This window comes from Limnobaculum eriocheiris (assembly GCF_021010575.1).
Lineage (GTDB): Bacteria > Pseudomonadota > Gammaproteobacteria > Enterobacterales > Enterobacteriaceae > Limnobaculum > Limnobaculum eriocheiris.
Genome location: NZ_JAJNAG010000005.1, coordinates 1 through 57,671, shown reverse-complemented (window position 1 = coordinate 57,671; position 57,671 = coordinate 1). Strand labels below are relative to the sequence as shown.

General features: G+C 44.9%; 53 protein-coding genes, 1 tRNA gene and 1 pseudogene (1 of these 55 running past the window's edge). 37 read left to right on the top strand and 18 right to left on the bottom strand.

The features are described 5' to 3' along the window. Positions 1-727: the 3' portion of a translesion error-prone DNA polymerase V subunit UmuC gene (umuC, locus tag LPW36_RS04250; RefSeq protein WP_230608227.1), read on the top strand. The gene continues 542 nt to the left of window position 1, outside the view; the window shows 727 of its 1,269 coding nt (coding positions 543-1,269); its start codon lies off the left edge, out of view; it ends in the stop codon at positions 725-727. Positions 728-737: 10 nt separating this feature from the next. Here umuC and mobI read toward each other — a convergent pair whose 3' ends face one another. After that, on the bottom strand, positions 738-1,163 hold the full coding sequence (gene mobI / locus LPW36_RS04245; protein ID WP_201284758.1) for a conjugative transfer protein MobI(A/C): 426 nt from the start codon (positions 1,161-1,163) through the stop codon (positions 738-740). A gap of 482 nt (positions 1,164-1,645) precedes the next feature. Between mobI and LPW36_RS04240 the strand changes: the two genes are divergently transcribed. From LPW36_RS04240 to LPW36_RS04220, 5 genes are all read left to right on the top strand, one after another. Beyond that, on the top strand, positions 1,646-2,620 hold the full coding sequence (locus LPW36_RS04240; protein WP_001963822.1) for a ParM/StbA family protein: 975 nt from the start codon (positions 1,646-1,648) through the stop codon (positions 2,618-2,620). Positions 2,621-2,622: 2 nt separating this feature from the next. Continuing rightward, positions 2,623-2,892 (top strand): hypothetical protein, encoded by a 270-nt coding sequence (locus LPW36_RS04235; RefSeq protein ID WP_230608226.1) that lies wholly within the window; start codon positions 2,623-2,625, stop codon positions 2,890-2,892. A gap of 1 nt (position 2,893) precedes the next feature. Beyond that, positions 2,894-4,135: a tyrosine-type recombinase/integrase gene (locus LPW36_RS04230; protein WP_230608225.1), complete on the top strand. Its 1,242-nt coding sequence runs from the start codon at positions 2,894-2,896 to the stop codon at positions 4,133-4,135. A 216-nt stretch (positions 4,136-4,351) separates the two neighbouring features. Beyond that, positions 4,352-4,564, top strand: coding sequence for a hypothetical protein (locus tag LPW36_RS04225; RefSeq protein WP_040132767.1), 213 nt, complete (start codon positions 4,352-4,354; stop codon positions 4,562-4,564). A 1,166-nt stretch (positions 4,565-5,730) separates the two neighbouring features. Beyond that, a complete protein-coding gene (locus tag LPW36_RS04220) occupies positions 5,731-6,045 on the top strand; it encodes a BON domain-containing protein (protein ID WP_230608224.1) in 315 nt (104 codons plus the stop codon). 74 nt (positions 6,046-6,119) lie between these two features. On the opposite strand, the gene rimI is transcribed toward LPW36_RS04220, so the two are convergent. Next, on the bottom strand, positions 6,120-6,560 hold the full coding sequence (gene rimI, locus LPW36_RS04215) for a ribosomal protein S18-alanine N-acetyltransferase (RefSeq protein WP_230608223.1): 441 nt from the start codon (positions 6,558-6,560) through the stop codon (positions 6,120-6,122). Further along, a complete protein-coding gene (locus LPW36_RS04210; protein WP_230608222.1) occupies positions 6,529-6,960 on the bottom strand; it encodes a DNA polymerase III subunit psi in 432 nt (143 codons plus the stop codon). Before LPW36_RS04210 ends, rimI begins: the two co-directional genes overlap by 32 nt. A 149-nt stretch (positions 6,961-7,109) precedes the next feature. On the opposite strand from LPW36_RS04210, the gene rsmC reads away from it, so the two are divergent. Beyond that, complete coding sequence (rsmC, locus tag LPW36_RS04205; RefSeq protein WP_230608221.1) at positions 7,110-8,165, top strand: 16S rRNA (guanine(1207)-N(2))-methyltransferase RsmC; 1,056 nt, start codon at positions 7,110-7,112, stop codon at positions 8,163-8,165. 152 nt (positions 8,166-8,317) lie between these two features. Continuing rightward, on the top strand, positions 8,318-9,313 hold the full coding sequence (locus LPW36_RS04200; RefSeq protein ID WP_230608220.1) for a Gfo/Idh/MocA family protein: 996 nt from the start codon (positions 8,318-8,320) through the stop codon (positions 9,311-9,313). Between the two features lie 82 nt (positions 9,314-9,395). Here the strand turns inward: LPW36_RS04200 and ridA are convergent, their stop codons facing one another. Beyond that, positions 9,396-9,785 (bottom strand): 2-iminobutanoate/2-iminopropanoate deaminase, encoded by a 390-nt coding sequence (ridA, locus tag LPW36_RS04195; protein ID WP_230608219.1) that lies wholly within the window; start codon positions 9,783-9,785, stop codon positions 9,396-9,398. A 246-nt stretch (positions 9,786-10,031) separates the two neighbouring features. Between ridA and LPW36_RS04190 the strand changes: the two genes are divergently transcribed. Further along, the gene (locus tag LPW36_RS04190; RefSeq protein ID WP_230608218.1) at positions 10,032-10,496 is read left to right on the top strand and encodes a NanQ anomerase/TabA/YiaL family protein; all 465 of its coding nucleotides are present in this window, start codon (positions 10,032-10,034) and stop codon (positions 10,494-10,496) included. A 480-nt stretch (positions 10,497-10,976) separates the two neighbouring features. Here the strand turns inward: LPW36_RS04190 and argF are convergent, their stop codons facing one another. Further along, positions 10,977-11,987 carry an ornithine carbamoyltransferase gene (gene argF / locus LPW36_RS04185; protein WP_230608217.1) on the bottom strand — a complete coding sequence of 337 codons (1,011 nt, stop codon included), beginning with the start codon at positions 11,985-11,987 and terminating at the stop codon, positions 10,977-10,979. Positions 11,988-12,166: 179 nt separating this feature from the next. Here argF and rraB point away from each other — a divergent pair, with 179 nt between their 5' ends. Further along, positions 12,167-12,601 carry a ribonuclease E inhibitor RraB gene (gene rraB / locus LPW36_RS04180; protein ID WP_230608216.1) on the top strand — a complete coding sequence of 145 codons (435 nt, stop codon included), beginning with the start codon at positions 12,167-12,169 and terminating at the stop codon, positions 12,599-12,601. 25 nt (positions 12,602-12,626) lie between these two features. After that, the gene (locus LPW36_RS04175; RefSeq protein WP_230608215.1) at positions 12,627-13,475 is read left to right on the top strand and encodes an aldo/keto reductase; all 849 of its coding nucleotides are present in this window, start codon (positions 12,627-12,629) and stop codon (positions 13,473-13,475) included. Positions 13,476-13,544: 69 nt separating this feature from the next. Here LPW36_RS04175 and LPW36_RS04170 read toward each other — a convergent pair whose 3' ends face one another. Then, positions 13,545-14,585, bottom strand: a complete 1,041-nt coding sequence (locus LPW36_RS04170; protein ID WP_230608214.1) for a TerC/Alx family metal homeostasis membrane protein — start codon at positions 14,583-14,585, stop codon at positions 13,545-13,547. 417 nt (positions 14,586-15,002) lie between these two features. Between LPW36_RS04170 and LPW36_RS04165 the strand changes: the two genes are divergently transcribed. Next, complete coding sequence (locus LPW36_RS04165; protein WP_268991501.1) at positions 15,003-15,491, top strand: phosphatidylglycerophosphatase A family protein; 489 nt, start codon at positions 15,003-15,005, stop codon at positions 15,489-15,491. Positions 15,492-15,498: 7 nt separating this feature from the next. On the opposite strand, the pseudogene pdxR reads toward LPW36_RS04165, so the two are convergent. Next, a pseudogene (pdxR, locus tag LPW36_RS04160) lies at positions 15,499-16,974 on the bottom strand (MocR-like pyridoxine biosynthesis transcription factor PdxR). Positions 16,975-17,161: 187 nt separating this feature from the next. Here pdxR and LPW36_RS04155 point away from each other — a divergent pair. The 3 genes from LPW36_RS04155 to LPW36_RS04145 are packed head-to-tail and all read left to right on the top strand — an operon-like array spanning position 17,162 to position 21,385. After that, positions 17,162-18,283, top strand: coding sequence for a NapC/NirT family cytochrome c (locus LPW36_RS04155; RefSeq protein ID WP_230608213.1), 1,122 nt, complete (start codon positions 17,162-17,164; stop codon positions 18,281-18,283). Between the two features lie 22 nt (positions 18,284-18,305). After that, positions 18,306-20,798: a trimethylamine-N-oxide reductase TorA gene (gene torA, locus LPW36_RS04150; protein ID WP_230608212.1), complete on the top strand. Its 2,493-nt coding sequence runs from the start codon at positions 18,306-18,308 to the stop codon at positions 20,796-20,798. Continuing rightward, the gene (locus LPW36_RS04145) at positions 20,795-21,385 is read left to right on the top strand and encodes a molecular chaperone TorD family protein (RefSeq protein ID WP_230608211.1); all 591 of its coding nucleotides are present in this window, start codon (positions 20,795-20,797) and stop codon (positions 21,383-21,385) included. Before torA ends, LPW36_RS04145 begins: the two co-directional genes overlap by 4 nt. Positions 21,386-21,422: 37 nt before the next feature. Here the strand turns inward: LPW36_RS04145 and LPW36_RS04140 are convergent, their stop codons facing one another. The 3 genes from LPW36_RS04140 to pepA form a co-directional block, all read right to left on the bottom strand. Further along, positions 21,423-24,278 (bottom strand): valine--tRNA ligase, encoded by a 2,856-nt coding sequence (locus LPW36_RS04140; RefSeq protein WP_230608210.1) that lies wholly within the window; start codon positions 24,276-24,278, stop codon positions 21,423-21,425. A 16-nt stretch (positions 24,279-24,294) separates the two neighbouring features. Further along, entirely contained in the window at positions 24,295-24,744 is a 450-nt protein-coding gene (locus LPW36_RS04135; RefSeq protein ID WP_230608209.1) for a DNA polymerase III subunit chi, read from the bottom strand. A 352-nt stretch (positions 24,745-25,096) separates the two neighbouring features. Beyond that, positions 25,097-26,608, bottom strand: a complete 1,512-nt coding sequence (gene pepA / locus LPW36_RS04130) for a leucyl aminopeptidase (RefSeq protein ID WP_230608208.1) — start codon at positions 26,606-26,608, stop codon at positions 25,097-25,099. Between the two features lie 237 nt (positions 26,609-26,845). Between pepA and lptF the strand changes: the two genes are divergently transcribed. The 4 genes from lptF to LPW36_RS04110 all read left to right on the top strand — a co-directional run bounded on the left by lptF (position 26,846) and on the right by LPW36_RS04110 (position 31,162). Then, entirely contained in the window at positions 26,846-27,937 is a 1,092-nt protein-coding gene (lptF, locus tag LPW36_RS04125) for an LPS export ABC transporter permease LptF (RefSeq protein ID WP_230608207.1), read from the top strand. A 3-nt stretch (positions 27,938-27,940) separates the two neighbouring features. Next, positions 27,941-29,017, top strand: coding sequence for an LPS export ABC transporter permease LptG (lptG, locus tag LPW36_RS04120; protein ID WP_230608206.1), 1,077 nt, complete (start codon positions 27,941-27,943; stop codon positions 29,015-29,017). 155 nt (positions 29,018-29,172) lie between these two features. Continuing rightward, a complete protein-coding gene (locus tag LPW36_RS04115; protein WP_230608205.1) occupies positions 29,173-29,496 on the top strand; it encodes a hypothetical protein in 324 nt (107 codons plus the stop codon). Between the two features lie 145 nt (positions 29,497-29,641). After that, positions 29,642-31,162, top strand: a complete 1,521-nt coding sequence (locus LPW36_RS04110; RefSeq protein ID WP_230608204.1) for a multicopper oxidase family protein — start codon at positions 29,642-29,644, stop codon at positions 31,160-31,162. 79 nt (positions 31,163-31,241) lie between these two features. Here LPW36_RS04110 and LPW36_RS04105 read toward each other — a convergent pair whose 3' ends face one another. Next, on the bottom strand, positions 31,242-31,427 hold the full coding sequence (locus LPW36_RS04105) for a hypothetical protein (protein WP_230608279.1): 186 nt from the start codon (positions 31,425-31,427) through the stop codon (positions 31,242-31,244). Positions 31,428-31,600: 173 nt separating this feature from the next. Here LPW36_RS04105 and LPW36_RS04100 point away from each other — a divergent pair. The 8 genes from LPW36_RS04100 to LPW36_RS04065 all read left to right on the top strand — a co-directional run bounded on the left by LPW36_RS04100 (position 31,601) and on the right by LPW36_RS04065 (position 43,111). Further along, a tRNA-Leu gene (locus LPW36_RS04100) sits at positions 31,601-31,685 on the top strand. A gap of 197 nt (positions 31,686-31,882) precedes the next feature. After that, positions 31,883-33,133: a tyrosine-type recombinase/integrase gene (locus LPW36_RS04095; RefSeq protein ID WP_230608203.1), complete on the top strand. Its 1,251-nt coding sequence runs from the start codon at positions 31,883-31,885 to the stop codon at positions 33,131-33,133. A 91-nt stretch (positions 33,134-33,224) separates the two neighbouring features. Beyond that, positions 33,225-33,674, top strand: coding sequence for a DUF2787 family protein (locus LPW36_RS04090; RefSeq protein WP_230608202.1), 450 nt, complete (start codon positions 33,225-33,227; stop codon positions 33,672-33,674). 732 nt (positions 33,675-34,406) lie between these two features. After that, on the top strand, positions 34,407-36,113 hold the full coding sequence (locus tag LPW36_RS04085; RefSeq protein ID WP_230608201.1) for a class I SAM-dependent DNA methyltransferase: 1,707 nt from the start codon (positions 34,407-34,409) through the stop codon (positions 36,111-36,113). Then, positions 36,103-37,479 (top strand): restriction endonuclease subunit S, encoded by a 1,377-nt coding sequence (locus LPW36_RS04080; RefSeq protein ID WP_230608200.1) that lies wholly within the window; start codon positions 36,103-36,105, stop codon positions 37,477-37,479. The genes LPW36_RS04085 and LPW36_RS04080 overlap by 11 nt, the downstream gene beginning before the upstream one ends. Next, positions 37,472-38,653 (top strand): DUF4268 domain-containing protein, encoded by a 1,182-nt coding sequence (locus LPW36_RS04075; RefSeq protein WP_230608199.1) that lies wholly within the window; start codon positions 37,472-37,474, stop codon positions 38,651-38,653. The genes LPW36_RS04080 and LPW36_RS04075 overlap by 8 nt, the downstream gene beginning before the upstream one ends. Continuing rightward, positions 38,653-41,787 (top strand): type I restriction endonuclease subunit R, encoded by a 3,135-nt coding sequence (locus LPW36_RS04070; protein WP_230608198.1) that lies wholly within the window; start codon positions 38,653-38,655, stop codon positions 41,785-41,787. Before LPW36_RS04075 ends, LPW36_RS04070 begins: the two co-directional genes overlap by 1 nt. Positions 41,788-42,235: 448 nt before the next feature. After that, positions 42,236-43,111 (top strand): restriction endonuclease, encoded by an 876-nt coding sequence (locus LPW36_RS04065; RefSeq protein WP_230608197.1) that lies wholly within the window; start codon positions 42,236-42,238, stop codon positions 43,109-43,111. Here the strand turns inward: LPW36_RS04065 and LPW36_RS04060 are convergent. Further along, positions 43,050-43,370, bottom strand: a complete 321-nt coding sequence (locus LPW36_RS04060) for a hypothetical protein (RefSeq protein WP_230608196.1) — start codon at positions 43,368-43,370, stop codon at positions 43,050-43,052. The genes LPW36_RS04065 and LPW36_RS04060 overlap by 62 nt on opposite strands. A 496-nt stretch (positions 43,371-43,866) precedes the next feature. On the opposite strand from LPW36_RS04060, the gene LPW36_RS04055 reads away from it, so the two are divergent. Both LPW36_RS04055 and LPW36_RS04050 read left to right on the top strand, forming a co-directional pair. Beyond that, positions 43,867-44,142, top strand: coding sequence for a hypothetical protein (locus tag LPW36_RS04055; protein ID WP_230608195.1), 276 nt, complete (start codon positions 43,867-43,869; stop codon positions 44,140-44,142). A gap of 66 nt (positions 44,143-44,208) precedes the next feature. Continuing rightward, positions 44,209-44,535, top strand: coding sequence for a hypothetical protein (locus LPW36_RS04050; protein WP_230608194.1), 327 nt, complete (start codon positions 44,209-44,211; stop codon positions 44,533-44,535). Positions 44,536-44,916: 381 nt separating this feature from the next. On the opposite strand, the gene LPW36_RS04045 is transcribed toward LPW36_RS04050, so the two are convergent. From LPW36_RS04045 to LPW36_RS04020, 6 genes are all read right to left on the bottom strand, one after another. Next, positions 44,917-46,437 carry a hypothetical protein gene (locus LPW36_RS04045; protein ID WP_230608193.1) on the bottom strand — a complete coding sequence of 507 codons (1,521 nt, stop codon included), beginning with the start codon at positions 46,435-46,437 and terminating at the stop codon, positions 44,917-44,919. Between the two features lie 204 nt (positions 46,438-46,641). Beyond that, positions 46,642-47,805: a dsDNA nuclease domain-containing protein gene (locus LPW36_RS04040; protein WP_230608192.1), complete on the bottom strand. Its 1,164-nt coding sequence runs from the start codon at positions 47,803-47,805 to the stop codon at positions 46,642-46,644. A 251-nt stretch (positions 47,806-48,056) separates the two neighbouring features. Next, positions 48,057-48,950 (bottom strand): hypothetical protein, encoded by an 894-nt coding sequence (locus LPW36_RS04035; protein WP_230608191.1) that lies wholly within the window; start codon positions 48,948-48,950, stop codon positions 48,057-48,059. Positions 48,951-49,092: 142 nt separating this feature from the next. Beyond that, positions 49,093-50,061, bottom strand: coding sequence for a toll/interleukin-1 receptor domain-containing protein (locus tag LPW36_RS04030; RefSeq protein ID WP_230608190.1), 969 nt, complete (start codon positions 50,059-50,061; stop codon positions 49,093-49,095). 156 nt (positions 50,062-50,217) lie between these two features. Further along, positions 50,218-50,826, bottom strand: coding sequence for an inovirus Gp2 family protein (locus tag LPW36_RS04025; protein ID WP_230608189.1), 609 nt, complete (start codon positions 50,824-50,826; stop codon positions 50,218-50,220). A 677-nt stretch (positions 50,827-51,503) separates the two neighbouring features. Beyond that, positions 51,504-51,749: a helix-turn-helix transcriptional regulator gene (locus tag LPW36_RS04020; protein WP_230608188.1), complete on the bottom strand. Its 246-nt coding sequence runs from the start codon at positions 51,747-51,749 to the stop codon at positions 51,504-51,506. Positions 51,750-52,208: 459 nt separating this feature from the next. Between LPW36_RS04020 and LPW36_RS04015 the strand changes: the two genes are divergently transcribed. From LPW36_RS04015 to LPW36_RS03980, 8 genes are all read left to right on the top strand, one after another. Continuing rightward, positions 52,209-53,084 (top strand): hypothetical protein, encoded by an 876-nt coding sequence (locus tag LPW36_RS04015; RefSeq protein ID WP_230608187.1) that lies wholly within the window; start codon positions 52,209-52,211, stop codon positions 53,082-53,084. Between the two features lie 59 nt (positions 53,085-53,143). After that, the gene (locus tag LPW36_RS04010) at positions 53,144-53,965 is read left to right on the top strand and encodes a DUF932 domain-containing protein (RefSeq protein ID WP_230608186.1); all 822 of its coding nucleotides are present in this window, start codon (positions 53,144-53,146) and stop codon (positions 53,963-53,965) included. A 46-nt stretch (positions 53,966-54,011) separates the two neighbouring features. Continuing rightward, positions 54,012-54,686 (top strand): EcsC family protein, encoded by a 675-nt coding sequence (locus tag LPW36_RS04005; protein WP_230608185.1) that lies wholly within the window; start codon positions 54,012-54,014, stop codon positions 54,684-54,686. A gap of 107 nt (positions 54,687-54,793) precedes the next feature. After that, complete coding sequence (locus LPW36_RS04000) at positions 54,794-55,354, top strand: DUF4339 domain-containing protein (RefSeq protein WP_230608184.1); 561 nt, start codon at positions 54,794-54,796, stop codon at positions 55,352-55,354. 84 nt (positions 55,355-55,438) lie between these two features. Continuing rightward, complete coding sequence (gene radC / locus LPW36_RS03995; protein WP_230608183.1) at positions 55,439-55,894, top strand: RadC family protein; 456 nt, start codon at positions 55,439-55,441, stop codon at positions 55,892-55,894. A 113-nt stretch (positions 55,895-56,007) separates the two neighbouring features. Beyond that, positions 56,008-56,514, top strand: a complete 507-nt coding sequence (locus LPW36_RS03990; RefSeq protein ID WP_230608182.1) for a hypothetical protein — start codon at positions 56,008-56,010, stop codon at positions 56,512-56,514. Further along, positions 56,511-56,819, top strand: coding sequence for a hypothetical protein (locus LPW36_RS03985; protein ID WP_230608181.1), 309 nt, complete (start codon positions 56,511-56,513; stop codon positions 56,817-56,819). Before LPW36_RS03990 ends, LPW36_RS03985 begins: the two co-directional genes overlap by 4 nt. Positions 56,820-57,205: 386 nt before the next feature. Continuing rightward, on the top strand, positions 57,206-57,592 hold the full coding sequence (locus LPW36_RS03980; RefSeq protein ID WP_230608180.1) for an Arm DNA-binding domain-containing protein: 387 nt from the start codon (positions 57,206-57,208) through the stop codon (positions 57,590-57,592). Positions 57,593-57,671 lie beyond the last annotated feature (79 nt).

Below are 57,671 nucleotides of genomic sequence, written 5' to 3'. Positions count from 1 at the left end.
GGTTGATGATGTTTGGGGCGTTGGTAGACGGCTTTCTAAGCGTTTAAATGCGTTGGGTATCACCACAGCCTTAGACCTAGCCAATGCCTCCCCTAGAGCCATCAGAGACCAGTTTTCAGTGGTTTTAGAGAGAACCGTCAGAGAGCTCAATGGTGAGTCGTGCATTGAACTTGAAGAGATCCCGCCAACTAAGAAACAAATCGTCTGTAGCCGTTCATTTGGCGTAAAAGTAACGCAATTTGAATTGTTACGTGAAGCTATATGCGAATACGCAACCCGCGCCACTGAGAAGCTTCGCAAAGAACAGCAGCAAGCCAAAGTGCTGACCGTGTTCATACGTACCAGCCCCTTTAAGGACAACGAGCCGCAATACAGCAACTCCGCATCGGGCGAGTTGTTGATACCCAGTTGTGATACGAGGGATTTTATCGAGCTGGCCAGTCACTTACTCAAGCGGATATGGAAGGATGGTTTTCGTTATGCCAAAGCGGGCGTCATGCTGTCTGACTTTTACGATCCTGGCATGTTTCAACCAGGACTATTCGATGACGTATCGACCCGCTCTAATAGCCAACAGTTAATGTCTGTATTGGACACCATTAACCAAAGCGGTGCAGGAAAGGTTTTCTTTGCTGGACAAGGACTCAAGAAAGATTGGTCGATGAAGCGAGAGCATTTGTCTCCCGCCTACACAACACGCTGGGACCAGTTGCCGCGAGTGAAGTAGCGCAGTTAACTCAATAGGCATTCACTCTGCGACGCAGCATGTTGAGCTTATCAACTTGGCGTCGAATATCACTGAAAAATTCCTCTTTCTCCATGGCCAGAGCTAACTCCCATTCTTTGGCTAGACCTTGGCAGTCCAAAAATGAGTATCTCAGTTTCGTCTTTGAGATACGCAGTCCCTTACTAAAGACCACGCGCTTGCCACGTTGACCGTGAAAACTGTTGATGTACCACTCTATGCCAAAGCCATACTTAAAGTCTCTGATACGGACACCAAGCAGCCCCCAGTCTTTAAAGGGCGCATTCTCGCGAACCTTGTAATGGGTAACCCAAAAGTCATCAACTTCAGCTCGTGCCAGTGCTTTTAGCCTGTCCGTTTCTTGCTGAAGTAAATCTGATACCTCTGCTTTCCATTGTTCATTGACGATTTCTACCAAACCAATTTCCCCACCCAATTAACCCCAAAAGCCAAAACCACTATCCGTTTGGCTTTTGGATCGAAACGCCAAACGTAAAACTGCCGTCACAATCACTGTTTGGCGTCTCGATATAAATCAACTCGCGCAATCCCATACCTGACAAGGGATACAGCCCGATTTCACTTAAAAACGCCTTAAAAGACGTATCGTCATGAAGATACAAACCGTTTGGCGAGTTCAGGCCAGAATGCAAACGACGTTTGGCGTCTCGATTTTTTTGGCTCAGTCATCCGCCGCCAAACAGAGCTTATTCTCATACTTTTGCGAAAATGCAATAGGCAGATAGATGAAAGGATCTGTCACCTTTCTGCCCACCGCCAGTGCACCGAATCCTGATAATGACATTTGAGTAAACCGCCAGAGCACTTGGAAAAGCCCAAGCGTAAAAAGCGCGGTTGATTGAAAACCGTTAGAGCACTTTGAGTGCACAGGAGATAAGTATGTTTGTACTAGGCGTAGATATCGGTTACTCAAACCTGAAGCTGGCAATTGGCCAATCAGGAAGTGAACCGAAAACCATTATTCTGCCTGCGGGTGCCGGTCCTGCGGATCGTATGCCGGAGCGTATCGGTGGAGGCGATGATGAAACCTGTTTGTATGTGTCTGTCGATAATGAGCGTTGGGCCGCTGGTGTGCCTGCAGGACGCCTTCAAGGCTGGGAACGAGAGCTTCACCCGGAATATCCCACCACAAAAACCTATAAAGCGCTTTTTCATGCCGCCTTGTTAATGGCTGAAACTGAGTCCATCGATTTGGTTGTCACTGGATTACCGGTTTCCCAATTTCATGAACCACAACGTAAGTCTGACCTTGTGCAGCGTTTAAAAGGTGTCCATCAAGTGACGCCTAAGCGCAGCATCACAGTTCATGACGTCAAAGTGCTGCCGCAGCCTGCCGGTGCCTACATGGATCTGGTTCAAACAGGTGGTGATTTGGGCTTGATTGAAGAAGGTCGCGTCGTCGTCATCGATCCCGGCTTCTTTTCTGTTGACTGGGTTGCTCTTGAAGCCGGAGAAATTCGCTACAGCTCATCAGGAACCAGTCTTCAGGCAATGTCCGTGCTACTGGAAACCATTGATAAGCTGATTTCAGAAGATCACGGTGCCAAAGTCGGAATGGATCGACTTGAAAAAGCCATGAGAACCGGCGACTTGCAGGTGCTGCTGTTTGGAGAAAAGGTCGATATTTCACCTTATCTAAATGCTGCCATGAAAAAGGTAGCGCCTGTTGCTCTTACAGCCATGCGCCAATCCATGCGTGACGAAAGCATCAATGCGGACTTGGTATTGATCGCCGGAGGTGGAGCCATGGCTTATAAGGAAGCGGCCAAGGAGATTTTTTCACGAAGCAAGATCATCGTGCCGGAACAATCTGTTTTGGCGAACGTCCGAGGCTTCTGGTTTTATGGGGCATGATTATGAGAGTTGTAGTCAACATTCCCCCAGGGAGCCACCCTGAACTGCTCAAAGAATTGGAAAAGACGCCACCACGGGAACGCGCTGAGCGTCTGCGGATGCTGGCCACCTTTGGGTTAATTCACATGAGCCAACCCAATCTATCCACGACATCTGTACCGGTTGATGACCATGCACCAGATGGTGGCGTTACTTCCATGAGTACAGCGCCAGAACCCAAAGCAGAATCACGTAAACAATCATTAAAATCCAAACTAGGGCTGGGCTTATAACATGGCGTTATCAGTTAGCTGGCTCGATGCCAGGTTAAATAAAGAAGCAAAAGAAACCGTAGTAAAAGCCGACCGAGATGGGCTAAGTGCTCGGGTATCGCCCAAGGGCAAAATTGTTTTTCAGTTTCGTTATCGTTTCGATGGCAAGCAACAGCGGGTAGACATTGGTACTTACCCACTTATGAAGCTTGCTGAAGCTAGGAATGAGCTGGATAGGTTAAGGGCGGTACTCGACCAGGGCAGAAACCCCAAGCTCTACCTACAGCAGGAACGGGCCAAGTATTCTGCCAATCAAAGCTTCGAATCGATTTTTCGAGACTGGATAGACTCTGCCGGTAAGCAAGGGCTAAAGGAGAAAACGTGGCACTACCAAAAACGCAGCAGTGAAATATATTTGCTGCCCCGACTTGGCAAGTACCCATTAACTGACATCAATGAATTGTCCTTGCGAAACTGTCTTCGTGAGGTTTCGGAGTCATCCCCTTCAAACACAGAACGTCTGGTGTCTGTGCTGCACAAGTTTTATGACTGGCTGATTGATGAACAAATTTTGGAAATTAACGCTGCCGCTGGGATCACAGCAAAAAAGGTTGGCGGTAAGAAAGGCAAACGAACTCGGGTGCTAAATGACAACGAGATCAGGATACTTTGGCGCTATTTGCATGAGTCAAAAATCACTGAGAAGAATCGCATCTACATAAAACTGCTTCTCTTATTGGGAGGGCGCAAGGGCGAACTCATTCAAGCTGAAAAGCATCACTTTGACTTGCAATCTGCAATGTGGACAGTGCCCATAGAGATCCGCAAACAAGGTGAGAAAATTGGAGCGCCGATCATGCGGCCATTGATTAAGCCAGCTATTGAGCTGATTGAACTGGCGATGCAGATGAGCAAATCAACCTACTTGTTTCCCGCGAACGGACAAGAAGAGCTTGCCACAAATGGCTTTGATACCACTATTCCTAACAATGTGAAAATTTGGGCTCGCAGATCGCTTAGTGTCGAGATAGAACATTGGTCTATGCATGATCTTCGCAGAACTATGCGAACGCGAATGTCGGCCATCACGACGCAAGAAGTTGCCGAGTTGATGATTGGCCACAGCAAAAAAGGGTTGGATGCTATCTACAACCAATATCAGTACCTGGATGAAATGCGTCATGCTTACGACGTTTGGTATCAACAGCTAGAGACCATCATCGAGCCGACAGGCTTTCCGTTCAACTGGCGTTTCGGACAGTAAGAATTTGTAGCTACCAGTAGATTGGTATTTCTCATTGCGACCATGTCAAAAACCTTCTCAATGTTGTTTTTTGACTGGTCGCTTTTCAGCCTGAACTCTTGAGTTTCTCAGTTTGAAACCACATTTATTTTGTAGTGCTTTAGGAAGTGAAACCCTGGGTTCCATTGCTGTTCTTGAATGCACAACCAGTTAGATTCAATTTATTGAGGATTCCAAATGGCGAAAGGTTCAAGTATCAACGGCAATGGCGGTAAAAATGGTGGAAATGATAGCTACACAATTACAGGGCGCGGCGAAGTAAGTCGAAAAACACTGGTTCGTGAAGTTAAGGAAGGTAAACATCCAGACACGCACATTTATAAGCGCAATGGTGTGGAGTACGCCCGAAACAATCCAAATCACGATAAGCCTGACAACATTAACGAATAATATTGTTAAGAGGTTAAGGGCGGAACTTTGCCCTTAACACTTAAACCCTGCTCAACCTTCACTGTTCTCATACTCCTTCAAGTCTTCAATGTGCCAAAGCTTGTTTCGTGTATTTCGGTTGATACGAGGTTGCGGCAAGCTGCCATCTTTTATTCTTCGCCAGAGCGTCGTATAGCTAATGTGGTATCGAGCCATAACTTCGTAAGACGTGAGAAAAGGGGTTACTTGGTGCGCTACTGCTGTCATCTGCATTCTCCTTAAAATCAATGTAAAGCTATCATCGCCTGATTCATCACTTGTTGATGGTCAGAAAGGTGCATGATTTGTTCAGAAGATCAGGTCCATACAAATGAACTTTTAGGACAGCAGGAAAGCAACCGTTAACCAATTCGACCGGCAAACAATTAGAGATAATCGCGAACGTCTTACCATCATTTCTCGATTTTTAGCAGGAAAAATATAGGTAAGTTTTGGCCAAAACCCAGTCGCTACAAGGCCTACAGCTAGGGCTGTGTCATGGGATTTCGCTAAAAACGGTAAATATGGCGATTTGTACTCAAGTTTGTACACACTTTCCGAGGTTACGCTTGAACATCATTGAAAAGCAAAGAAACGAGAAAAAGACAAAAAGCCTTTAAATTCAGTACGTAGAGATGTGGTTGTGGTATGCAATGAAAGGTGGTTTTAAGCGTTGAAAGGCTGGGCGGCATCAGGGTGAGAAATAATCGCAAACGTGCGCCGGCACGCTATTTCTGCGGCTCTTGAAGTATCTTTCATGTATTAGTTCTCAGATATGTACAACATTATGTACATGAAATAGTTTTCTGATAGGTGCAATGGAGGAGGATTTTACACAGATGACTATCGGAAGGATACAAAAAACCAAACCAAGGCTCCGTTAAAATCGGGCCTTCTTCCCTCCCGATAGCGTCACCACACCGCCACCAACCATTACTTATCGAATCATTACCACTGACAAAGTTGATTATCAATTATTCACTGATATAAAAAATTAGCTTTCAATATATTGAGTTATTAAATTTGCTATTATATTTAGACAGCATTTTCCGTAATACATGGAAGTTTAGCTGACGTTAAATTGACATAATCGTTTCGGGTAAACGCTTTTGAAAAGTATGTTCATCAACCATTAAGGAGTAGAAAGGATGAAGATTGCAAAGTCACTTGCAGCCCTGTTGGGCGCCATTATTATGACCATCGCAGTCGCCGGTTGTTCACCTACAGCTAAAACTGAAGGTACCGGTGGATATATTGATGACTCAGTGATTACCACTAAAGTAAAAGCTGCGCTTTTAGGTGAAAAAACCATTCACTCTACCCAAATTACCGTCACCACCTTTAAAGGTAAAGTACAGTTAAGTGGTTTTGTACGTTCTAAAGATGAGTCCAACGCGGCTGAAGATGTAGCCAAAACCGTCGTTGGCGTTCGTTCTGTAGAGAACTCGCTGCTGGTAAAATAGTTTATAGTTCAGACAAAAAAGCGCGGATAGTTATAAACCAATCCGCGCTTTAAATTTTTATCCATTGCTGGTGGCTATAACGTTAACCCCATAATCACGGCATCTTCCCGCCCATCAACGGCCGGGTAATAACCTTTTCTCACCGTCACTTCATTAAAATCAAACTCACGATACAGCTCAATGGCTGCCAGATTGGATGCCCTCACTTCCAGCCACAGCGTCATTACATCCCGTTGAATTAACTCATCAATTAAATATTGCAGCAGTTCCCGACCCAGACCACGACGCTGAAAATCGGGATGAACAGCAATATTGAATAATGTGGCTTCATCAAACACCACCTGAGTGATAGCGAAAGCTGCAATAATATTATCAACGCGTAACGTTAGATTCAGGTAACGATCTCCCTGATTACTGTGTAGCGTTTTTTCTGTCCAGGGAAAAGCATGGCTTGCCTGTTCAATTTGCCAGACTACCGGTAAATCATCCGGCTTGAGGAAGGAAATGGTATTCATCGCGACAAATCTGCTGCCATAAGGTACGTTTTGCTTCAGGATTAGCCGCCAGCTCCGGCAGCGTTGGTGTACTTAATACGGGTAGTTCAGCCAGCGCGGCTGGTAAATCCGGGCATTGCTCTACGCCCATCAACCAGAATACGCAACGGGTATCTTCCGGCACCATCATGGCCTGCTCCGGAGTCAGACAATGTACCTGTTCCACCGAAAGTAACATGGCGCGCAAAATATCCTGCATCAATGGAGAGGAGAGCGCAGGAAGCGTTTCTGCCAACAAAATCACTTTAAGGCTGGCAGGTAAAACCATGGCAACTTCCCCCTGTAACGCAGCCGGACGCCTCAGTTGATACTGCCTGATGCCCATTTGTTCCAGTTGCCAGTCACGCCGTGATGTCGTCATGATTACCCACTACCCGCTATCAATTTCAGAATTAAGCTGCGCTATGCTAGCAAACCCATCGAATAACCGCCAATAAAGCTCTATAATTCGGCGCAAATACTATTTGAGGCATTCCCATAACTGATTTATCTGCCTCGCAGGAGAATACTATGTCCGCTTTTTGTCCGGCCAGTGAAGTGATGCTGCGCCATACCGATGAGTTTACCAAACGCCGCGTACTGTTTGCCGGCGATCTGCAAGACGATCTTCCCTGCCAGTTTGAGGCAAAAGAAGTTCGGGTTCACTGTTCTCAGTATCACCACTGGCGTCAGCTTACCCGTACTCTGGGAGAAAAAGCTCAGTTTAGCTTATTACCACAGCCGGAACTGATTGATGGCTGTGATACCCTAGTTTTCTACTGGCCTAAAAGTAAGCAGGAAGCACAGTTTCAATTGAATGCCCTGCTCAGTCAGTTACCTATTGGTACCGATCTGTTTATCGTTGGTGAAAACCGTAGTGGCGTGCGCAGCGCAGAAACGTTGCTGGCAGATTTTGGCCCAATAGCCAAAATTGACAGCGCTCGTCGCTGTAGCCTCTATCACTTCCGTTCAGAACGTCAGGCACAGTTTGATGTATCTCAATGGTGGGATGAGTATCAGGTCGATGATGTGATAGTCAAAACCTTGCCGGGGGTATTCAGCCGTGATGGTTTTGATGTGGGCAGTCAGTTACTTCTTTCCGCTCTGGAAAATGTAAAAGGCAAAGTGCTGGACGTAGGCTGTGGTGCCGGTGTGCTATCGGCTATGCTTGCCCATGAAAACCCGGACCTTAATCTGACACTCAGCGATGTTAATGCCGCCGCACTGGAATCCAGTAAAGCCACAATCGGCGCTAATGGATTACAGGCCAAAGTCATTGCCAGCGATGTCTTCTCTGATATCGAAGGGCGTTTTGATTTTATTATCTCCAATCCGCCGTTTCATGATGGATTACAGACTAATTTAACCGCGGCGGAATCGCTGATCCGTGGAGCAACAAAGCATCTGCAGTTAGGTGGTCGTTTGTGCATTGTGGCTAACGCCTTCCTGCCCTACCCGGACCTTCTGGATGCCACCTTCGGCAGCCATGAAGTATTAGCACAAACCGGGCGCTTTAAAGTCTATCAATCTGTCATGGCCCGACCTTCCGCAGCACCGAAAGATAAAAAAACAGCAAATAAACGATAACCAATCGATCCCTTAAGTAATATACTTAAGGGATCCCTGTCGCATCGTTAACTCGAACTTTTTCCCCTGAGTCTGGCTTTTATCCCCACCGTCAGCCAATTCCAGCGCCAGATTGCGGGATAAAATTAACCCTCCGCTAAATGGGGCTCGTTATGATTCGATTTGCTGTTATTGGAACCAACTGGATTACCCAACGCTTTATTGACGCGGCACAGGCTACCGGAAAGCTGAAACTGACTGCGGTATACTCCCGCTCGCTGGAGAACGCACGCCGTTTCGCTGAACCTAATCAGGTAACTCTGCTGTTTGACGATCTTCAGGCGTTAGCCGAAAGTCCGGAGATTGATGCAGTATATATTGCCAGCCCCAACTCCCTTCACTATTCACAATCACTCTTGATGCTACAGCACCGTAAGCATGTGATGTGTGAAAAACCGTTAGCTTCGCATATTCAGGAAGTAGAAAGTCTGATCGCCTGCGCCAGTGAGCATCAGGTTGTGCTATTTGAAGGGTTTAAAACCGCCTGGCTGCCCAACTTTATTCTGTTACAACAGATGCTGTTGCGAATTGGTAAAGTACGTAAAGTCTTCATTAATTACTGTCAGTACTCTTCCCGCTATCAGCGTTATCTGGATGGCGAAAACCCCAATACTTTCAATCCCGCTTTTTCTAACGGTTCGATCATGGATATCGGCTATTACTGTCTGGCCAGCGCCATTAGCCTGTTTGGTGAACCTAAAGGACTGGATGCCAGTGCAGGATTGCTGGATTCCGGGGTGGATGGTCACGGTACGGTCTGGATGAACTACGGCTACTTTGATGTGGTTTTATTCCATTCAAAGGTCAGTAATTCTGATATTCCCAGTGAAATTCAGGGTGAGGAAGGAACCCTGGTGATAGAGAAAATCTCCGAGTGCCAGAAGATTATCTTTACCCCACGAGGCGGCCAGCCGCAGGATATTTCCCTGCCCCAGCATGAAAATACGATGTTCTATGAAGCTTCGGTATTCGCCGGGCTGATTGAGCGACGGTGCCTTGACCATGCGGGTATTCCTGTTTCGCGCAGTACATCTCGCATACTGACAGAGATACGAGCGCTTACCGGCGTGAAATTTCCGGCAGATACCTCATCGGGGCTGTCTCACTAAAAGTGATATTAAAAGAGAGAGTTAAGCCGGTAGTATTCTGATAATAAAAGAATACTACCGGTAATAACGCTATTGGTCAGTATTAGCGACGAACCGCAATCACTTCAATTTCTACTTTTGCATCTTTTGGTAAACGGGCCACTTCCACACAAGAACGCGCCGGAAATGATGGAGCATTATTTTCAGTAAAGAAAGCTTCATAGGCCGCATTAACCGTGCCGAAGTCATTTAAGTCTTTAACAAATACGGTGGTTTTTACAATATCAGCCACTTTCAAACCCGCGGCTTCAACAATTGCTTTCACGTTTTCTAAAGACTGACGCGCTTGAGCGGCAACATCTTCAGGAAATGCGCCGGTTTTAGGATCGATAGGAAGTTGACCTGAAGTGATAATCATACTGCCTAAATCTACGCCCTGTACGTAAGGACCAATTGCCGCTGGTGCTTTATCGGTATTAATAATGTGGGACATGAGTTCTCCTTAAGTTTATAAGTGTCGTTTTTGTCATATTGAGATCAATCACGCCGCTCATTATAAGGCGCTTACAGAAAGATGCACCATAAGCCGCTAAACAAAGAAAGTAAATCCAATAATTCTTAGCTATCCGACACATCATACTAATGTGATAAGCATCGACTATTGACAATAAAATACTTTGCTTATTCTCCGGACATCATAGAATATGAAACAGCATTTCATTTTTAAAAAGGAATAAACATGATCACCGGAAACATCCACCATTTAGAGCTTGTCCCTTACCTGCCAGCCAAGTTGAAACAGGCTATCGAATACATTAAAAGCAACATCACTAACGATACGCCATTAGGTAAGCATGACATCGATGGTAATAACGTATTTGTGCTGATCTCTAACGATAGCACCGATGAGCTGCAAAACCGCCGCGCTGAGTATCATGAACGCTATCTGGATATTCAAATCGTTCTGAAAGGTGAAGAAGGTATGGTATTCAGTAACCTGCCGGCAGGCACACCTACCGATAACTGGCTGGCAGATAAAGATATCGCCTTTTTGCCCTCCGGCGAGCAGGAAAAGCATATGATTATGCAGGAAGGTGACTTTATCGTGTTCTATCCGGGTGAAGTACACAAACCCCTGTGCGCCGTTGGCAAACCGGCGCACGTGCGTAAGGCTGTGGTTAAAATGTTGGTGAGCGCGCTGTAAAGCCATAAATACAGAATCGCCCTGTTTGGTTGCCGATTGGCATAATATGGGGTGATTTTAATTTTTGGTATCGCTTTTCGCCCTTATCCCTTGATCTATTTGTTGAGCACTGGAATTCAGCCGACAACTGAGTGAGGGAGCACGACCAACATGGATGTTGGTCGAGGCGCTGCTTCGCCTGACAAAATTGCAGGAGCAATTTTGAACAGCACAACGTGCTGGCCCCGTAGGGGTGAGCCTCATGGATGAGGCGAATAAACCGAATCATCGCCGGTGCGTAAACCCGAACGAAGGCGGAGGGTAGTCGCCACAGGCGACCTGAATTCGGGTGCAAAAGCGCGGGATTGTTAAGGGGGTCGCCAACCCCCTTAACTCGGCCACTTGCACGATAGGCAATTTAGACTCTGCACTATTAGTGGACGAAACCAGCTAGTGGACGAAACCAGCTCCCAACTAAATTTTTACCTGTCCGACAAAAAATTAATATGCGTGTACCAGCGTCGCCACCATCACCGCCTTAATGGTATGCATCCGGTTTTCCGCCTGATCAAACACCACGCTATGCACTGATTCAAACACCTCGTCAGTAACCTCCATACCGCCATGCAATCCATACTGTTCCGCCATCTGTTTGCCCATAACGGTTTTATCGTCATGGAACGCCGGCAGGCAGTGGAGAAACTTCACCTGTGGATTATGGGTTAACACAATCATGGCCTGATTAACCTGATAAGGCTTAAGTAAAGCGATACGCTCTTTCCATACCTCTTTTGGCTCTCCCATTGACACCCAAACATCGGTATACAGGTAATCTACCCCTTCAACCCCCTGAGCGACATTTTCCGTCAGAGTGATACGAGCACCGGTCTTTTTAGCGATAGCCTGACAGCTCTCCACCAGAGACTCTTGTGGCCAGCAGGCCTTTGGGGCCACCAGTCGAATATCCATTCCCATCAGTGCCGCCCCTTCCAACAGAGAATTCCCCATATTGTTGCGGGCATCACCTACATAGGCAAACTTAATCTGAGACAGGGATTTTTGTGGAGAATGTTCCTGCATGGTCAATAAATCGGCCAAAATCTGGGTGGGATGAAACTCATCTGTCAGACCGTTCCATACCGGAACGCCGGAAAATTCAGCCAGTGTCTCAACAATTTTCTGGCCAAAACCCCGATACTGAATACCGTCATACATCCGCCCTAATACCCGCGCGCTGTCTTTAATTGACTCTTTATGTCCAATCTGACTACCGCTTGGACCAAGATAGGTCACTCTGGCCCCCTGATCAAAAGCCGCGACTTCAAAAGCACAGCGCGTGCGGGTTGAGTCTTTCTCAAAGATTAAGGCAATGTTCTTTCCGCTCAACAATGGCCTTTCAGCGCCACTTTTTTTATCTTTTTTGAGTTTGGCGGATAAAGCGAGTAATTCGGCAATCTCATTTGGGCTAAAATCAAGTAACCGAAGCAGATGACGCTGATAGAACTGAGGCATTGGGCTGTCTCCCTGAGCTTAAAATATAAGATAGCGTGATAAATTGAATTAAAAATCAATTTATATGAATTAATATTCACAATCAACCGGATAATACAGAAAACTTTCTCTTTCCAGTGGAGCTACCGGTTGCACTATGTGAGAATACCGCTAACTGACTATCCTAATAGGAAAATACCATGGCTAATGACGAACTGAGAATCCTGCTGGAAGAACAACGCGAAGAAACTCGACTGATTATTGAAGAACTGCTGGAAGACGGCAGCGATCCTGATGCACTGTACGCCATCGAACATCACCTTTCCGCAGAAGATTTCGACACTCTGGAGAAAGCAGCAGTCGAAGCATTTAAACTCGGCTACGAAGTCACCGAGCCGGAAGAATTAGAAGTAGAAGATGGCTTAATCGTCCTTTGTTGTGATGTGATCAGTGAAGTTTCTCTTAACGCTGATATCATTGATAAGCAAGTTGAACAGCTTATCAAGCTGGCGGATCGCTACGACATCAATTACGACGGTTGGGGCACCTATTTTGAAGATCCTAACGGCAGTGATGATGAAGATGACGACGGTGAATATCCTATGGATGAGGATGACAACGGAACACGCCATTAATTTTCATTAACTGGAGGTTGATTGCATGGCCAGACAGCACATGCGTTATATCACTTTACCTAGCGGGGACGATGTCCCGGTATTTGGTCAGGGCACCTGGTTTATGGGGGAGCGCGGCTCCGATATTCAACGCGAAGTTCAAACCCTACGTCAGGGCATTGAGCGGGGTTTGTCGCTGATTGATACCGCTGAGATGTATGCTGATGGTGGTGCCGAGCGGGTAGTTGGTGCCGCCATTAAAGGCTGCCGCGACGATGTGTTTCTGGTAAGCAAAGTGCTTCCCGGTAATGCCAGCGCTCAAGGGACGATTGCTGCCTGTGAAGGTAGCTTAAAACGTCTGGGTACAGAGTACATTGATCTCTATCTGTTGCACTGGCGCGGCCATATTCCACTGGAAGAAACAATTAACGCCATGGAAGATCTGGTGGAACAGGGAAAAATTGGCCAGTGGGGCGTCAGTAACTTTGATGTAGACGATTTAGAAGAGCTGCTGTCTATCGTGGACAATGAGCAAATCGCTACCAATCAGGTACTGTATAACCTCTCTCGCAGAGGGATTGAGTACGATCTGCTGCCATGGTGCCGCAGTAATAGCATGCCGGTTATGGCCTATTCACCCATTGAACAGGCTCGCCTGCTGGAACATCCTGCTTTGGTGAAGGTGGCAAAACGTCATCATGCCACTCCGGCTCAAATTGCGCTGGCCTGGGTATTGCGCGACCACAATATTATTACCATTCCCAAAGCATCAAGCGTTGAACATATGATAGAGAATATTGGCAGTTTAAGTATTCATCTGGAACATGAAGATTACGTGACGCTGGATGCGGCATTCCCTCCACCATCGCGAAAAAAACCGCTGGAAATGCTTTAATCACTCACTAACCAAACAGGGCGAATTTATTCGCCCTGTTATTATCTGATTTAACTGCACCATTATCGATTAAGATGTTGGTTCTGAATCGCTTTCAATCCTCTCTGGCCAAATCAGGCTTGCCAGTACCCCAAAAGCTAACATGCCTAAAACAATAAATAAGCTGGTTGTTGGATCGATTGAATATCCATGACCAAACAGATGTGCAGAAGCATTTAATGCCAGTTTTGCCGCAATAAAGAATAACAACGCAATAATTGCTTTTTCCAAATGCACCAGATATTGCTTCATCGCCTCTAAAACAAAATACAGAGTACGCAAACCTAAAATCGCAAACATCATTGCACTGTATACAATCAGCGGTTCCCGGCTAACGGCAATCACCGCAGGTACGGAGTCAAAGGCAAACATCACGTCGCTGAGCTCAATAACCACTACGCATAAAAACAGAGGGGTGGCGTAAAACATGCCTTTACCAATCTTACCAACTAAATCCGCGTTCTCTGGTTTAGTTAATTCAGCATCAAGCTCTTTTTGATTAAGTAAAAAGCGGTTACCCGACAGTTTCGGATAAGATGGGAAGAGCTTTCTGGCAAAGCGATAGGCGAAGTGCGAGGAGTAATCCTCAATCTCATCATCATCTCCCCCACTGCGCAGCATCATCACTCCCGTAAAGGCGACAATAACAGCAAACAGCATTTCAACCCAAGGGCCCAGTACCAGCAGGCCGGTACCGATAACCACAAAAATAGCTCTGAAGACGATTGCCCCAATGATTCCCCAATACAGCAAGCGATGGCGGTAAACATTGGGTACGGCAAACCATGAAAAAATGGCCATCATGACAAACAGATTATCAACGGAGAGCGCCTTCTCCAGAACATAGCCTGTAATATAGAGGCTGGCGACGTTTTCACCATGATGAATATACAGATAGCCACCAAAAACCAGCGCGGTAGCGATCCAAAAGATCGACCAAAGTACCGCACTTTTTAAACTTAGTACCCTATCTTTACGATGTGCATATAAGTCAATAAAAATGGCGGCTAATGCAATACCAATAAAAACTAAAACAGTCTCAAGAGGGAATCCTAATGATGTTGTTTCCATACGAATTAATTACCTTCCAATTTAAGGGTTATAGACCCAAATCACTCGGATCAAAATAGATCTAATTCACTATCTGTCTGACTATTTTACAACCTAAAACCGTTGAAAATAATATTGTCAATTAAACCATATCAATATATTAGCTTGATTAGAAAAGGCAAAAACAGATTACCGCTAATCAATATTCTTACACGGCAGTCCGCCAGTCTAACATATTTTTATCCCGGTTACTTTGGCACAATTATTGGTTAAACCGGTCTTTCTATATCCGTTAAAATATTAATTAATATAATCAATAACGATAACTCCATTATTTATCAGAAAAAATCCTATAATCTTCTGATAGAATTCACCGTTATTATTACTGATTCTCTGTCCAATAAGGGACGGATCATTTCAACATTTGGACGTTATATCTTGAGCATCAAAATCAAACCTGAACTGTACAAGCTGTCGATAACTAACCCATTACACTGGATTGCCACGGGTTTTGGTTCTGGCCTGTCACCTAAAGCTCCAGGAACCTTTGGTTCTCTGGCGGCCATCCCATTTTTTTATCTGCTGCAAATGTTACCAATGCCAGCCTATTTGCTGATGCTGGTAATTACTTTTGCGCTTGGGGTTTGGGCCTGTCAGGCGGCAACGGATGCGATAGGCATGGACGACCATGGCGCAATTGTCTGGGATGAGTTTGTTGGTATGTGGATCACCTGTATTGCCCTACCCCAGGGGTTCATCTGGATGATCGCGGCGTTTATTACCTTCCGCTTCTTCGACATTCTGAAACCCTGGCCTATTCGTTGGTTTGATAATCACTGTTCTGGAGGTTTTGGCATCATGATTGATGATGTGGTTGCCGGACTTATTGCTTTTGGCGTCATTCAGGCCGCATATTGGTTGATATAACCATCCGTTAGGTACTTGCTTCCTGTTGGAGTATGGTCACCTGCTGCTCAATAATGCTCAAAACATGAAGCAATTGCTGTTGGTTTAAGCCGCCAAAACCAAAAAATAACAGCGGTGAAGAGACCGCTTCCAGCCAGGCTGTTTCTGAACCATTTGCCAGTTCTACCAAGGTATCAAACCGAATATTTTCCCGCAGGCAACGCTCCCGCAACAATGCCACCTGCTGTGCCGTCAATGAACACACCAGTGTAAGGTGCAGTCCATTTTCCACCCCTAAAACTCGCCCCTGAGGGAAAATTCGCTGTAGCCCCTCCACCAGAATGCGCTGACGGTTGGCATACTCCTGCTCTAACTTACGCAAATAACTGTAATAACGCTGGTCATGCATAAAATCAGCCAAAAATTGCTGCTGTAACCAGTTACTTCCACTGTTGCTTAACGCCTTCATATTTTGAACGGGTGTCAGAATCGCTTCCGGACATACCATATACCCCATACGCATACCCGGCCCCAGCGTTTTAGAAAACGTACCTATATAGATCACCCGGTCGTCTTCATCCATGGCTTTCAGCGCCGGTAACGGGATATTGTTATAGGAAAATACAGAATCATAATCATCTTCAATCACATAGGCACCGGTCTTTTGCGCCCAGGTTAGCAAAGCGCGACGACGATCGAGAGGAAGAGTCCCACCAATGGGATATTGGTGGGAAGGTGTGACATAGCAAAGATGCACTGGTCGGGAAGGCAGTTGCTCAACCTGGATCCCTTGCTCATCAACGGCTACCGTTGTTACATCCGCCTGATAATAATTAAATAAATGCCATGCCCCTGAATAACAGGGTTATTCCGTCACTATTTTACAACTTTTGGTATTAAGAATAAAAAGCTGGGCAAACAAAGCCAGCCCCTCCTGAATACCATTTATCACAATCACGTTTTCTGGCCGGGTTTCTATACCGCGAGTCAGGCGCAGAAATCTCACCAACTCCGTGCGCAAAGAGAGCAACCCCTGCGGCGAATGGTAACGGGTTAATAAATGGTGTTTAGAATTGCTGGCTGAGTTATTCCACTTTCGCCAACTGGGCCATGGAAAAGCATGGGGGGCGGGAACCCCTAATCGACAATAAAGTTCAGGGGTAGCCGGGGAATAAACATCCTGACCAACGCTGACGGGCATCAATTTAACCGGCTCTCTGGCATTTGCTATCGGCGTAACCTGAGGCGCTTTTTGTAATACGCTACTAAAAACCACTTCATACCCAATACCCGGGCGGCTTTTAACATAGCCATTTTGAATCAGCTTGTCATAAGCCATAACCACCGTAATACGCGCTACATTCAAATTTCGGGACAGTTCACGTATCGACGGTAGCCGATAACCAACGGGTAATTCCCCCTGTAGCAAGGCCTGATGTATTGTCTGAAATATCTGCTGTTGTAAGGGAGTGCCCGATAGTGGGTCCAGATGAATATCCAACATGCTAAACCGCCATTTCCATCAAATTGAGATCGCCTGTAACTATCATTGCATCATAAAGGAGAAACATCCCGCTAGATATTGATGCTACTCATATTGAGTTATCTGTTCCTATCAACCGCATCCCTCTGTCTCTATCTCCTTTTGCCCTTTCCCCGTTAACGTGCAGATAAAAAACAGAGAGACAACTATGTGTAAACTGAGCAAAAAGAGCGTAGCACTGATGTTTAGCGGCGCTTTATTGATGTTGTTATTAATTTGGGGAAGTTACCAGAGCATTCATTACACCAGCAAAACTGAATTTTGCCTGTCCTGCCATTCCATGAGCACGGTGGCAGCAGAGTATCAACAGAGTATTCATTTCAAAAATGCTTCCGGCGTAAGGGCTGAATGTCAGGACTGCCATATCCCACCCGGAATTATTCCTACACTGGTTCGTAAAACCCAAGCGGTAAGCGAACTTTATTACCAGTGGATTTCTCCTTCTATCAATACACCAGAGAAATTTGAAGCTAAACGACTGGAATTAGCCCATAAAGAGTGGTTGCGTATGACAGAAAGCAATTCTGCTGCCTGTAAATCCTGCCACAGCTATCAGGCCATGGACCACGGCAGGCAATCTTCCTCGGCAGCACAGCAAATGAGTACGGCGGCCGGAAAAGATAGTCAATGTATCGACTGTCATAAAGGCATTGCGCACCGAAAACCTGATACCAGCAGCGGTTTCCGTGATGATTTTAAGAAGCTTGAACAACAGGCACAGCAACTGCCAGAAAGTAAGGAACTATTCACACTAACGGATAAAAAAATCACAGCCTCAGCAAATGGTGAGGCAGGTAAAGCCCAGCTAATGCCAGCAACAAAAGTCACCGTACTGGCCAGTCAGGATCAACAGATACAAATAGAGATCACCGGCTGGCGCGAAAATAGTGGCCGGGGAAGAGTCATCACCCAATATCCCGGCAAGCGCGTATTTAGCGCCGTATTGGATGATTCCCTGTTACCTGCGGTGAAAGTACTTACTCAACAGCAAGACACTGTCTCCAACCAGCAATGGGAACAGATTAGCGTCACCGCCTGGACATCACGGGAAGGATTTAGCAGCAGCCTACAACCTGTCTGGCAATACGCAGAGAGCATGTTGAAATCCACCTGTAGCTCCTGCCATAGCACGCCTCCAACGACCCAATATAACGCCAACGGCTGGATTGCCGGGTTAAAAGCCATGTCCACCTATTACCGCTTAAGCAAACAGGAAGAGAGCACCCTACTGAAATACCTGCAAACCCATGCCAGCGATACCAGAGAATAAAAAACACAATGAGGATATTTCTATGAGTTTTCAAAATATTAGTTCATCAAGACGCCGCTTTATTCAGGGGATGATGGCCACCGGTACCTTGAGTGCCTTCAGTACTGGTCCATTAATCAGCCGGGCATGGGCAGCAGAAGCCAGCCCGGAACAGTGGATTCAATCCGGTTCCCACTTTGGTGCTTTTGAAGCCAAAGTGGTTAACGGCGAATGGATTGATACGCGCCCATTTAAACATGACAAATTTCCTTGTGACATGCTAAAAGCGGTAAAAGAGATCGTCTATAACCCTTCCCGCGTTCGCTATCCTATGGTTCGCCTTGACTGGCTGCTTAAACGGGAAAAATCCGATCGTTCACAGCGTGGAGACAACCGTTTTGTGCGCGTTACCTGGGATCGGGCGCTGGATCTGTTCTGGCAAGAGTTAGAGCGAGTACAGAAACAATACGGTTCATCCGGCGTCTTTACCGGCCTGGCCGACTGGCAAATGATTGGTAAACTGCATAAAGCCGGCGGAGCAATGGACAGAGCCCTTGGTATGCACGGTAGCTATGTGACAACCGTAGGTGATTATTCGGCCGCCGCCGCTCAGATTGTTCTGCCACATGTGATTGGTTCGCTGGAAGTATACGAGCAACAAACCTCATTACCGTTGGTCATTGAAAATACCAATACCATTATTCTTTGGGGCTGTGACCCCATCAAGAACCTGCAAATTGAGTATCTGGTGCCTGACCATGAGCCTTTTGGCTACTGGCAACAAATCAAAGACAACGTATCTCAGGGAAAAATGCGGGTTATCAGCATCGATCCGGTGCGTAGCAAAACGCAAAACTATCTGGGCTGCGAGCAACTGGCGCTCAATCCACAAACAGACGTGGCTTTGATGCTGGGTCTGGCCCATACCCTGTATAGCGAAAAGCTCTACGATGAAGCCTTTGTTAAAGAGTACAGCGTTGGGTTCGAACAATTTCTGCCTTACCTGACCGGCGAAACGGACAAGCAGCCAAAAGATGCCAAATGGGCCGCTGCTATTTGCGGTATCAATGAGGAGGCAATACGTGAGCTGGCTCGCCTGTTAGTGAAGGGCCGCACGCAGTTTATGGGGGGATGGTGTGTACAACGTATGCATCATGGCGAGCAGTACCCATGGATGCTGGTGGTTCTGGCAACCATGGTGGGGCAAATTGGCTTACCGGGTGGCGGCGTAGGATTTGGCTGGCACTATAACGGTGGCGGCACGGTAACCTCTAAAGGTCCGGTTCTGTCTGGCCTGGGCGGGCTAAGCACCCCACCTAAAGCGGTACATGCCGCAGATTTCCGCGGTGCATCACCACACATTCCCGTTTCCCGCATGGTGGACTGTTTACTCTCCCCGGGTAAAAAACTGGCTTTTAATGGCGAAACCCTCAGCTTCCCGGAGATAAAAATGGCCATTTTCACTGCGGCCAATCCATTCCATGCCCAGCAAGACCGTAACCGTATGATCGAAGCCTGGAAAAAACTGGAGACAATTATCGTACTTGACCATCAGTGGACCGCCTCCTGCCGCTTTGCCGATATTGTGCTGCCGGTTACCACTCGCTATGAACGCAATGATATTGAACAGTTTGGCACCCATTCCAATAAGGGGTTAATGGCAATTCGTCAGGTGGTTAAGCCACAGTTTGAGGCGCGCCACGATTTCGATATTTTTACCGATTTATGTAAACGTTTTGGTCAGGATGAGACCTACAGCGAAAAACTGACGGAAATGCAATGGATTAAACGCCTGTATGAAGAAGGCCGCAAACAAGGGCAAGAAACCGGCGTAACCATGCCTGATTTTGATACTTTCTGGAATGGCGAAGGCTATATTGAATATCCGGCAGGAGCCCCCTGGGTGCGCCACGGTGAGTTTCGTGACTCACCCGACCTTAACCCCTTGGGTACGCCGTCAGGGTTGATTGAGATATACAGCAAAACCATCGCCGGGTTTGGCTATCAGGATTGCCCGGGGCATCCGGTATGGATGGAACCGTTTGAACGCAGCCACAGCGGCAAACAGGCAGAGACATATCCGCTTCATCTGCAATCCTGTCATCCGGATAAGCGCCTGCACTCCCAAATTTGCTCCAGCGATAACTATCGCCAGACTTACGCGGTTAATGGAAGAGAGCCGCTGTATATCAGCCCAAGCGATGCAAAAACCCGTGGACTAAAAAATGGCGATATTGCCAGAGTATTTAACGCGCGCGGACAGGTACTCGCCGGCATGGTGATCAGTGAAGATTATACCGCGGGCGTTATCCGTATCCATGAAGGTGCCTGGTATTCACCGTTGGAAGGCGGTAAAGCAGGTACTCTTTGCACCTATGGCGATCCTAACGTACTGAGTGCAGATATCGGTACATCTCAACTTGCTCAGGGGCCTTCTGCCCATACGGCCACGGTACAGGTTGAACGCTATCAGGGGGTAATTCCTGCCGTAACCGGTTTTGGTGGCCCGCAGCAGGTTCAGGAAACGCACGCATGATAAGAGCTGATAATCTGGCCCGGCAACGGGCCAATATCTACCGTTGGTTTGCCTGCATGCTATTTCAGGAACTCTCCGTGACTGATATAGCCTCATTAAACTCACCGGAACTTCAACAGCTATTACGGGGACTGAAATCAATTCCTGAGTTGCGTCTTTCCACCGATTTATTTCGAAATAAAATCAAGGCACTCATCAATCGCCCGGACAACCATCTTGAACTGGCTGCTGACTATGCGGAATTATTTCTTATGCCACCGCCAACTGGAGTTTCTCCTTACGCCGGGCACTACCCGCACAGCTCCCCGGCGGAAGAAAGGCTGCTGATGAGCCAATGGTTAAAACACGTGAAGCAGCAAACCGGAAACAATGAAGCTGCTGACCACCTGGCCGTTCAACTTGCTGTCATGGCATTATTGATAGAGTCACATCATGACCAACCATCAGACTTCATTTCACAACATGAGTATCTCCGGGATCGCCTGCTTAGTTGGTTACCCGGTTTGGTTAAATTATGTGTACTAGCCCATATGCCTCGATATGATGTTGTTACTGATGTGCACTATACAATGGCCCTGTCACCTTGACAGGGCCATTTTTTTACCTGACTCGAAGACGATTAAATTACAGCGCAGCGATAGTTGCCTTCTGTTCCAGTAATTTAGCTTTATCTTCAATAAAGGTAGCTAAACGCTCACGCTCTTTAGCCACGACCGCTTCCGGAGCACGAGAAACAAAGCCTTCATTTTCCAGCTTGCACTCAATTTTCCCGATTTCTTCTTCAATGCGCGTCACTTCTTTCGCCAGACGCTCCAGTTCGGCAGTTTTATCCACCAGACCTGCCATCGGAATTAGCAACTCAGCCCCTTCCACCAGTTTGGTCACAGAAACCGGACCTTTATCACCGGCTGGCAGAATGGTAATGGATGACAAACGCGCCAGGGTTTTAATAAAGTTCTCGTTTTCCATCACCCGGCTTTGAGCCATTGGATTGGCTTCGCGCAGTAATACGTCCAGCAGTTTACCCGGCGCAATATTCATCTCGGCACGGATATTGCGCACTGCAACAATCGCCTGCTTAATCCACTCCAGTGAATCCCGGGCGGCTTTATCATCCAGTGCTGCATCATATTCAGGCATTGGCTGTAACATAATGGTATCCGCAGTGATGTTTTTCAGTAGTTTCACGCGCTGCCAGATAGTTTCAGTGATAAATGGAATAATTGGATGTGCCAAACGCAGCAATGACTCCAGCACGTGGACCAACGTATGGCGAGTACCACGCAGTTCTGTTTCAGAACCTGAGTTCATCACCGGTTTCGCCAGCTCCAGATACCAGTCACAGAACTGGTTCCAGGTGAACTCATACAGAATGTTGGCAGCCATATCAAAACGATAGTTATCCAGCGCTTCACGATAAGCTTTCACCGTCTGGTTAAACTCCGCCAGAATCCAGCGATCCGCCAGCGAAAATACCATTTCGCCGCCGTTTTGACCACAATCCTGATCTTCAGTGTTCATTAATACAAAGCGGCTGGCATTCCACAGCTTATTACAGAAATTGCGATAACCTTCCAGACGTTTCATATCCCAGTTGATATCACGACCGGTTGAGGCTAATGCCGTCAGAGTAAAACGCAGGGCATCAGTACCATGAGCTTCAATACCGTTCGGGAATTGCTTCTCAGTACGCTTGCGAATTTTCTCCGCCAGCTGTGGCTGCATCATGTTGCCGGTACGTTTTTCTAACAGTCCGTCCAGAGAAATACCGTCAATCATATCCAGTGGGTCAATAACGTTACCCTTAGATTTGGACATCTTCTGCCCTTCGTCATCACGGATAAGACCGGTAACGTAGACATTTTTAAACGGTACCTGTGGTTTGCCGTTTTCATCTTTAATGAAGTGCATGGTCAGCATGATCATGCGGGCAATCCAGAAGAAGATAATATCAAAGCCACTTACCAACACATTGGTTGGGTGGAAAGTGCGTAGGTCTTCGGTATTTTCCGGCCAGCCCAGCGTCGAGAACGTCCATAAACCGGAGGAGAACCAGGTATCCAGTACATCTTCGTCCTGTGTCAGAACCACGTTGGCCGGAATATTATTCTCTTTGCGCACTTCCTCTTCGTTACGGGCGACGTATACGTTACCTTCCGCGTCATACCATGCAGGAATACGGTGTCCCCACCATAGCTGACGGGAAATACACCAGTCCTGAATATCACGCATCCAGGAGAAGTACATATTTTCATACTGTTTAGGTACAAACTGAATATCGCCGTTTTCAACCGCTTCAATGGCAACTTTTGCCAGCGGAGCGGTGCGCACGTACCACTGGTCGGTTAGCATAGGTTCAATAACCACACCGCCGCGGTCGCCATAAGGTACCGTTAAGTCATGCGGTTTAATCTCTTCCAGTAACCCCAGACCATCAAAGGCAGCAACAACCGCTTTGCGCGCAGCAAAACGCTCCAGCCCACGCAGCTCAGAAGGTAACTCATCAGAATAGTCTTCACTTGGTTTGCCGTTGGTATCAAATATTTCTGCGCTATCGCGGATATCACCGTCGAAGGTCAGAATATTGATCATTGGCAGCCCGTGGCGGCGTCCAACTTCATAGTCGTTAAAGTCATGGGCCGGGGTGATTTTCACACAGCCGGTACCTTTTTCCATATCCGCATGTTCATCCCCCACTATCGGGATGCGGCGGTTGACCAGCGGCAGTACAACATACTTGCCGATAAGGTCTTTATAGCGAGGATCTTCCGGGTTCACGGCTACGCCGGTATCGCCCAGTACCGTTTCAGGACGGGTAGTAGCAACCACCAGATAGTCTTTACCGTCGGCGGTTTTTACGCCATCCGCCAGCGGGTAGCGCAGATGCCACATGGAACCTTTGGTTTCACGGTTTTCAACTTCCAGATCGGAGATCGCTGTACGCAGTTTTGGATCCCAGTTAACCAGCCGTTTGCCACGATAAATAAGGTTCTCTTTGTGCAGGCGAACGAACACCTCTTTTACCGCATTGGACAAGCTTTCATCCATAGTAAAACGTTCACGATCCCAGTCTACTGAAGCACCTAAACGGCGCATTTGACCAGTAATAGTGCCACCTGATTCAGCTTTCCACTGCCAGATTTTATCGATAAAGGCTTCGCGACCATAGTCGTGACGAGTTTTGTTCTCTTCGGCGGCAATTTTGCGCTCCACTACCATCTGAGTAGCGATACCTGCGTGGTCAGTCCCTGCCTGCCAAAGGGTATTTTTTCCCTGCATGCGCTGATAGCGGATCATGGCATCCATGATGGTCTGCTGGAAGGCATGCCCCATATGCAGGCTACCGGTGACATTCGGTGGCGGAATGACGATGCAGTAACTTTCTTTGTTGCTGTCGCCATTCGGCTTAAAATAGCCACTCTCTTCCCAATGTTGATAAAGGGACTGTTCGATCTCTTGCGGGTTATATGTTTTTTCCATGGTATTTTTATATCATTCAGATGGTTGGCGGCGTTGCCGTAGACAGATTAAAACCGACGCTGCGATAAACTTTATAACGTTCGCGCGCCAACTGTTTTAAATCGTCTTCATGTGGAACAAAGTCTATCACTTCATAGAATGCCGTAGCAAAATCCGGAAATTGACTTTGCAGATTAATCAGAAGATCCCGTGGCGCGTTGCTGCGTTTACCGGGCCAGCACAGCTCCACCGGAGCTCCATATTTAGGGCCTTCACCCGCCAGATTATGTGGAACAAACTGGTCGGTATCCAACTTCCATAGCGCTTCATCCAACTGTTCTGCCTGTTGTTGGGTTTCGCAGGCAATGAGTACACGTTTTCCCATGCGCCAACGTTCAGCCGCTACGTTACAGGCCAGCGCCTCGCAGGCGGATAGGCCCTGTGATGAGTTGCTGTGGTCGAGCAGATAAAATGATGCTGTTTTCATAGTTGGTGTTGGGAATCGCTCTATTTATTGAGATTGTTGATAAGTACATTTAAGTCAGCTTCAGAGGATATTCCGGCCGTAAAAGCAGTGCGCTTATATTTGCGTTGTGCCCGGCCGGAAAACCATCTGTACTTAATATCGGAGGGCGTCGGGCCTAGATTCCCTAGGGGCACTCCGGCAGCTAAAGCTGCTACGACCCCAACGGCAATCTCTCCCTCCGATTAGCTATATTATCAATCTGAAGGGCACGCATAGCGTGCCCTTCGTTAAATTACAAAAGTGACATCATAATACCATGTCACTACGGCAACAGAAATAAACAGCATTGCCCTTATGTCTGTCGCCTTTAACCTTACTCGTCGTAACTTTGGCCTGAGCGGTTGAGCAGGAACTGGGTTAGTAGTGCTACCGGGCGTCCTGTGGCACCTTTGGCTTTGCCGGATCGCCATGCGGTGCCAGCGATGTCCAGGTGTGCCCAGCTGTATTTGCGGGTAAAGCGGGAGAGGAAGCAGCCCGCCGTAATCGCACCAGCAGGACGGCCGCCGATGTTGGCCATATCAGCAAAGTTAGATTCTAACTGCTCCTGATACTCATCCCCCAGCGGTAAGCGCCATGCGCGGTCGCCAGCCTGTTCCGATGCGCCTACCAGCTCGCTTGCCAGTGGGTTATGGTTTGACATCAGACCAGTGATTTGATGACCTAACGCAATGACACAGGCACCGGTCAGAGTTGAGATATCAATCACCAGCTCAGGTTCAAAGCGCTCAACGTAAGTTAATACGTCACATAACACTAAGCGACCTTCGGCATCGGTATTCAGCACTTCAACGGTTTGTCCTGACATGGTGGTTAGCACATCGCCGGGGCGATAGGCGCGGCCACCGGGCATGTTTTCACAACCCGCCAGAACACCAATGATATTGAGTGGTAGTTTGAGTTCCGCCGCGGCGCGCATTACGCCATATACTGACGCGGCTCCGCACATATCATATTTCATCTCATCCATGCCTTCGGCAGGTTTGATGGAGATACCACCCGAGTCAAAGGTCAGCCCTTTACCTACCAGAACAATAGGTTTGGCATCGGCTACCGGATTGCCTTTGTATTCGATGACCGACATCAGCGACTCATTCTGGGAACCATGCCCTACCGCCAGGTAAGCATTCATTCCCAGCTCTTTCATCTGCTGTTCGCCAATGACTTTGGTAATGATATTTTCGCTAAAAGCGTCCGCCAGTTGACGAGCCTGAGAAGCCAGATAAGCTGCATTACAAATATTTGGCGGCATATTGCCCAAATCTTTTGCGGCTTTAATACCGGCAGAAATGGCCAGACCGTGCTGAATAGCTTTTTCACCACAGGTCAGTTCGCGACGGGTTGGCACACTGAGTACCATTTTGCGCAGTGGACGACGCGGTTCGACTTTATTACTTTTCAACTGGTCAAAAATATACAGCGCTTCTTTCGTGGTCTCGACGGCCTGACGCACATTCCAGTATGTGTTACGCCCTTTTACGTGCAGCTCAGTCAGGAAGCAGACCGCTTCCATTGAACCGGTATCGTTCAGGGTATTGATGGTTTTTTGTACCACCTGCTTATACTGACGTTCATCAAGCTCGCGCTCTTTACCACAACCGATTAATAAAATTCTTTCGGAAAGTATATTCGGTACATGGTGTAGCAATAAAGTTTGACCAACCTTACCTTCCAGTTCACCACGGCGGAGTAACGCACTGATATAGCCATCGCTGATCTTATCCAACTGCTCGGCTATAGGTGACAGACGACGAGGTTCAAAAACACCGACGACGATACAGGCGCTACGTTGTTTTTCCGGGCTACCACTTTTTACACTGAACTCCATGCACTCTCCTGAATCTTAAAGAGACAAGGCAGGTGAGTTATGGATAGAATAGACAGATCCGTAACGCCCCTGCGGTTTTTATTAACGTGACACAAATAGTGTTAATATTTTATGCCCATTAATACTATTATTAGCAATACAGGCTGCCATTATGGTAGATGTTAGTAAAAATGGCGAATTAACGATGAAAGTATCGGCTTTCCTGTAAAAAAACAAGTTTTCACAGGCGTAATTAACTTGATAATCATTAGATATCTGATCCGGGAGACATTCAAGAGTCAAATCGCAATCCTGTTTATCCTGCTACTGATCTTTTTCTGTCAGAAGCTGGTACGGGTTTTGTCGATGGCTGTTGAGGGAGATATCCCGACGAACTTAATTTTGTCTTTGCTTGGCCTCGGTATTCCCGAGATGGCGCAACTCATCCTGCCTCTGAGTTTATTCTTAGGTATTTTGATGACCTTCAGTAAGCTGTACTCGGAGAGTGAAATCACCGTGATGCACGCCTGCGGCTTAAGCAAAAATGTATTATTGATTGCCGCACTGGCCCTATCGATACTGACTGGCGCTATCGCCGGGATCAACTCGGCCTGGTTAGGGCCGCTATCGGCGGTAAATCAGGAGCGCATTATTGCCGATGCTAAAGCCAACCCAAGTTTAGGTGCATTGGTAGAAGGTCAATTTCAGTCATCTCAGGATGGCAACGCCGTTCTGTTTGTTGGAAAAGTGGAAGGCAATGAGTTTGTCGACGTGTTTCTGGCCCAGTTGCGCCCTTCAGGCAACCAGCGCCCTTCTGTCGTTGTGGCGGATAAAGGCCATATTGTTGAAGATCTCAACGGCAATCAACGTATCTTTTTAGATACCGGTACCCGTTATGAAGGCACTGCCCTGCTGCGAGACTTCCGCGTCACCGATTTCACCCACTATCAGGCGATTATCGGCCATCAGGAAGCGATGCTTGGTGACAGTGTAGAACAGGCCAATATGTCTTCACTGATCGCATCAGACAGCCATCAGGCCAAAGCCGAACTGAACTGGCGTTTAACGCTGATCGTCTCCGTACCGCTAATGGCGCTGCTGGTCGTACCGCTGAGTGAAGTCAACCCGCGTCAGGGCCGCGTAGTCAGTATGCTACCGGCAATGCTGCTGTATTTGATCTACTTCCTGCTGCAAAGCTCATTAAGATCAAACGCCGGCCGCGGAAAAATTGATCCAATGGTCTGGGTTTGGTTAGTCAACCTGGGTTATTTAGCGTTGGGTATTGTATTAAATCTGTGGGATAGCACACCTTCCCGCCGTCTGCGTGCCCGGCTGAGAGGAGCGGTTTAATTTATGTTCAGCGTTTTAGACCGTTATATCGGCCGCACCATTTTCAGTACCATCATGAGTACCCTGTTTTTGCTGGTCAGCCTGTCCGGAATTATCAAATTCGTGGATCAGCTACGTAAAACCGGTAAAGGGGACTATGATGCATTGGGTGCTGGTCTCTACACCCTGTTAAGCGTACCAAAAGATATAGAAGTCTTTTTCCCGATGGCGGCGCTGTTAGGCGCACTGTTGGGCTTAGGGGCGCTGGCAACCCGCAGTGAACTGGTGGTGATGGAAGCCTCAGGCTTTACCCGGATGCAAATTGCCTCCGCCGTAATGAAAACTGCAATTCCTTTGGTGCTATTGACCATGGCGATTGGTGAGTGGGTTGCTCCGCTGGGAGAACAAACCGCCCGTAATACCCGCGCCCAAATGATGTACGGCAGTTCCCTGCTCTCTACCCGCAATGGCATATGGGCTAAAGATAAGAATGACTTTATCTATATCCAGAACGTGGTGAAAGAAGATGAGCTATCCGGCGTCAGTATTTATCATTTTAATAAAGAACGTAAGCTGATATCGGTGCGCTACGCCGGTACCGCCACTTACGATAAAAACAATAATACCTGGCAGCTATTCCAGATTGACCAGTCCGACCTTAGTCAGCCAAACAAAATCGTTGGCACCCAGACGCTAAATGAAGAGTGGCAAACTAATCTGACGCCTGACAAGTTGGGTGTGGTAGCCATGAACCCGGAATCCCTGTCCGCCAGCGGGCTATATGAGTACAGTAAATACCTGAAGCAAAGTGGACAGGAGTCTGCCCGCTATCGACTGATTTTCTGGAACAAAATTCTGTCTCCTGTCTCGGTAGCGGTAATGATGCTGATGGCGTTATCCTTTATTTTTGGCCCACTGCGCAGCGTGCCTATGGGTATTCGGGTGGTCACCGGTATCAGTTTTGGTTTCATCTTCTATGTGCTTGACCAAATTTTTGGTCCGCTCAGTCTGGTGTATGGCGTACCGCCATTTGTCGGTGCATTGTTACCAAGCCTGTTGTTTTTAGTTATCAGTATCTTCCTGCTTAAACAAAAACGCTAACGCTCTCCAAACGGCGGTAATTGTTGATATTACCGCCGTTTACTTCCTCTGCTAATAATTAAAGAAGTTTAAAGAACATTGAAACACCCTATGCTCAGGGGTAATATATTAATTATTAACCGTTGGTTAACCACAGGGAAGGCTCTTTTACTATCATGAAGTTATCATTGCTGCCCAAATTACTGTTGATTCTGGTCGTGTTGTTTAGCGCACCGGGATTTACCATGGCTGCAAATCATGATACCTGTGCCCCGGTATCCGTTACTCAGGAACACCATAGCGCTGTTTCACAGCACGATAACCAAATGGATCATTGCAACGATAGCGCACACTGCATGCTCTGTTTCTCCGTGGTTCCTTCTATGTCATTATCTGTTGCAACCTCTATTGGCCATGAAACCTACCGGGCCTCTGCGATTAGTTGGCACTCCCGCTCGCTTCAACCTGAGCCCCATCCTCCCAGAAATCTCAACGTTTAAATCATCTTATTTAAATCGGTTAAAGCGGCTTATCAGGATTTTGTTCCTGTATCAGCTTTAGCATTCAGATTTCAATCGCACGATGTGAGCACTACCGCATCATGCGCTGCTTATTATTGATAATGGGCAATATGAGGATAACATTATGAATCGTAGACTATTTTTAACAAAACTGGCGGCAGCCGTAGGAACACTGGCAGCAGCCAAAGTGGTGGCACAACCCCACCAGATGGAAAAGATGCCCTCCGGGCATGACATGGGAAATATGTCCCGACACGATATGAGCAATATGCCAATGGAGGGAATGCATAACGGTAATCTGTTGCCAGAATCCGCCCTGCCTAAAAACCTTCCGCTGCCGGACCTGAAAAAACTGCTTAACACCAGCGATAAGACAAATTATTTCAGTGCGACCCTAACGGCAAAGCCGGTTCGGGTTCAGCTAACGCCACAACTGGAAACCGAATTTTGGGCTTATAACGACCAAATCCCCGGCCCCGCTATTGAAGTATTTGAAGGGGATACGGTAGAGATTCTGTTTAAAAATGAATTACCACAGCCTACCACCGTACACTGGCACGGATTACCGGTTCCACCGGACCAGGACGGTAATCCGCAAGACGAAATTGCTCCTGGTGCTTCCCGCGTCTATAAATTTACGTTGCCGGAAGGTTGTGCAGGAACTTACTGGTACCACCCTCATGGACATAATACCGTAGCTGAACAAGCGTTCCGCGGTCTGGCCGGAGTTTTTATCGTTAAACCAAAACAGGATCCACTGGCACATATTCCGGTACAAAACTGGCTTATCTCCGATTTAAAACTCAGTGCTGATGGTCAAATTGCACCAAACTCCATGATGGACTGGATGAACGGTCGGGAAGGACAGTTCGTTCTGGTCAATGGCGCGTCACACCCGGAAATCACACTGAATCAGGCAACACGCGCCCGTTTGTGGAATGCCTGCTCGGGGCGCTATCTTAATCTGTCTCTTAATGATGCGGATATCTACCTGATTGGTACCGATGGAGGACTGCTGGAACAACCGTATAAACTGACTACCCTGTTACTAACCCCGGGAGAACGGGCAGAAATTCTGGTTGTACCTAAAAAATCCGGCACGCAGAGCCTTCAGGCACTGGCCTACGATCGCGGCAAAATGGGTTGTGCGACAGAAGAAGTCACCCGCTCTCTGGCATCGGTTAACCTGAAAGCAAGTCAATTACCGGATCTGCCACAAAAGCTGGCTACCCTGCCAAACCTTGGCAAGGCCAGCGCGGTAAAAACGCTGGAATATACCGAAACCATGGATATGGGCAAAGGTATGTCCGGTATGAACTTCCTGATTAACGGTAAAAAACACGATTTAAAACGTATCGATCTCACCAGCAAAGTGGGTGAAGTTGAAGAATGGGAGATCTTTAATAATTCCCATATGGAGCATAACTTCCATCTGCACGGCACACAGTTTACCGTGGTCAGCTACCAGCTAAACGGCCAGTCGCGCCTGCCGGAATATGTCGGCCATAAAGACACCATCAACCTGAAGCCTTATGAGCGAGTTCGTATTAAGCTGGTTCAGCAACATAAAGGCCTGCGCATGTATCACTGCCATATTCTGGAGCATGAGACTCTGGGCATGATGGGGCAACTGAATGTGATTTAATCACCTGATAACAAAAGATTCGAGACAGAACAGTCCGGCCGATAATTCGGCCGGATCGTCACTCTTTGGCATAACAACTTCAGACAACCACCATCTCCCAACGGGTTTTAATCAATAATGGTTTATCCACTGTCACTATCGATGGGGCCACAGAGGACATTTTTAGCTGAAGCTTACCCGACCATAATAATCTGGCAGACATACCATTATTAAAGCCAAAACAATCATCCCACGGCCAGGGCTGCTCTACTGTTTGTAGAACCAACCGATTTCACCGGTTGGTGTCGCTATGACGGTTGCGCCAAAGTAGTACCCGGTGGCCGCAAGCCCCCTCGCTTATCGGCTATTTTCGAACCAGTCAGATGAAATTTAAGGGATAACGCTTGCGCGGTGTTGTCTGACAGGTATAATGCCGAAGTTTTCCGCATTCTGCTCAGTGCCTGAGTGGCGAAATCGGTAGACGCAGTTGATTCAAAATCAACCGCCTTCGGGTGTGCCGGTTCGAGTCCGGCCTCAGGCACCATTAGAATAGAAACAGACGTCCACGGGCGTCTTTTTTTATGTCTGAAATCCGCATTCCACCAGCCTTTTGATGCTTTTATATCCATTTTCAGTATACTCACATCGACCAGCATCAAGCTCTCAATATGGGTAAAAAGCTGGGTAACCTCGGTTCGATAAATAAGTTACCCATGAAAACAATAGAAAGGAGCAAGGATTATGGCTCTAACCGATGTAAAAGTACGTAGCGCAAAGCCTCTGGAAAAGATATATAAGATTCCAGATAGCGGAGGATTAGTTCTTCTCGTTTATCCAAATGGTTCCAAGTATTGGCGCTTACGCTATCACTTCGGCGGCAAAGAAAAGATGTTCTCACTGGGTACCTACCCAGATATCACCCTTGCAGAAGCACGGAATCGGCGGGATGAGAGCAGGAAGCAGATAGCTAACGGCATAGATCCCAGTGAAAAGAAGAAAACAGCGAAGACTAAACAAGCTGATACACATACCTTTGAAGAAATCGCTAGGAAATGGCATAGCAGCAATAAAAAATGGATACCAGCTCATAGTGCAAGAGTGATTAGAACTCTTGAATTAGATATTTTCCCTTCAATTGGTAATAGTTATATCGCAGATTTAAAAACTTGCGACCTATTAGCCCCCATAAAGAAGGTGGAGCAATCAGGTCGATTAGATGTTGCTGCTCGTTTGCAACAACGAACTACGGCAATCATGCGCTATGCAGTACAGAACGGCATTATCGACTACAACCCAGCGCAGGATTTAACTGGAGCTATCGCTACCGGCAAGAAAGTTCACCGCCCTGCCCTTCCTTTTGATCGAATTCCTGAACTACTTACACGCCTAGAGAACTATCAGGGAAGATACTTAACCACCCTCGCAGTAGAACTTACCTTATTAATCTTTATCCGTTCCAGCGAGCTTCGCTTTGCCCGTTGGTCAGAAGTCGATTTTGAACGAGCGCTCTGGACAATACCGGGAGAACGAGAGGAACTGGAAGGTGTTAAGCACTCGCATAGAGGTTCAAAGATGAGAACAACTCACCTTGTTCCCCTTAGTAGACAGGCCATGGAGATCTTAAAGCAGATACACCAAATTAGCGGTGACCACGAGCTTATCTTTATTGGCGACCATAACGCCAATAAGCCGATGAGTGAGAATACAGTAAATAAGGCTTTACGAGTAATGGGTTATGACACCAAGACCGAAGTTTGTGGTCACGGCTTTCGTACTATGGCCTGTAGTGCATTAATTGAGTCTGGGCTGTGGTCTAGAGATGGAGTTGAACGGCAGATGAGCCATCAGGAGCGTGACAACGTCAGAGCAGCTTATATTCATAAGGCAGAGCACTTAGACGAACGCCGGTTGATGGTGCAGTGGTGGGCAGATTATTTGGATGAGAATCGAAAGAAAGAAACGAGCCCATACGAATTTGCTAAATTGACCTGACTAACTAAACACTAAATTTTATCTAAACCAAGAGGTGGCCTGTGCCGCCTCTTTTTTTGTCCATAGTCAAAAATACGAATGAGAAGCATTTGTGAAAATAAAATCTACTCGACTAAATAGAAAAGTTCCACACTTAACGATTACCTGTGATTTACCGATTTTTAAACCTTTCATTACGCTACTGGCCAACGTCATTGGACGTCACCCTAAGGTCTTCAGTATTACGCTCAATTACAGCAATCCGGACTATACGGCAAAATCGGGCGGTTACCGCCCTGTTGAGATTAGACTAGAAAGGAAGCAGGATAATCGCTGGCATATTTGTTACGTCACTGAATTTACCTATATACCGACACCATTTGGCCATGAATCAACTTATACCATTGATTTTGACTTTAGCCGGGGCATTGGTTACCAGTTAGGTATGACTTCGGAACCTATTGCTGCCTACGGGCCGCTGTTCAGTCTCTGGCAACGTAATTTCACTCGTTACCACTCCTATGATATTTATCAGCTTAAAGTCAGCCTTGAGGGAGCATAAAAGGCATCCCATCATTCTTTATCATCACCTCTAGTTCTAGCCTTGCTTGCTGAACTTTTTGCTTCCAATAAACGTAAATTCAGCAATCAATATCTTTGCAGAATCTGGATTGATAAATGCCGCATATCAATCTTTTTGTAGACCACATAACAATAGGGAACAGGCACTCACTCTATCCATCAAAACAGGGCCATCAGGATGTTCAAGCCGAATATACTCATGACCAAAATATTCAACCTGTAGGCCCTGACTCGCCAAACGTTGTTCTTTACTTTGCGCTGACCAAACGACAAATTCTCTCAATATTCCAATCTTAACATCTAAATTAGCCTTATCCGGCCCTGCTCCGTAAGCGAACCCCCTGAAATCTCCAGTGTTACTGTAGTAAATAGCAGCGTCTCCACCTGAAACAGAATGCGTATAATGCAAACTAAGTTTGCTGCGTCCGCTATAGGAATAATTGTGCAGGTAGCTTAAGCTCAAAAGTTACAACTAGTAAGTTACTAGTTTGTATATTAAATCATCAATGGCGCTATAAATCCTACTGTATATATCAATATGTTAAGCCTTTACACCCTCAATTTGTGGTACCAGATCATATTCCATCATTCTTTATGTCATATCGCTTGTGATTACATCACTAGCGGGTATTATTTTGCGATACAAATTCCAACTTACTGATTCAGTGATAGCGCTTATTGCAAATTCACTCGCCGATTTTCAAGGATTTACATGAACAACAATGAGCAACTTTTTTTAAACGAGCTGGATAATAAATTCTGGAAAGCTGCCGACAAATTACGCTCCAATATGGATGCTGCCAACTATAAGCACATAGTACTCGGGCTCATTTTTTTAAAGTATGTTTCTGATGCTTTTGAAGCGCGCCAGCAGGAGTTGCTTGCACTATTCAGTGATGTGAGTAATCCGGAAAATATCTACGCCATATCGCGCAAAGATTACGCAACTGATGAAGAATACTCACAGGCCATTCAGGAAGAGCTTGAATCTGAAGACTACTACATCGAAAAAAACGTATTCTGGGTGCCAAAAGCTGCTCGTTGGGAAACGCTGAAAAACAAAGCAACTTTGCCAGTCGGCACCGTTCTATGGGTTGATGAACTCGGGCAAGAAGTAAAGTTGCGTTCGGTCTCCTGGTTAATTGATAACGCTCTGGATAAAATAGAAGAATCCAACGCTAAACTCAAAAACATCCTGAACCGCATCAGTCAGTATCAGCTAGGCAACGAAGTTCTGATCGGCCTGATCAATACCTTCTCAGACGCCAACTTCAGTAACCCGGAATATAACGGTGAGAAGTTACCTCTTAAAAGCAAAGATATTCTCGGCCACGTTTATGAATACTTTCTCGGACAATTTGCACTAGCAGAAGGTAAACAAGGCGGCCAGTATTACACGCCCAAAAGCATTGTTACTCTGATCGTTGAAATGCTCCAGCCCTATAAAGGCCGCGTGTATGACCCGGCGATGGGTTCCGGCGGGTTCTTCGTTTCCAGCGATCGTTTTCTTGAAGAACATGCTGGCGAAAAACACTACAATGCCGCCGAGCAAAAGCGCAATATTTCCGTCTACGGTCAGGAATCTAACCCGACCACCTGGAAGCTGGCTGCGATGAACATGGCGATTCGCGGTATCGACTTCAACTTCGGTAAGAAAAACGCCGACACCCTTCTGGACGATCAGCACCCAGATTTACGCGCCGACTTCGTAATGGCCAACCCACCGTTCAACATGAAAGAATGGTGGAATGCGAAGCTGGAAAACGATGTGCGTTGGAAATACGGCACGCCACCGCAGGGTAACGCTAACTTTGCCTGGATGCAGCATATGATCCACCATCTGGCGCCAAAAGGCTCAATGGCGCTTCTGCTGGCCAATGGCTCGATGAGCTCCAACACCAATAATGAAGGCGAAATTCGTCGTAATCTGATTGAAGCCGATCTGGTGGAATGTATGGTGGCGCTGCCGGGACAACTGTTTACTAATACCCAAATCCCAGCCTGTATCTGGTTGCTGACCAAAGACAAAACCGGTGGTAATGGTAAAGCGCACCGCAAAGGAGAAGTATTGTTTATCGATGCCCGCCAGATTGGTTTTATGAGAGACCGCGTACTGCGTGACTTTACCAAAGAAGATATTGCAAAAATCGCTGATACTTTCCATGCATGGCAGGAAGATAAAAATTATCAGGATGAGGCTGGTTTCTGCTTTGCTGCAACTATGGAAGATATTAAGAAAAACGACTTTGTGCTGACACCGGGACGTTATGTCGGTGCTGTCGAGCGGGGGGAGGACGATGAGCCATTTGCCGAAAAGATGGCACGTTTGACCCAACAGCTAAAAGCGCAGTTGGAAGAAAGTGCTGAACTGGAGAAGCAGATTAAAGCGAATCTGGGGGGGTTGGGTTATGAGTTCTAAGGTTTCGTTCTCACACATTGCAGAAATTGTTATGGGACAATCTCCCAAAGCTGAAGAGGTTAATAATAAGGGAATAGGACTACCTTTATTGAATGGACCAACGGAATTTACTGACCGTTACCCAATTCCTGTGCAGCATACTACGTATGCAAAAAAAACATCTCAACCAGGAGATATACTATTTTGTGTTCGCGGTTCAACAACCGGCAGGATGAACTATTCGGACCAAAAGTATTGTATAGGTCGGGGGCTTGCTGCAGTTCGAGGCCGAAACGGATATCCAACACCTTATGTTAAAGCTATTTTAGAAACCTATTTACCTGAGCTGCTAGCAGCTGCAACAGGCTCAACTTTCCCAAATGTTAGTAAAGATCTTATTAATAACATTTCAGTAGAAGTTTTACCTGTTGAAAATGCTTGCAATATTAATAAATTGATTAAATCTCAAGAAGAGAAAGTTTCTAACAATAACCAAATCAACCAAACCCTCGAACAAATGGTCCAAGCCTTATTCAAAAGCTGGTTTGTCGATTTCGAACCGGTCAAAGCCAAAATAACGGTATTAGAAGCAGGTGGTTCACAGGAAGAGGCAACCCTTGCGGCAATGACTGCGATTTCAGGAAAAGGTGCTGATTCACTGGCAATTTTTGAGTTTGAACAACCTGAGAAATATGCTGAGTTAAAAGCTACTGCAGAGCTGTTTCCTTCAGATATGCAGAATAGTGAGTTAGGGGAGATCCCTGTGGGATGGGAATCATCTTCGCTATCTAAAAAAATAAAATTGATTGGTGGTGGTACGCCTAAACGCTCAGAATCTAGCTATTGGGGGGGGGATATCTGTTGGTACTCAGTAAAAGACGCCCCTAACAGTAGTGATATTTTTGTTATTGATACCGTTGAAAAAATCACGGTCGAAGGCCTTAATAAGAGCTCAACAAGGCTACTTCCAGTAGGTACAACAATAATATCAGCAAGAGGCACCGTTGGTAAGCTTGCTTTATCTGCAGTTGAAACAGCTATGAACCAATCTTGTTATGGTATATCTGGCGAAAAATTTTCTGGCCCATTTTTAACTTACCTAAAAGTTAAACAGTGTATCGATGCATTGAAGAAAAATACCCACGGAGCTGTGTTTGACACAATAACAACAAATACTTTTGACACAGTTAATGTGCTTACAGCTAGTAAAGTAATAAATGATGAGTTTGAAAAATTGATTACACCGCTATTTAACACCATAAAAAGCAATCTAATTAGTAATTCATATCTATCTCAACTCCGAGATACCCTCCTTCCCAAACTCCTCTCCGGCGAAATAACCCTACCGGAAGCAGAGCATGCGGTAAGCGAGGTGGCCAATGTATAAAGTCGATAGACCATCAAACAGTCTGCACTCGCTTCAGGAAGTGTCGTTTAGCAGCCTGGGTTTTCGTGAACGTGAGCATCTTCAGGAGTGGCTAGCCAAAAACCCACAAGCATTGACAAAAAAAGACGAAAAAGAAGATGAGCTTCTGATTATTCAAAAAGAGTTCGCCGGGTTTGACGACACCAAAGAGCGTCTCGATTTGCTGGCTATCGATAAAAAAGGAAATCTGGTAATTATCGAGAACAAGCTCGATGACTCCGGGCGAGATGTGGTCTGGCAGGCGCTGAAATACGCAGGTTACTGCGCCAATCTACGTCAGGAAAGCGTGGTGGAAATTTTTCAGCTTTACCTTGAACAATATGAACCCAATGAAAAGCGCACTGCGGCCGAGGTAATTGCTGAATTTATGGGATGGGAGAATCTTAAGGAAGGAGTCCTGAATCGCAAAGGTACACAACGAGTCATTATGGTTGCGGCCAATTTTCGCAAGGAAGTCACCAATACTGCACTTTGGCTAATGCAGTTTGGTATTCGAGTTCAGTGCTTCAAGGCTACGCCCTATCTCTTTAATGACGATGTATTTGTTGATATACGCCAAGTAATCCCAACCCCCGAAGCTGAATCTTTCATGATCGGTATGGCGCAAAAAGAAGCTGAAGAACAATCCGCCTCAAGTAGCAGCGAATTACAACAACGCCACTATCTGCGCCGTGAATTCTGGGCGCAGACGCTAGAGAAATTACGTAGTAGCCACTGCGACCTTTTTAATAATAGAGCCCCTTCAACCGATCATTGGCTGGCTGCTGGTTCTGGCCTAAGCGGTGTGCTTTTTGAGCTTATTTTTTCCCAGAAAGATGCACGTGTGCAGTTAAATCTATCTCGTGGAGATGCGCTGGAAAATACCTGGCTGTTTGACCATCTATTTGAGCAAAAAACACAGATTGAAAATACGTTTGGTGCCGAGCTCGATTGGAGACCGTTACCTGAGCGTAAAAGCTGCCAAATTGTTTATTCCCAGACATTCGATGGTATGAACAAAGAACAATGGCCTGCCATTATCGACTGGATGATTGAGTATATCTCTCGCCTGGAAAGTGCCCTGAAACAACCGCTGGCAGAGCTAGCTATCAAACTCAAGCAAAGCGGACTGATTACTGAGGGAGAAGAAGCATAATGCTGAGCGAAGACGATTTAGAGCAACTGAGTCTGGGCTGGTTTGCTGGACAAGGATGGGAAGTGCTGCACGGGCCAGATATCGCCCCTGATGGTGATAACCCACTGCGGATATCATTCCACGATGTATTTCTGCGTCCAGTTTTACGGGAGCAATTAGAGAAGCTGAACCCTTATCTTCCCGCCAGCGTGTTTGACGAGGTGATAGCTCGTGTCACTCGCCCAGAAAGCCCTGATATCGTCACCAGCAATAAAGCATTCCACCATCTGCTATTAACCGGCGTGCCGGTCGAGTTCAAACGTGATGCTGAAGTTATCCACGATACTGCCCTATTGATGGATTTTAACCACTCAGGGAATAACCGATTCACTGTTGTTAATCAAGTAGCTATCAGCGGTAGCAAACAACTACGTCGCCCTGATGTAATTTGCTATATCAATGGCCTACCAATTGCAGTTATTGAACTGAAAAGCCCAATTGATGTTAATGCCGATATTTGGGCAGCATTTAATCAGCTTCAGACGTATAAAAACGAAATCAGCGATCTGTTTATCTGTAATGAGGCTCTGGTCATCAGCGATGGCTATAACGCACGTATTGGTTCTCTAACTGCTGATGAAGAACGTTATCTGCCGTGGAAAACCATCAGCAATGAAGATGATAAACCTCTACTGGAATGGCAATTAGAAACCGTAGTTAAAGGCTTCTTTAATCGTGAATTGCTGCTCGATTACATCCGTTATTTTATCCTGTTTGAAAATGATGGCAAACGCCTGATCAAGAAGATTGCGGCTTACCACCAGTTTCATGCCGTACGTGAAGCGGTAAATGCGACAATCGTTGCCTCCACTGGTAAGTTTTTACCGTTACGTAGTGACATCAAACCCGGCAGTAAAAAAGCCGGTGTGGTATGGCATACACAAGGTTCTGGCAAAAGTATTTCAATGTGCTGCTATGCCGGGAAGCTGTTACAACAGGCGGAGATGAACAATCCGACAATCGTAGTTGTGACTGACCGTAACGATCTGGATGAACAACTTTATGCTACGTTTTGTCAGGCTAAAGATCTGTTAAAGCAACAGCCTCAACAAGCCAGTGACAGAGATCAACTACGTGAAATGCTGGCTGCCCGAGAATCTGGCGGCATCATCTTTACCACGGTGCAAAAATTCGCACCACTTGACGATGAAAAAGCCCATCCGCCATTGAACCTACGCGACAATATCGTGGTGATATCTGATGAAGCCCACCGCAGCCAGTATGGATTAACGGCTACGCTGGATCGCGAAACAGGAGCATATAAATACGGCTACGCGAAACATATGCGCGATGCGCTGCCGAATGCGTCGTTTATGGGCTTCACCGGTACGCCGGTTTCTTCAGAAGACAAAGATACCCGAGCAGTGTTTGGTGAATACGTCTCGATTTACGATATTCAAGATGCGGTAGACGACGGCGCGACGGTACCGATTTACTACGAATCCCGTCTGGCAAAACTCGACCTGAATCATGATGAATTAGAAGAGCTTTCAAACCAGGTCGATGAACTGGTTGAAGATGAAGAGACTGACCAGAAAGAAAAAACCAAAGGGGATTGGAGCCGCCTCGAAAAACTGGTTGGTTCTGAACCTCGCATTAAGCAGGTAGCGGCCGATCTGGTTAAGCATTTTGAAGCCCGAAACGCAACGATGAACGGCAAAGCAATGGTTGTCGCCATGAGCCGAGATATCTGTGTACGCCTCTATAAGGCGCTAGTGCACCTCCGCCCTGAATGGCATAGTGATGATGTTGAAAAAGGTGAGATAAAAATCATCATGACCGGTTCAGCATCAGATAAAGCGCACCTTCAGCCGCACATCTACAACAAGCAAACCAAAAAACGTCTTGAAACACGTTTTAAAGATCTAAGTGACCCACTAAAAATTGCGATTGTACGTGATATGTGGTTAACCGGTTTCGATGCTCCTTGTTGCCATACCATGTATATCGATAAACCGATGCGCGGGCATAATCTGATGCAGGCCATCGCCCGCGTTAACCGAGTATTTAAAGATAAGCCCGGTGGGTTAGTAGTAGATTACATCGGCATTGCTAATGAACTTAAACAAGCTCTAAAAACCTATACCGACTCCAAAGGTAAAGGCCAGACAACCATTGATGCCAGAGATGCCTTTGCCGTATTGCTGGAAAAATTGGATGTTATTCACAGCATGTTCGCCAAAACAACTACCGATTCAGGATTCGACTATTCTGCGTTTGAAAATAATCCGCAGCGAGTTCTACTTGATTCAGCAAACTATATTCTTGGACTAGTTGACGGTAAAAAACGTTATTTCGACGTAGTGCTTGCGCTAAATAAAGCGTGGTCATTATGCAGCACGTTGGATGAAGCAAAACCATTGCAGAAAGAGCTCGCCTTCCTGTCCGCAGTGAAAGTGGCAATTATCAAACTCACCACCACAGATAAAAAGTTCAGCCAATCCGAGAAGAACTCACTACTGAGCCGTATTCTTGATAACGCTATTATCGCAACTGGCGTGGATGATGTGTTTGCTCTAGCGGGGCTGGATAAGCCCAATATCGGCCTACTTTCTGATGAGTTTTTACAGGAAGTACACGATATGCCGCAACGCAATCTGGCCGTTGAATTACTGCAAAAGCTACTGAATGATGGTATTCATGCTCGCACTAATAATAACGTAGTCCAAGAGAAGAAGTACTCAGACCGCCTTAAAGCCGTACTGCTCAAATACAACAACCGAGCCATTGAAACGGCTCAGGTTATTGAGGAGCTGATCCAGATGGCGAAAGACTTCCAAGCAGCCATGGCACGTGATGATGCGCTTGGTCTGAATCCTGACGAAATTGCCTTCTATGATGCACTGGCGGAAAACGAAAGTGCCGTTCGAGAGCTGGGCGATGATACCCTCAAGAAACTAGCGATTGAAGTCACTTTGAAGCTGCGCCAATCCACCACTGTAGACTGGCAAGTGCGCGAAAGCGTGCGTGCACGATTACGAATTCTAGTACGTCAGACTCTGCGTAAATATAAGTATCCGCCGGATAAAACACCGGATGCAGTTGAGTTGATACTGAAACAGGCTGAACTGGTTTCAAATAGCTGGACAGTTTGAGGTTCAGTAATGAAAGGAAGCGATGAGCTTCCCTTTTCTACATGACAAGACGGTTTTGATGGAACAGACAAATCGTTCTCTGGTTGAATGGCTATACGCATAGCCCATGCAATAAAACATCAGACACAGAAAATTGACCGCAGAGAAATAGCATGCAGAGCGCTTTTATTCCCAGCTAATCCTGCTACAGGATATAGTCTCTTTGACACTGCAAATCTATGATCACAATAAAAAGAGAAACAGGTGTGATCCCCATATTAATAATATCAAAAATCTAAACAATACCATTTAACCATATGTGTTTAATCAGATTTATAGTAGATTAGCCATTGCTAATGCTTACGCTATATATGTAAACAAGAATTGAATTCAGTCAGAATTTGTTCCATCGTTCAAATTGCTTAGATTTAAATCCTATTGATCTATCCGAATTCTAGAAGGTGATGAAATGTCTATACCTGATTATCAAACGCTTATGCTACCTCTACTGCAGTGGCTTGATGACGGGCTACCGCACACAGCTCGGCAGGCTTATGATCACTTGAGCGATCAATTTAAATTAAGCGATGATGAGCGGAGTGAATTGTTACCTAGTGGCAACCAACCGGTGATTGAGAACCGTATTGGATGGGCTAAAACTTATCTAAAGAAAGCTGGATTAATTGACAGTCCAAAACGTGGTCTTTGGCAAATAAGCCCTCGAGGCAAACAATTACTTATGACTCAGCCAACTAGTTTAAGTAATAATGACTTAGTACAATTTTCTGAATTTCAGGCTTTTAAACTAACATCAAATCTAAAAACATCCGAATCTCAGCTATTAGAACCTAACGCTGTTATTGATGTAAAAGAACAAACACCAACCGAGTCAATGGACTCCTCTTATCAGAATATTCGGGAAGCATTAGCCACTGAATTATTAAGCACAATCAAAGGTTGTTCCCCCGCTTTTTTTGAACGACTCGTCGTCGATCTTATGTTAGCCATGGGTTATGGTGGTTCAAGACGAGATGCTGGGGAAGCAACCCGACTCACGGCGGATGGTGGAATCGATGGTGTAATCAGAGAAGACCGACTGGGCTTAGATACCATCTACTTACAGGCGAAACGTTGGGAAGGTACAGTTGGGCGTCCAGAGATTCAAAAATTTGCAGGAGCTTTACAGGGAGAACGAGCCCGTAAAGGAGTTTTTATTACTACATCCAATTTTAGTAATGAAGCTTTACATTTTGTTGAACGACTAGACGCACGTATTATTCTCATCAATGGCCTAAAGCTGTCAGAATTAATGATGGTGTACAAGAATAACCACTTCCAGCAGTAAATACCCCCTCTACATATTGACCATAATTAAGTATTTTCCCCTTAAAAACCCCACTAGTTGATATACAATTTCCTTTATTTACAATGATATCATTTATAATAACTTTTTCAGTTTCTGATATCGAAGTAACTCTTATTTTTAATAATACCAGGCTTGATAATTGAGGATAAGAATATCTAAATGATTCTATTTCTACGGGAGCTTTATCCTGACCACATCCAACTAATAAAAATATCAAAACTGTAATTAATCTTTTCATAATAACCCCAACGATACAGAAAATACTTTATTTTGGTAAATATAAATTTGATTCTCTATCAATATGTTATCTGATATACAGAATGGGATTGATCGTTTATAACGATCGGTTTACTTCAACCGATCGATTATGTAGATCAATCTATAGATATAACTTAAAAAAATATCAATGCTGAAATAATTAACTGACATCTGGATGAAATAAGTTTATTAAACTGATAAACCAATATCATGATATACACCCGTGAACATAAAACACACGATGTTTCGTGAATACTTGTTTGAATTCTCTTTGGCTACATAATTAGGCATTGGCCATCTGCCGACTCATTGGCGGGAATTACTTTTAAACCGTTGCTGATGCGCCTTCATCAGAAACCGATCGTTAACAACGATCGATTAGCCAATTTGCCATAGAAACAAACGATCAATCCAACCTCAATAAACTGATAGATTAAAAAAACAATAAATCCTCAATCGATTCAGGGTTAAGTTTCATGGCTCTCAGCATCTATGTTCCGATCATTCGTAATAACACCGAAGGGTTAACATCAACTAATCCGTTGGCTTTAATGCTTACTCAAGAAGTTGCCCTGAATTATCTGCTAAAGCATGCACGGATAAGTCATCCTAATGATTCACTTACTTATCGTATAGCTAGGTACGACTTACTAGAAGAGCTGGCTTGCTTTACCTATATCGACCAGACCCACTATCAGGTGGTGATGGTTGATGGGCAACCAGGCCGACTGGAAACCATTACCAAGCAGTAACTCCATGAAGAATTTCAATATAAAAAAGCATTCGTCCCATACAGTTAACATAATGGGATAAAGCACATGGATATTTTAAAATATACGTCAGACGATCTCAGTGATGATGAATTGGCTTACCTAATCAAACACCGAAAATCATTTCAAGTTGTTGGTGTAAGAAATATTGCCAGCGTAGTAAATAAACTCGAATCTACAATAGAAATCCTCGGTTACCGTTGCCGCGCCTATTCAGAATATAGTTCAGCGCTCATGATTAGAGCTCTAATTCCTACAGGTGTGACAACGATAGCAGGATGGGGGCAGCAATTGGAACTGCTGTTCATAACTTATCTACATTTAATCCCGACTTTGAAATTGCCGAGAATAAGCTTCAAGGGACCGTTACAGTAAAATATAAAAAATAATGCACCGGAGATGCTGTATGTAACATGAATCATCCAATTAAATAAAAAATAAGGTCTGATATAAACTCAGGCCTTATTTTTTGGTATCTTACTGTTGATAAATCAACTCATAATCTTTCGGCTATTAGTTCAAGTCCAGCGGGATCCACTATCCATCCTAAATTTGTTATATGATAATAAATTCGGCACAGTCAGAGCACACAACCAGATATTAGAGATGTACCGTCGCTAAAACCTCCTAAAGTAGCAGGAAGGTGAACTTAAACCTACTAAGGTACCAATTCTCATTTGAGGTATTATTAGTTAATTACACTAAATCCTGAAACTATTGCTCTGATTCCTCGCTATCAGGTTTTGACGTATAGGATTATACAATTTCATACATCTTCTTAAGCAGAGGTTCAATGATACTCTCAGCTTCAGCCCAATATTCTTCCCGTAGCATTGAGTACTTAATATCCAAACAAAGCTCTTTATCAAAAGGAAAGTCTGTCGGCGTTTCCAGACCAACAATAAGTTGTATATCAATCGGTAACTCTTTGGCGATAAACTTAAGTACAGCAGGAAGATTGATGTCGTCCTGAGCCTGTTGATTCGGTGAGTCTATGACGATAGGTATATCATAAGTGCCAGTTTCTCCTTGGCAAGTACGCCATAGCGCAGCGTAATATGCCAAAATTGACCGAGGTCCGCCACTTCCTGATAAGTTTGGCCGACCAGTGAGCTTCATCTTTGATGCGTCAACTGATGGCAATTTTAATGCAACACGACCAGACACATAGTGTGATCTGAAATCTGTCAAAATCTCACGTGTTCTTTGTGCGGTCCGCAATGATTTCATTTTCTCATCTAATGCATCAACCAAACTGAGTGCAGTATTGATAGCCTCTTTCAGTTGTTGACGCTCCGCTTCGAAGGCAGCAAATGCGCTCTCAGCCCCCATGCTGCCGACAACATCCTGAAACTTCAATTCACCTTTGCGCGTATCCAGTAACCTAGAGATACGGATATAGTTTTCGTTAAGTGAGCTGAGTTGCCCTAACGTTTTATTGCACCGTTGTCGTACCAGACTTGCATCATCTCGAAGTCTCCCTGCAAGTTCCCGAAGCACACGAGCATCTTCGGCAAAATTGAGCAAATCAAGGAATGGTTTGGTATGCTGTGCGTGACATGTTGGACAAGTTAGCGGTTCTGTGTCCCCAGTACAAATATACTTTGCATCATTGTCATATGCCGTGAGAGCTTCATCAGCCAACCGAATTTGTTGCTCTAAACTGGATAGTAAATCATGTTCTTTAACAGCAGCACTTCGCAATATTTCTTGTCGCAGATTTAGTTCATTTACCTCTTGAGTCAACAGAACGATTTCAGCCTCAAAATTTTCTGCGCTAACCTTTGGTCCTGATAGTGGCAAAGTGCGATTGAATCGGTCTATTGCACGTTCGAGGAGTTTATACTCTCGCCGATAATCCTCAAGAATCTTTGACTCTTGGCCTTTTTCCGCTCTTGCATGGTAATACTCTGGCGGACACACACCAGTGAAGTATTCCAATATAGGTCCATACGGGGCTTGGAATCTCTTGAGCTGACCACCAAATGTATTCCATTCAGACTGCCAGCTACCATCCTGATTCACGTAGAATGGTAAGAAAAAACATGCAGGATCGGCTGGGGTAACTTCAGAGTCACTCTTATTTAAAAACACCAAGTTAAAGCCAGTGATTTCACAAAATAACTGTGACCATTCTCCGTATTTTGAAGTAGCAAGAATTATCTCTAGGTTGGCGTTGAAAAGTGCCCGTCGCCCACGTTGATACAGTGCGAAGAAGTGGCAACCATTAACAGAAAATTCAAGCAGAGAAACAGCATTATCATCCCAACTTTCCAACTTGCCTTGAGGTTTGGCACCCAGTGTTTCAAAGAGGCTCCGTATCAGAGTCGTCTTGCCCGTATGATTTCTCCCTATCAGTAAATTCTTCCTCGGGTGGAAATTTACATGTCTCGCCTTCTTGTCGCGATGTGAGAGCAACCAAATGTTTTCGAATCGGAAGCTTATCATAGTTCTTTGTCCTTAAATTACGGACGAGGAGTCTCAGTTCGGGTCCACGCATTTTTTGATAGCCCTCATCAACAGTCGAGCCTGAAGCTCTTCATTTTTAAAACCGCTAAAATTCGTATTTAGTACAGGTAAAGCTGCCTCTACAAATGTTCGCAGAGCAGAAGCCTGAAGTGGATTGGAATCAATCCAATTATCGCAAAAATCATTAATTCTCTGGGTAGAATCAGATGTTGCCCCTGTGAGCTGTTCACGCACGACGCGGGAGGCCTGACTACGCAAAGAGGTTATCTCCATGAAATTCAGCCCTTCATTCTGCAACTGAGTGAGCCAGATTTCTAAATAGCTTGAGTAGTCAGGAATTGTCTCAAGTGTACTAAGTGCAGATACAAATTCCTGCCTTGAGAATCCTCGCTGTTCCACAAGCTCTTCAAAGGACGCGCAGGTATCGGTGTGCCGCCCCAGAGGAGAAATCTTCATTATGAGAGACTCTACGAAAGCTGCTGCCTGGCCCGCATGGGCTGGACTACGTTCCCGTAATAGGTCTAAAGCTGATTTGATGACATGGCTGTTTGGTGAATCTGGATGAATAGCAACTTTCTTTAGCTTGAGCCTTGTTAGATCTGGAGGAGGAATTCCAGCAGCACAGAGTGAATGTAAGGCCTCAGTCAATAACCGCAAATGTTCAGGAGCAAGATCCGCCAAGGAGCAAGGCATCGATGTTGCAGCATTCCCTCCGGTTGCGAGAGGAATATCGCAGCCCACATTTGAAATGAAATATGCTTCTACAGGTAACTTATCGAAAGAAGCAAGACTAAGCTGTAGCTTTCCAAGAGCACTTTCTCTGACCTTTGTGAACTTGGATACATTTATTTCAGATGCTGTATTCTTGTTCTTTTTTGGGGGCTTTGTTGTTCCAGTAAGAACAGCCCAAGTCCATTCCCCACGATCCTTCTTCTTTACTTGATAAATGCGGGCATACGTGGGAGTACTTGCTGAATCTAGTTCTGTGACATCTTGTACAGTTTCAAAGAGAAGCAAGAAGTCCGGCTGTTGCGCCTGTTCCATCTCTACCATTCGAAGCACAGCCCACCAGCGCTGGAAGTCTACACCTTTAGCACTGTGGCCCCCGCCCGTTTCTGTAAGTCCAGGTTTGTTTGCAACATGTAACAACTCTGCCGCACCAGTTGATATGCCCAAAGCTCCCTCCAAATGCACAATTGCCAGGAACAGCCATCGCCATCAATACTCCTTCTTAGCTCCTTTGATGCGCAACTAGCAGTTCATAGCAGAATTTAATTGTTTTCATCATCTTGACATACAAGAGCCATACTTTCTATCTTCATAATTTTATTTGTTATTTTTCAATAAAATTTCATTTTAACAGTACATTTAATTTTGTCTTGAAGATATGAAAAAGGCTCGTACAGAAAGTATTAAAAACATTTAACCTAATTTTCCCGATATTCCAGATATTCCAATCCTCCCAGTCCAAAATTGATATATTCTCCCGACTTATGCAGGTAAGGGCCAACGGCAGACAGAATATAGATATCAACAGGCTTGGCTGTTACCAGAGCTTCCAGTGCAGACTGTTGGAACTTTTGATAATCACACTGCTCGATTAGCTTACTACTGATGAAAAAGGAAGGACGAGTAATCAATTCATCATGGCGCAATACATTGGCAAAACGCACACTAAATCCATTGCCATTGGGCGATTTGTTGATCCATGCCTTTCCATAATAAATTCGTAATTCGTCTTCGAAATCACCAATCTGTTGTTCATCTATTTCAATAAACATCTCACGTAGAGTTATGGAACCTGCTCCCGGAAGTTGGACCTCAAAGTTGTCACCATTTAGGTAAGAGGCAACAAGCGAGCTAACTGTTTTTCTACGTTGTCGCTTACGCTTGACAGAAGCGTCTGTTGTTTGCTGTCGCCCACGGATGCTATTAGTTCGCCCACTGTCATCGTCTGTTTCATCATTTTCTGGCCGTGTATTGCTAAGCGGGCGCAAATTTAATCTGAAAGCATTTTCGATGTACACATCAGCATCACTGTAGTCATCGTCGTAGGTTGACCGTGTTCCCTTTTGGGTTTGTAGGTCTTTGGCAATGCTGCAGGTGTCACTATGATCAGAGACTGTCCTATAATAGGGATCAACTTTTCTTTTGTTTTTCGCGCGATCTAGGTTCGCGCAGGTTATTTGGGCATCACAGTACAGGTCTGGACACTTGAAACTGAATTTAGAACGGATGGCTCCTTTCGGATAATAGTAATCCGCTTCGGTGGCGGTCATCGTTTTATTCATATCCAGCGAAAAGGCTTTTTCAAGTTTCATCCATTATTTCCCTAAAATGTGTACTGTTATTCCCAGTTAGAATTTAGCCCATTCACTTCCCATTCCTTACTGGTAAGCTTAAGCGCATACTTTCTTTTGAACCAGAATGACCACATGAGATGTTTGGCCCAGTTATAGTTCTCTATCCACGACGTTGTTGAAGCGGAGCAATGACGAGCTCCCATAGTAGTTCTGCGGCCCCTTCTTGGGAGAACTTTGCATTTCGCTCCCGCCTAAACGAAGACATACCCATGCAGGTCAAGTAGAGTGCCTGATCGTCAGCATCTACTGAGAGTGATTCATTAAAGGTGTTGCTTTCGGTCGTCTCGCCTTGTACGTAGTTAATACCCCCCTTGAACATACCCCCGCCAATGTAGATGGTGGCCCGCGCTACATTCTTCCCATTTTCATAGATAGTTGCGAAGAACCGATTCGCATCTACGCGCCTGAAGACTCCTTCATAGCCTGGATTGCGGGCTTCCAGCTCTTTTAGAGAGTTTTCAAAATAGCGGGCAATATATTCAAAGGTCTCAACTTGAAATTGATCTTTCTCTCTTTGCGTGAAGGTCTTTGCCAACCGTAGGTTACTGGAGCGGAGGCTTACAGGCTCCGTGGGTGGTGGTGATATGGAAGCAGCAGACGTAGAAGACATTCCGGTAGCAACTCCGGCAATTTGCCACCTTTCGGCTGCTTTGCGGACAGCTTGGGCTACTTGAAGAAAAGCCTCGTCTCTGTCCGACCATTGGGTGACCGGCTTACCGTCACGCGGGGTGGCAAGGAGCTTTCCAAAGGGAGCATGATGCCAGTCACAAGCTCGTAGTATGACAGGGATCACGGTTGCATCCCCAGCCTCGTGGCGCCTCAGTGCATTCTTCATCTCGATGTTGTAGCAATAGTCAGATGCAATGAAATCAGGACTTACGAGTAGCAAAATGATCTCATCACTATTGATTCGTTCGTCAATGGCCTTGTCTATCTCATGACCGGCGCTGATACGCCGGTCATGCCAAGTCTCGATTACTCCTTGCCGCTTTAGCATAGCGAGTTGCTTCTCAAGTTGGTCACGCAGACCTTCATCAACGTGCGAATAAGAAAAAAAAACGTTAGGCAAGATTGGATTCCTTAATGGCGAGAATTTAGTCAATATTATGACCTATTTTAACGGAGGAGCATATTGTTGAAAAAGTACAGTGCCAAAGAGATCGAATTTATTACCTTAACTAGTTACTTTCTCACATGAGATAAGCCAATATTAGTAATAAAATACTCAGCCCTGACTACATCCAAAATTACGCTCACCATCATCACTAACTTTACTTCGCTCTTTAGCTAGGTAACTCACCCGAACCATCAACTCTGCATATACACCATTAATACCCAGCGTTTTAGCATCTAGGTAATAACATGGATTTTTTGGAAAGTAAGTCAGTGACTGATACCGTTTATCATTGATACCTAATGCACTGAGCCAGGCCTGAGTGATTAATGCTGCTAAGTTCCCTTCCGATGCACGATAGTCCCCCAGAAAGGCGTAGGCGTCCTTATTCAGCAAGAGCAGCACATGGTAGTGTTTCTTCTCTCCTGGCTGATTAAACTCTCTGACCCAGACGTAACGAAGCGTAGAATGATGAATTCTTTTTCCTTCAGCCCTTTTCTTGTTTGAATCTGCTTTAAGCTTTGCTTTTAATGAATCAAAAAAACGAGAGATAACCGCAGAATCAATTCTGGCTAGTACATCGTCAGGTAGCCTTAAATCAACCCGTAAAGCAAATGTCCGTAGGTGTTCATTTAAGGCAGACTGAATGGTTTTAGTCATTCTATTTAAATAATCAGGATTAAGTGGACCATAGCTTTCAATGATATTGTCAGCGTTCATAGTTTATTCCTCAGTAAATAAATAAGGTTGGATAAGTCAGCAGTGATATATAATAAATAGCTACCACCACTCTTGGTTTTCACAAATCCAGTTACTTCACATATAGAAAATCCATTGCTTATTATTCATGATAATAGGTATGAGTTATTAACTGGCATTAATTAATAGTGAATAGATAAAGGGGCATTGCTAGATGCCCCTTACATGGTTATCGGGATTGTTAATATAAGTGTCTTTAATACTGATACAACTACCGCTACTAACACTCTATTTATTAATACTAACACTCTATTTATTAGTATTAATATTATTAATACTAACACTCTATTTATTAGTATTAATATTATTAATACTAACACTCTATTTATTAGTATTAATATTATTAATACTAACACTCTATTTATTAATATTAATAATATTAATACTAAACAAACCGACAATAACTAGCCAGCTAATAAAACCTATTGCACTGAATAATTCATACGATTCATCAATGAATGATAGGGGAAATAAATGACAGGGATGAAATTCTAATTTACTCATTCATTATAATTCACTCTGAAATTAAGTTTTAATCGATACTGGTGCACCATGAATAGATTTAATCATTAAGCATTGTCAGATTGATAAATTCTTTAGTGAATATTAAAAACGTTAGTATCGGGATTGACTAACGATTATAGTCCAGCGCCCGTGGTTAATTCAACCGCAACATCACCTCTGGATTCTTTAATACGTTGACGTAGCCAAGTTTCGACTTCGCTTTTTAACCAGCGAGAAGAACGTCCCATTTTGATTTGTTTAGGGAACTGACCTAGCTGTATCAACTTATAAAACCATTTATCCGTTAGGCCAGTTAATCGTGTAATAAAAGCCATATCGACTAATTGGTCATCCATTAAATCAATTGGTAAGTTATTCATGTGATATTTCTCCGTTAAAGTTTGTTTAAGTGGGAGAACTCAGCGTGTTCTGATATCAGTGAAACTATCTAAATCGTCACTGCCCAATACTCGCGCCGATGTTTCTCATTACATAACTCAACGGTGTAAAAAATAACTTATGTACTCAGAATTAAGCCTGCATAGCAATGAATTCAGGATGATTTTGAGTCACTACTAAAGTCTAGATTTAGTTGCATAACGTTAGATATTAGTTATAGAGAAATAACCATTTCCTATGTTTTTATCGACTAAAATATCGCAGCCATATCTCCAGCCACTAGTAGGTCAGACTGGCGTTAAAACGCTAGAAATTACGTTTATCATGTGTTTTTATATTTTTTTATATACTTTTTTAAAACATAAGTTATGATGTTTTTTATCGTAATTTGTATATGCCAACTAGTTATATGAGTGCAACTTAAATTGAGTTAATGGAATATGAAATTTAATATGTTTGATGACTTCAGATTTATCTTTCCTAGAAAAATAGATAAATATAAGAATAAACACAAATTAGAGTGTGACTTTAATAAAGTAAATAAAGAGTACTGTCTCAATAGTTTTGTCCTTAAAACAGGAAGGCCTATAAACCATTATCAATATTTAAAAAATAATTTCACAGCATTAATAGATGGCGTGGCTATTTTCGAAAAAAATAATCATGAAGAAATAACCAAAGGTTTAAAAACCATTATTTACAAGAAAAATAAAATATTTAAACAAATGCAAGGGTATAATAATGAAATTTTCATAAAAAACAAAAAAATGGGATTTCTCTCTTTCTCTCTTAGATTATCAAAAGCAATTAATAGAAATATGGCTGAGCATACAGAAATATTAAGAAAGTCACTAATAAGATTTTTTAATAATATGCGTTCAAAGAAATTTTACTCTAGTGATGTAGTTGGGTACTTTTGGGTTATGTTACAAGATAATGGTGGCTTTCCTTATATGCATGTGGTTTTTCATTTCAAGAATAATGACTTCAATGCATTAGTTGGCCATGAGATTATTGAGACATGGATTAGGGTTGTAAATTTCTACAAAGTAGAGGGGGAGCTATTATTTTTAAATGCTACTGAAGATTTCACCAATGGTACAGGAATATACTGTCTTGAAAATAAAGGTGAAATACTAACCATGAAGACATATAGTACCAACACGGACTGGAATGATGTTGACTACGCATTATTTAAACAATTCAAAGGTTATAATAAGAAATTATTTGATCAGTACTTATATGCATTAGCTAAAAAAAGCTATTTTATTAACCCTAAGGGTAGAGCAGTAGGATTCTCATCAATCAAAGATTAAATATTCTCACCCCTATATTACCTTAGTGAACTACAACGTTACTTCACTAAGGAATACCCATGACCAGATTAATATCCCAATTCCATTCAACTAATACTATTCGCCGCGATCGACCACTTACAAACGATGAATTAGCCCGACACGTCCCTAGTATATTATCGGAAGAAAAACATATCTCCCGTAGCGACCGCTACACTTATATTCCCACCATTACGCTATTAGATAACCTACGTAAAGAAGGCTTCCAACCTTTCTTTGCCTGTCAGACTCGCGTCCGTAATCTTGATAAACAAGACCACACAAAACACATGCTACGCCTACGTCGTGAAGGCCAGATAACCGGTAAAGAAGTCCCTGAAATTATCCTACTCAACAGCCATGACGGTTCCAGCAGTTATCAGATGATCCCTGGGCTATTTCGCTTCGTTTGTGCGAATGGAATGGTCTGTGGTGACAGCTTTGGTGAAGTCCGCGTACCGCATAAAGGCGATGTTGTTGATCGTGTGATTGAAGGTGCCTACGAGGTATTAGATATCTTTGATCGAGTAGAACAACAACGGGAAACCATGCAAGGTATCGCGCTATCAAAACCCGCACAACAAGCCTTTGCCCATGCCGCCCTAACCTACCGCTACGGTGAAGAGTATCAACCGATAACAGAAGAGCAAATTCTGATGCCCCGGCGTTGGGAAGATAGAAAAGATGACCTCTGGACCACGTATCAACGGCTGCAGGAAAATTTGATTAAAGGCGGACTATCTGGTCGTTCAGCCAAAGGTAAACGCGCTCGGACTAGAGCCATCAACGGTATCGATGGTGATATCAAGCTTAATCGCGCCCTGTGGGTGATGGCTGAGAATATGCGCCAGCATTTAGCCTGACACCACGATGTACCACTAAGAGAATCAATAAATAGGAATAGATAATATGACTCATGATAATGGACTGACCATCAATACCCTACAGTCAACGCTTGATTGGCTGTATGACAGAGCTATCAACGGTATTGCCGGACTGGACTCAGCTCAAACGCTGGCTGATGCTTATCGGTATACTCACCCAGACCGCCGAGAATGTGTGAACGCTTTAATACGCTGGCAGAATGCCAAAGCCGGGACCAGTGGCTTCATCTCTGGATTAGGTGGCATGATGACACTACCAGTCACGATACCGCTCAATATGACCAGTATTTTGTTTATCCAAATCAGGATGATTGCCGCTATCGCTCTATTGAGTGGCCATAATCTAAAGGACGATAATGTCAAAACCTGTGTCTATTTATGCTTATGTGGTAATACAGCAAAGGATATCCTGAAGAATGTCGGTATCCAGCTAGGTACACGACTAACCCGGCAACTGCTAGGTCAAACCTCATCAGTAATAATACAACACATCAACCGTTCAGTCGGCGTTAAGCTGATGGCGCAGGTCGGCCAAAAAGGCAGTATCAATGCCCTCAAGCTGATACCGTTAGTCGGCGGATTAATCGGTAGCGTGTTTGACAGCATCACTACCGACATCATCGGAAATATGGCCAGAGATATATTTATCAGCCCACACGCGATCCCCGCGCTCATCCATGACGACATCCATACTCAGTAACCTCTAGCTCATTTCAGCCCTGATCACCTAAAAACCCACTGACATCAGTCTGTTTTAGCACTGATGCAATCTCGTTTATTTAATTTCACACAAAAAGGACATCACTCATGACCGAATGGCATTATGAGAAAGAAGGCCGTCGTCACGGCCCGTTAACCGAAAAAGAAATCACTACGCTTATCATCCAACAGCAGATTCATGCCAATACATTAGTCTGGCATCAGGGCCAAACAACATGGATGCCTCTGAACACCACGTTATTGGCAGCAGCGTTGCCCGCAACATCTGAAAATGAACCGCCTCCACTACCTAACTACCGGCTTAACAATACGGTAGTCTGGTTCTTGGCATTTGCCCCCCTATTGGGATTTATGCTGGAAGGCCTTATCGCCATTCTGATTTATGGCCGACGAGGCCTTGGCTATTCGTTGTATCAACTGCTCTTTATCCATCCTTTCTGGTACCTCTCCATTATCTTGAATATTGCACTCAGCTATCGGGATGAGCACAACCTGAAAAAAACGGGTATCGATACTACCGGATATGGTGCCATGGCCTGGCTAGTACCCGTCTATTTATGGCGACGGGCAAAGGCTCTAGGACAGACCCCAAGTTATTTCTGGGTCTGGGTCATTCTATTCGGGATCATTATGTTAGGAACAATTTAATTCATTCAACTCAGGACAGGCGCACCGTCATTGGTGTCCTGTCCTTTTTGCCGTCTTGTTATTCTTTATTACGAGAGCACCACTATGTCTAATCACATTCGGCGCGAACAGCGCATTATCAGCATGGCGTTACAGCTATTAGAAAAACAGATCAAAGTGAGACCTTATTCTTTCACTTCATCAACACAAACCAGAGAGTATCTCCGTTTGCAGCTAGAACAATTAGAACGGGAAGTTTTTATGGTTTTGTATCTGGATAACCAGCACCGGCTTATCTCTAGTGACGTCACTGCATTAGGCACAATTAACGAAACATCAATATATCCCAGAGAAATCATTAAAGGATCTTTAGAATTTAATGCCGCAGCAGTAATCCTTGCTCACAATCACCCTTCCGGGCTGGCAGAACCTAGTCAGGCAGATCGCTCAATCACCAATAAGTTAAAAGAGGCACTGTCGTTAGTCGACGTAAAGGTACTCGACCACTTTGTTATTGGTCATGGTGAATTAGTCTCATTTGCTGAGCGAGGTTGGTTATAAGTCAGATGGTTACAATACGCTATACCGCATTAGCAGTTCAGTCTTCAACGTAGTTCCTCCTATATACCGCAACAATCCATCACATAATCCTTTTACCAACAGGAGATCTTCAGATGTCTGCATCACCGACGTTAAAAACCGGCGTATTTCATTTTACCTTATTACGAGATATCGCTCAGGACGACTGGTTCACACTGTGTCGTCTGGTCACCCAAGCCCATCGACAGCTCCGGTTGAAGCCGGAAACGACCGGTATTGAACCAATCCCTATTATCTGCAACGGTGCGGGTATCACGCCACTGCGCTTTGACGATAGCCTAATAGGGCTCGGTGTTATCGTGTTTAACGGGGAGCATCATCACCAACTCAGCGGTGATACATTTATTCTTAATCAACATCGACATCCCTACGACCGGGGATATTGTCATACCCATGGTCACCCCTACCGTTTTATGATCATGGCAGTATTACTTCTCGCTCATCACACCTGCCCGAATATCTGGAAAATCACGTCTGATGTCAGTTGCACTCAATGGCAACATGTCGCCGACTGGTTGCAGGCCGAACTAGCGATAGTGATAACGCCTCCCAATGAAATATCTACAGGAGTACAACAATGAATCTGATAGCCCGTTTACTGTCACTGAAGTCACTGGATAATGTTGAATTGATACACACTGCCCGAGTCACTGAGTCAGCATTTAATAATTTAACCACGTTTGGTAGTGAAGGCATTTTCTACCCAGCGACACAAAGCTCAGCTGATGCAGAATATGTAATACTGGACCTTGAGTTTATCCGTGACCATCAACTGGATTTTGATAAATCTAGTTTTACTGAATGGTGTCAAACACACCTATCGCTAAATATGGCTGCATTAAAGCCGTTATCTTATTTATTTGTGGTCGGAACCAATGAAGTCTGAAACCGTTTCTTACTAGGCTAATTAATCGTTAGTTGTAGTTAGTGCATATCGTTTGCTGAAAAAGTATAGATACAGTAAATTAGTTAGGTTCTAACTAACTGAACTTACCTACTCAAATCACATAAAAGCAAGCATGGGTAAAAATCGGGGTAACTTTTTTGATGAAATCATTAATTTACATTAATATCATCATATTATATTAAAGTTCGATTCCGGCCTCAGCACCATTTTGTTGTACATAGACGTCTCAATCAGTCTATAACATGATGAAAAATAGAGTAAAACATACAAACACATTCCATTAATGTCTTACTGAGTCTATTGACAGCCATTCTTTTGGGGGGTCATATTAGGGGTCAGGATGACATCATTATGGAGTGCTTCCAATGTCGCTAAACGATACCCAGATTCGCAACTACAAGCCTAACGAAAAGTTATACAAGAGAGCTGATGGTCTTGGCCTCTATATTCAAGTAAATCCTAACGGTTCAAAACATTGGTATCGAAAGTATTCCTTTCAAAGAAAAGAAACTCGAGCCTCATATGGTCGATATCCTCAAGTATCTTTAGCTGATGCCAGAAAAATGCGTGATGCTGATATAGCCCTATTGGCAAAAGGCATCAATCCTAATACTGAGCGCCAAAGTAAAAAAGAAGCCCAAAATATAGATAATTCTTTTGAAGTTATCGCAAGAAAATGGCATTCAAATAAAACTTGGTCTAAATGTAAGTATCCCATCAAAACGACCCATTCACTTTTAGAGATCTTCTGACATACTGATTATGTCCCCTGAGGAGATCACCATGCGTAAAATCCGATTCACAGAGCACCAGATAATCGCCGTCCTTAAA

What these genes read in the sequence shown, in the direction of transcription:
- LPW36_RS04170 (WP_230608214.1), bottom strand. Translation starts at nt 14,585, where the DNA reads ATGGAAACAACATCATTAGGATTCCCTCTTGAGACTGTTTTAGTTTTT.
- LPW36_RS04065 (WP_230608197.1), top strand. Translation starts at nt 42,236, where the DNA reads ATGTCTATACCTGATTATCAAACGCTTATGCTACCTCTACTGCAGTGG.
- LPW36_RS04010 (WP_230608186.1), top strand. Translation starts at nt 53,144, where the DNA reads ATGACCAGATTAATATCCCAATTCCATTCAACTAATACTATTCGCCGC.
- LPW36_RS04135 (WP_230608209.1), bottom strand. Translation starts at nt 24,744, where the DNA reads ATGAAAACAGCATCATTTTATCTGCTCGACCACAGCAACTCATCACAG.
- LPW36_RS04230 (WP_230608225.1), top strand. Translation starts at nt 2,894, where the DNA reads ATGGCGTTATCAGTTAGCTGGCTCGATGCCAGGTTAAATAAAGAAGCA.
- LPW36_RS04190 (WP_230608218.1), top strand. Translation starts at nt 10,032, where the DNA reads ATGATCACCGGAAACATCCACCATTTAGAGCTTGTCCCTTACCTGCCA.
- argF (WP_230608217.1), bottom strand. Translation starts at nt 11,987, where the DNA reads ATGCCTCAGTTCTATCAGCGTCATCTGCTTCGGTTACTTGATTTTAGC.
- LPW36_RS04225 (WP_040132767.1), top strand. Translation starts at nt 4,352, where the DNA reads ATGGCGAAAGGTTCAAGTATCAACGGCAATGGCGGTAAAAATGGTGGA.
- torA (WP_230608212.1), top strand. Translation starts at nt 18,306, where the DNA reads ATGAGTTTTCAAAATATTAGTTCATCAAGACGCCGCTTTATTCAGGGG.
- rsmC (WP_230608221.1), top strand. Translation starts at nt 7,110, where the DNA reads ATGTCCGCTTTTTGTCCGGCCAGTGAAGTGATGCTGCGCCATACCGAT.
- LPW36_RS04095 (WP_230608203.1), top strand. Translation starts at nt 31,883, where the DNA reads ATGGCTCTAACCGATGTAAAAGTACGTAGCGCAAAGCCTCTGGAAAAG.
- LPW36_RS04080 (WP_230608200.1), top strand. Translation starts at nt 36,103, where the DNA reads ATGAGTTCTAAGGTTTCGTTCTCACACATTGCAGAAATTGTTATGGGA.
- LPW36_RS04210 (WP_230608222.1), bottom strand. Translation starts at nt 6,960, where the DNA reads ATGACGACATCACGGCGTGACTGGCAACTGGAACAAATGGGCATCAGG.
- LPW36_RS04200 (WP_230608220.1), top strand. Translation starts at nt 8,318, where the DNA reads ATGATTCGATTTGCTGTTATTGGAACCAACTGGATTACCCAACGCTTT.
- LPW36_RS03985 (WP_230608181.1), top strand. Translation starts at nt 56,511, where the DNA reads ATGAATCTGATAGCCCGTTTACTGTCACTGAAGTCACTGGATAATGTT.
- LPW36_RS04015 (WP_230608187.1), top strand. Translation starts at nt 52,209, where the DNA reads ATGAAATTTAATATGTTTGATGACTTCAGATTTATCTTTCCTAGAAAA.
- lptG (WP_230608206.1), top strand. Translation starts at nt 27,941, where the DNA reads ATGTTCAGCGTTTTAGACCGTTATATCGGCCGCACCATTTTCAGTACC.
- LPW36_RS04060 (WP_230608196.1), bottom strand. Translation starts at nt 43,370, where the DNA reads ATGAAAAGATTAATTACAGTTTTGATATTTTTATTAGTTGGATGTGGT.
- LPW36_RS04035 (WP_230608191.1), bottom strand. Translation starts at nt 48,950, where the DNA reads ATGAAACTTGAAAAAGCCTTTTCGCTGGATATGAATAAAACGATGACC.
- LPW36_RS04220 (WP_230608224.1), top strand. Translation starts at nt 5,731, where the DNA reads ATGAAGATTGCAAAGTCACTTGCAGCCCTGTTGGGCGCCATTATTATG.
- LPW36_RS04050 (WP_230608194.1), top strand. Translation starts at nt 44,209, where the DNA reads ATGGATATTTTAAAATATACGTCAGACGATCTCAGTGATGATGAATTG.
- LPW36_RS04070 (WP_230608198.1), top strand. Translation starts at nt 38,653, where the DNA reads ATGCTGAGCGAAGACGATTTAGAGCAACTGAGTCTGGGCTGGTTTGCT.
- LPW36_RS04055 (WP_230608195.1), top strand. Translation starts at nt 43,867, where the DNA reads ATGGCTCTCAGCATCTATGTTCCGATCATTCGTAATAACACCGAAGGG.
- LPW36_RS04240 (WP_001963822.1), top strand. Translation starts at nt 1,646, where the DNA reads ATGTTTGTACTAGGCGTAGATATCGGTTACTCAAACCTGAAGCTGGCA.
- LPW36_RS04005 (WP_230608185.1), top strand. Translation starts at nt 54,012, where the DNA reads ATGACTCATGATAATGGACTGACCATCAATACCCTACAGTCAACGCTT.
- LPW36_RS04175 (WP_230608215.1), top strand. Translation starts at nt 12,627, where the DNA reads ATGGCCAGACAGCACATGCGTTATATCACTTTACCTAGCGGGGACGAT.
- LPW36_RS04000 (WP_230608184.1), top strand. Translation starts at nt 54,794, where the DNA reads ATGACCGAATGGCATTATGAGAAAGAAGGCCGTCGTCACGGCCCGTTA.
- LPW36_RS04075 (WP_230608199.1), top strand. Translation starts at nt 37,472, where the DNA reads ATGTATAAAGTCGATAGACCATCAAACAGTCTGCACTCGCTTCAGGAA.
- LPW36_RS04155 (WP_230608213.1), top strand. Translation starts at nt 17,162, where the DNA reads ATGTGTAAACTGAGCAAAAAGAGCGTAGCACTGATGTTTAGCGGCGCT.
- rimI (WP_230608223.1), bottom strand. Translation starts at nt 6,560, where the DNA reads ATGAATACCATTTCCTTCCTCAAGCCGGATGATTTACCGGTAGTCTGG.
- LPW36_RS04025 (WP_230608189.1), bottom strand. Translation starts at nt 50,826, where the DNA reads ATGAACGCTGACAATATCATTGAAAGCTATGGTCCACTTAATCCTGAT.
- LPW36_RS04020 (WP_230608188.1), bottom strand. Translation starts at nt 51,749, where the DNA reads ATGAATAACTTACCAATTGATTTAATGGATGACCAATTAGTCGATATG.
- ridA (WP_230608219.1), bottom strand. Translation starts at nt 9,785, where the DNA reads ATGTCCCACATTATTAATACCGATAAAGCACCAGCGGCAATTGGTCCT.
- LPW36_RS03990 (WP_230608182.1), top strand. Translation starts at nt 56,008, where the DNA reads ATGTCTGCATCACCGACGTTAAAAACCGGCGTATTTCATTTTACCTTA.
- LPW36_RS03980 (WP_230608180.1), top strand. Translation starts at nt 57,206, where the DNA reads ATGTCGCTAAACGATACCCAGATTCGCAACTACAAGCCTAACGAAAAG.
- rraB (WP_230608216.1), top strand. Translation starts at nt 12,167, where the DNA reads ATGGCTAATGACGAACTGAGAATCCTGCTGGAAGAACAACGCGAAGAA.
- LPW36_RS04110 (WP_230608204.1), top strand. Translation starts at nt 29,642, where the DNA reads ATGAATCGTAGACTATTTTTAACAAAACTGGCGGCAGCCGTAGGAACA.
- LPW36_RS04085 (WP_230608201.1), top strand. Translation starts at nt 34,407, where the DNA reads ATGAACAACAATGAGCAACTTTTTTTAAACGAGCTGGATAATAAATTC.
- radC (WP_230608183.1), top strand. Translation starts at nt 55,439, where the DNA reads ATGTCTAATCACATTCGGCGCGAACAGCGCATTATCAGCATGGCGTTA.
- pepA (WP_230608208.1), bottom strand. Translation starts at nt 26,608, where the DNA reads ATGGAGTTCAGTGTAAAAAGTGGTAGCCCGGAAAAACAACGTAGCGCC.
- LPW36_RS04145 (WP_230608211.1), top strand. Translation starts at nt 20,795, where the DNA reads ATGATAAGAGCTGATAATCTGGCCCGGCAACGGGCCAATATCTACCGT.
- LPW36_RS04140 (WP_230608210.1), bottom strand. Translation starts at nt 24,278, where the DNA reads ATGGAAAAAACATATAACCCGCAAGAGATCGAACAGTCCCTTTATCAA.
- LPW36_RS04235 (WP_230608226.1), top strand. Translation starts at nt 2,623, where the DNA reads ATGAGAGTTGTAGTCAACATTCCCCCAGGGAGCCACCCTGAACTGCTC.
- LPW36_RS04115 (WP_230608205.1), top strand. Translation starts at nt 29,173, where the DNA reads ATGAAGTTATCATTGCTGCCCAAATTACTGTTGATTCTGGTCGTGTTG.